General features: G+C 60.1%; 40 protein-coding genes and 6 pseudogenes (2 of these 46 running past the window's edge). 23 read left to right on the top strand and 23 right to left on the bottom strand.

What is annotated here, in order from left to right; genetic code table 11:
- The 8 genes and pseudogenes from BM416_RS00710 to BM416_RS00680 form a co-directional block, all read left to right on the top strand.
- On the top strand, positions 1–378 hold the end of the coding sequence (locus BM416_RS00710) for a 4-oxalomesaconate tautomerase (protein ID WP_065941473.1). It extends 705 nt beyond the left edge of the window; only the last 378 of its 1,083 coding nucleotides appear in the window; its start codon lies off the left edge, out of view; its stop codon occupies positions 376–378.
- A 44-nt stretch (positions 379–422) separates the two neighbouring features.
- The gene (locus BM416_RS00705) at positions 423–1,736 is read left to right on the top strand and encodes a dicarboxylate/amino acid:cation symporter (protein WP_065941472.1); all 1,314 of its coding nucleotides are present in this window, start codon (positions 423–425) and stop codon (positions 1,734–1,736) included.
- Positions 1,737–1,871: 135 nt separating this feature from the next.
- The gene (locus BM416_RS00700) at positions 1,872–3,176 is read left to right on the top strand and encodes a CitMHS family transporter (RefSeq protein WP_065941471.1); all 1,305 of its coding nucleotides are present in this window, start codon (positions 1,872–1,874) and stop codon (positions 3,174–3,176) included.
- Between the two features lie 100 nt (positions 3,177–3,276).
- Complete coding sequence (locus BM416_RS00695) at positions 3,277–4,521, top strand: OprD family porin (RefSeq protein ID WP_371856031.1); 1,245 nt, start codon at positions 3,277–3,279, stop codon at positions 4,519–4,521.
- 59 nt (positions 4,522–4,580) lie between these two features.
- A pseudogene (locus BM416_RS31025) lies at positions 4,581–5,393 on the top strand (cache domain-containing protein); the annotation flags it as partial.
- 360 nt (positions 5,394–5,753) lie between these two features.
- Positions 5,754–6,251 (top strand): annotated as a pseudogene (locus tag BM416_RS31020) (methyl-accepting chemotaxis protein); the annotation flags it as partial.
- A 257-nt stretch (positions 6,252–6,508) separates the two neighbouring features.
- Positions 6,509–7,711, top strand: coding sequence for a M48 family metalloprotease (locus tag BM416_RS00685; RefSeq protein ID WP_092484227.1), 1,203 nt, complete (start codon positions 6,509–6,511; stop codon positions 7,709–7,711).
- Positions 7,699–13,161, top strand: a complete 5,463-nt coding sequence (locus tag BM416_RS00680) for a WGR domain-containing protein (protein WP_092484224.1) — start codon at positions 7,699–7,701, stop codon at positions 13,159–13,161. The genes BM416_RS00685 and BM416_RS00680 overlap by 13 nt, the downstream gene beginning before the upstream one ends.
- A gap of 156 nt (positions 13,162–13,317) precedes the next feature.
- On the opposite strand, the gene BM416_RS00675 is transcribed toward BM416_RS00680, so the two are convergent.
- The 4 genes from BM416_RS00675 to BM416_RS00660 form a co-directional block, all read right to left on the bottom strand.
- Positions 13,318–16,398, bottom strand: a complete 3,081-nt coding sequence (locus BM416_RS00675; protein WP_092485548.1) for an efflux RND transporter permease subunit — start codon at positions 16,396–16,398, stop codon at positions 13,318–13,320.
- Positions 16,399–16,401: 3 nt separating this feature from the next.
- Positions 16,402–17,496 (bottom strand): efflux RND transporter periplasmic adaptor subunit, encoded by a 1,095-nt coding sequence (locus BM416_RS00670; protein ID WP_027605827.1) that lies wholly within the window; start codon positions 17,494–17,496, stop codon positions 16,402–16,404.
- Positions 17,489–19,000 carry an efflux transporter outer membrane subunit gene (locus tag BM416_RS00665; RefSeq protein WP_223841582.1) on the bottom strand — a complete coding sequence of 504 codons (1,512 nt, stop codon included), beginning with the start codon at positions 18,998–19,000 and terminating at the stop codon, positions 17,489–17,491. Before BM416_RS00665 ends, BM416_RS00670 begins: the two co-directional genes overlap by 8 nt.
- Before the next feature lie 189 nt (positions 19,001–19,189).
- Positions 19,190–19,918, bottom strand: a complete 729-nt coding sequence (locus BM416_RS00660; protein WP_092484221.1) for a nitroreductase family protein — start codon at positions 19,916–19,918, stop codon at positions 19,190–19,192.
- A 98-nt stretch (positions 19,919–20,016) separates the two neighbouring features.
- Here BM416_RS00660 and BM416_RS00655 point away from each other — a divergent pair, with 98 nt between their 5' ends.
- From BM416_RS00655 to BM416_RS00640, 3 genes are all read left to right on the top strand, one after another.
- Positions 20,017–20,646, top strand: a complete 630-nt coding sequence (locus BM416_RS00655) for a TetR/AcrR family transcriptional regulator (protein WP_027605824.1) — start codon at positions 20,017–20,019, stop codon at positions 20,644–20,646.
- 463 nt (positions 20,647–21,109) lie between these two features.
- Complete coding sequence (locus BM416_RS00645; protein WP_092484215.1) at positions 21,110–21,979, top strand: isocitrate lyase/PEP mutase family protein; 870 nt, start codon at positions 21,110–21,112, stop codon at positions 21,977–21,979.
- Positions 21,980–22,354: 375 nt separating this feature from the next.
- Complete coding sequence (locus BM416_RS00640; RefSeq protein ID WP_092484212.1) at positions 22,355–23,677, top strand: OprD family porin; 1,323 nt, start codon at positions 22,355–22,357, stop codon at positions 23,675–23,677.
- Positions 23,678–23,729: 52 nt separating this feature from the next.
- On the opposite strand, the pseudogene BM416_RS31015 reads toward BM416_RS00640, so the two are convergent.
- From BM416_RS31015 to BM416_RS00630, 3 genes and pseudogenes are all read right to left on the bottom strand, one after another.
- A pseudogene (locus BM416_RS31015) lies at positions 23,730–24,206 on the bottom strand (methyl-accepting chemotaxis protein); the annotation flags it as partial.
- A 111-nt stretch (positions 24,207–24,317) separates the two neighbouring features.
- Positions 24,318–25,085, bottom strand: a pseudogene (locus BM416_RS31010) (PAS domain-containing protein); the annotation flags it as partial.
- 123 nt (positions 25,086–25,208) lie between these two features.
- The gene (locus BM416_RS00630; RefSeq protein WP_092484206.1) at positions 25,209–25,697 is read right to left on the bottom strand and encodes a winged helix-turn-helix transcriptional regulator; all 489 of its coding nucleotides are present in this window, start codon (positions 25,695–25,697) and stop codon (positions 25,209–25,211) included.
- Between the two features lie 107 nt (positions 25,698–25,804).
- On the opposite strand from BM416_RS00630, the gene fabF reads away from it, so the two are divergent.
- The 3 genes from fabF (at position 25,805) to BM416_RS00615 (ending at position 29,573) form a co-directional block, all read left to right on the top strand.
- Entirely contained in the window at positions 25,805–27,073 is a 1,269-nt protein-coding gene (fabF, locus tag BM416_RS00625) for a beta-ketoacyl-ACP synthase II (protein ID WP_092484203.1), read from the top strand.
- Between the two features lie 69 nt (positions 27,074–27,142).
- On the top strand, positions 27,143–27,523 hold the full coding sequence (locus BM416_RS00620) for a RidA family protein (protein ID WP_027605818.1): 381 nt from the start codon (positions 27,143–27,145) through the stop codon (positions 27,521–27,523).
- A gap of 70 nt (positions 27,524–27,593) precedes the next feature.
- Positions 27,594–29,573 carry a peptidase U32 family protein gene (locus tag BM416_RS00615; RefSeq protein ID WP_092484200.1) on the top strand — a complete coding sequence of 660 codons (1,980 nt, stop codon included), beginning with the start codon at positions 27,594–27,596 and terminating at the stop codon, positions 29,571–29,573.
- Here the strand turns inward: BM416_RS00615 and BM416_RS00610 are convergent.
- Complete coding sequence (locus tag BM416_RS00610) at positions 29,551–30,453, bottom strand: DMT family transporter (RefSeq protein ID WP_092484198.1); 903 nt, start codon at positions 30,451–30,453, stop codon at positions 29,551–29,553. The genes BM416_RS00615 and BM416_RS00610 overlap by 23 nt on opposite strands.
- 109 nt (positions 30,454–30,562) lie before the next feature.
- Here BM416_RS00610 and BM416_RS00605 point away from each other — a divergent pair, with 109 nt between their 5' ends.
- Entirely contained in the window at positions 30,563–31,006 is a 444-nt protein-coding gene (locus tag BM416_RS00605) for an Lrp/AsnC family transcriptional regulator (RefSeq protein ID WP_027605815.1), read from the top strand.
- A 250-nt stretch (positions 31,007–31,256) separates the two neighbouring features.
- On the opposite strand, the gene xylB is transcribed toward BM416_RS00605, so the two are convergent.
- From xylB to BM416_RS00575, 6 genes and pseudogenes are all read right to left on the bottom strand, one after another.
- The gene (gene xylB / locus BM416_RS00600; protein ID WP_092484195.1) at positions 31,257–32,717 is read right to left on the bottom strand and encodes a xylulokinase; all 1,461 of its coding nucleotides are present in this window, start codon (positions 32,715–32,717) and stop codon (positions 31,257–31,259) included.
- A gap of 16 nt (positions 32,718–32,733) precedes the next feature.
- Positions 32,734–33,726 (bottom strand): LacI family DNA-binding transcriptional regulator, encoded by a 993-nt coding sequence (locus tag BM416_RS00595; protein WP_092484192.1) that lies wholly within the window; start codon positions 33,724–33,726, stop codon positions 32,734–32,736.
- Between the two features lie 21 nt (positions 33,727–33,747).
- Positions 33,748–34,680: an ABC transporter substrate-binding protein gene (locus BM416_RS00590; RefSeq protein WP_092484189.1), complete on the bottom strand. Its 933-nt coding sequence runs from the start codon at positions 34,678–34,680 to the stop codon at positions 33,748–33,750.
- A 34-nt stretch (positions 34,681–34,714) separates the two neighbouring features.
- Positions 34,715–35,692: an ABC transporter permease subunit gene (locus tag BM416_RS00585; RefSeq protein ID WP_027605811.1), complete on the bottom strand. Its 978-nt coding sequence runs from the start codon at positions 35,690–35,692 to the stop codon at positions 34,715–34,717.
- A complete protein-coding gene (locus tag BM416_RS00580) occupies positions 35,685–37,217 on the bottom strand; it encodes a sugar ABC transporter ATP-binding protein (protein ID WP_092484185.1) in 1,533 nt (510 codons plus the stop codon). The genes BM416_RS00585 and BM416_RS00580 overlap by 8 nt, the downstream gene beginning before the upstream one ends.
- A gap of 164 nt (positions 37,218–37,381) precedes the next feature.
- Positions 37,382–37,546, bottom strand: a pseudogene (locus BM416_RS00575) (cytochrome b); the annotation flags it as partial.
- Between BM416_RS00575 and BM416_RS00570 the strand changes: the two are divergent.
- Positions 37,543–38,052, top strand: a pseudogene (locus BM416_RS00570) (sensor histidine kinase); the annotation flags it as partial. The pseudogenes BM416_RS00575 and BM416_RS00570 sit on opposite strands and share 4 nt — an antisense overlap.
- Here the strand turns inward: BM416_RS00570 and BM416_RS31005 are convergent.
- Together BM416_RS31005 and BM416_RS00560 are read right to left on the bottom strand one after the other, a co-directional pair.
- Positions 37,937–38,608: a M60 family metallopeptidase gene (locus tag BM416_RS31005; protein ID WP_371856030.1), complete on the bottom strand. Its 672-nt coding sequence runs from the start codon at positions 38,606–38,608 to the stop codon at positions 37,937–37,939. The pseudogene BM416_RS00570 and the gene BM416_RS31005 sit on opposite strands and share 116 nt — an antisense overlap.
- Before the next feature lie 45 nt (positions 38,609–38,653).
- On the bottom strand, positions 38,654–39,634 hold the full coding sequence (locus BM416_RS00560) for a discoidin domain-containing protein (protein ID WP_092484177.1): 981 nt from the start codon (positions 39,632–39,634) through the stop codon (positions 38,654–38,656).
- A 493-nt stretch (positions 39,635–40,127) separates the two neighbouring features.
- Here BM416_RS00560 and BM416_RS00555 point away from each other — a divergent pair, with 493 nt between their 5' ends.
- The 4 genes from BM416_RS00555 to BM416_RS00540 all read left to right on the top strand — a co-directional run bounded on the left by BM416_RS00555 (position 40,128) and on the right by BM416_RS00540 (position 44,539).
- Positions 40,128–41,477, top strand: a complete 1,350-nt coding sequence (locus BM416_RS00555) for a sensor histidine kinase (protein WP_092484174.1) — start codon at positions 40,128–40,130, stop codon at positions 41,475–41,477.
- Positions 41,462–41,848, top strand: a complete 387-nt coding sequence (locus tag BM416_RS00550; protein WP_092484171.1) for a response regulator — start codon at positions 41,462–41,464, stop codon at positions 41,846–41,848. Before BM416_RS00555 ends, BM416_RS00550 begins: the two co-directional genes overlap by 16 nt.
- Positions 41,849–41,857: 9 nt before the next feature.
- Positions 41,858–43,102 (top strand): EAL domain-containing response regulator, encoded by a 1,245-nt coding sequence (locus tag BM416_RS00545; protein ID WP_092484168.1) that lies wholly within the window; start codon positions 41,858–41,860, stop codon positions 43,100–43,102.
- Between the two features lie 84 nt (positions 43,103–43,186).
- Complete coding sequence (locus tag BM416_RS00540) at positions 43,187–44,539, top strand: cation:proton antiporter (RefSeq protein ID WP_065927575.1); 1,353 nt, start codon at positions 43,187–43,189, stop codon at positions 44,537–44,539.
- Here the strand turns inward: BM416_RS00540 and BM416_RS30700 are convergent.
- From BM416_RS30700 to BM416_RS00530, 3 genes are all read right to left on the bottom strand, one after another.
- On the bottom strand, positions 44,530–44,664 hold the full coding sequence (locus tag BM416_RS30700) for a hypothetical protein (protein ID WP_256097785.1): 135 nt from the start codon (positions 44,662–44,664) through the stop codon (positions 44,530–44,532). The two genes, BM416_RS00540 and BM416_RS30700, sit on opposite strands and share 10 nt — an antisense overlap.
- 11 nt (positions 44,665–44,675) lie before the next feature.
- The gene (locus tag BM416_RS00535) at positions 44,676–44,888 is read right to left on the bottom strand and encodes a hypothetical protein (RefSeq protein WP_092358066.1); all 213 of its coding nucleotides are present in this window, start codon (positions 44,886–44,888) and stop codon (positions 44,676–44,678) included.
- 72 nt (positions 44,889–44,960) lie between these two features.
- The gene (locus tag BM416_RS00530; protein WP_027605795.1) at positions 44,961–45,506 is read right to left on the bottom strand and encodes a hypothetical protein; all 546 of its coding nucleotides are present in this window, start codon (positions 45,504–45,506) and stop codon (positions 44,961–44,963) included.
- Positions 45,507–45,901: 395 nt separating this feature from the next.
- On the opposite strand from BM416_RS00530, the gene BM416_RS00525 reads away from it, so the two are divergent.
- Together BM416_RS00525 and BM416_RS00520 are read left to right on the top strand one after the other, a co-directional pair.
- Entirely contained in the window at positions 45,902–47,311 is a 1,410-nt protein-coding gene (locus BM416_RS00525) for a circularly permuted type 2 ATP-grasp protein (protein WP_092484165.1), read from the top strand.
- 2 nt (positions 47,312–47,313) lie between these two features.
- Complete coding sequence (locus BM416_RS00520; RefSeq protein WP_092484162.1) at positions 47,314–48,264, top strand: alpha-E domain-containing protein; 951 nt, start codon at positions 47,314–47,316, stop codon at positions 48,262–48,264.
- Positions 48,265–48,516: 252 nt separating this feature from the next.
- Here the strand turns inward: BM416_RS00520 and BM416_RS00515 are convergent, their stop codons facing one another.
- Complete coding sequence (locus BM416_RS00515; protein WP_092484159.1) at positions 48,517–51,645, bottom strand: Ig-like domain-containing protein; 3,129 nt, start codon at positions 51,643–51,645, stop codon at positions 48,517–48,519.
- A 250-nt stretch (positions 51,646–51,895) separates the two neighbouring features.
- Between BM416_RS00515 and BM416_RS00510 the strand changes: the two genes are divergently transcribed.
- Positions 51,896–53,434 carry a hypothetical protein gene (locus BM416_RS00510; protein WP_092484156.1) on the top strand — a complete coding sequence of 513 codons (1,539 nt, stop codon included), beginning with the start codon at positions 51,896–51,898 and terminating at the stop codon, positions 53,432–53,434.
- Here the strand turns inward: BM416_RS00510 and BM416_RS00505 are convergent.
- From BM416_RS00505 to BM416_RS00495, 3 genes are all read right to left on the bottom strand, one after another.
- Entirely contained in the window at positions 53,427–54,380 is a 954-nt protein-coding gene (locus BM416_RS00505) for an alpha/beta fold hydrolase (RefSeq protein ID WP_092484153.1), read from the bottom strand. The genes BM416_RS00510 and BM416_RS00505 overlap by 8 nt on opposite strands.
- 81 nt (positions 54,381–54,461) lie before the next feature.
- The gene (locus BM416_RS00500) at positions 54,462–56,714 is read right to left on the bottom strand and encodes an ATP-dependent DNA helicase (RefSeq protein WP_092484150.1); all 2,253 of its coding nucleotides are present in this window, start codon (positions 56,712–56,714) and stop codon (positions 54,462–54,464) included.
- Positions 56,711–57,671 carry the 3' portion of a VRR-NUC domain-containing protein gene (locus tag BM416_RS00495; RefSeq protein ID WP_092484146.1) on the bottom strand. 689 nt of this gene lie beyond the right edge of the window, so the window shows 961 of its 1,650 coding nt (coding positions 690–1,650); its start codon lies off the right edge, out of view; it ends in the stop codon at positions 56,711–56,713. The genes BM416_RS00500 and BM416_RS00495 overlap by 4 nt, the downstream gene beginning before the upstream one ends.

Here is a 57,671-nt window from a genome sequence, read left to right as displayed (position 1 = left end):
CTGGCCATGGGCCTGGGCGATGTCAGCGACAAAGTGATTCCCAAGCCGGTACTGGTTTCGCCCGCGAAAGCGGGGGGCACGATCCAGGTTCGTTACTTCATGCCGCACAACTGCCACCGCGCGCTCGCCATTACGGGCTCGATTGGTTTGGCCACTGCGTGTGTGATCGAAGGCAGCATCGTCGCGCAGATGCTCGGCGGGATCAGTACGCCACGCCTTGAAGCGGTGCGGATCGAACACCCGAGCGGCGGGATTGATGTCGTATTGTCCTACACCGGCGTCAACGGTGAGACAATTCAGGCCTCAGTCGTACGCACCGCCCGCAGGCTTTTCTCCGGCTACGTCTACGCCACTGACTCGCAGCGCCTTGCCGGATAAATTCCGATAGTCGTTGGCATTTTTGCATCCGCACAATTCTAAAAATGGGTGATGCCATGAAAGTTGTTAAATCGCTCTACTTCCAGATCCTCTGCGCCGTGGCGCTCGGCATCGTGGTCGGGCATTTCTGGGCCCAGCAGGCCATTGCACTCAAGCCCCTGGGTGACGCGTTCATCAAACTGATCAAGATGATGATTGCGCCCGTGGTGTTCTGCACCATCGTCACCGGCATCGCCGGGATGAGCGACAAGCGCTCCCTCGGGCGCCTGCTGGGCAAAACCATGCTGTTGTTCTTCGTCCTCACGGTGATCAGCCTGGTGATTGGCCTGGTCGCGGTGTACGTGTTCCAGCCGGGCGCCGGCATGAACATCGATCCCAGCCAGCTGAGCACCAAAGGATTGGCCCAGTACACGGAGTCGGCCGCAAAGCTTGGGGTGGTGGAGTTTTTCATGCACATCATTCCCGAGACGTTTATCGGCGCCTTCAGTAAAGGTGAAGTGTTGCCGGTGCTGTTTATCGCGGTGTTGTCCGGCTTTGCCTTGTCGTCGCTGGGCGAGCGTGGCAAACCGGTACTCGACGTGCTCGAATCCGCCTCGCAAATGGTCTTCAAGATCTTTTCCTACCTGATGCGTTTTGCACCGGTCGGCGCTTTCGGGGCCTTGGCGTTCACTGTCGGCCAGTACGGCATCACTTCGCTGGGTTCGCTGGCGAAGTTGATCATGACCTTGTACATCGCCTGCGGCTTTTTCGTGTTCGTGGTACTGGGCAGCATTTGCCGCGCCAACGGCTTCAGCCTGTGGAAGCTGCTGCGCTATTTTCGCGAAGAGTTCCTGGTGGTACTCGGCACCTCTTCCACGGAACCGGTGATGCCGCGCATGCTGGAGAAACTCGAGGCACTGGGTTGCAAAAAAGGCGTCGTCGGCCTGGTACTGCCCACCGGCTACTCGTTCAACCTGGACGGCACGGCCATCTACCTGTCGTTGGCGGCGATTTTCATTGCCCAGGCCTGCAACATTGATCTGAGCCTGACGCAGATCATCACCATGCTGGCGATCATGCTGCTGTCCTCCAAAGGCGCCGCCGGGGTTACCGGCAGCGGGTTCGTGGCACTGGCCTCGACCCTGACGGTCATTCACGACATCCCATTGGCCGGCCTGGCATTGCTGATCGGCGTTGACCGCTTCATGTCTGAAGCACGCGCCCTGACCAGCCTGGCCAGTAACGCCGTAGCGACGGTGGTGATTTCGATGTCTGAAAATGCCTGCCACCGCGACACGCTGAACCGGATGCTCGACGCAAAATCTTCTGCCGCACCGGGAAAAGCCTGGGACGACCTGAAGGACGCCAAACGCGTCTAGAGACAACCGGATAACGCTTCCCCCCTGACTTGACTGACCCCCCCTCCCCGCCAGGCGCGTTGTGCCGCCCGGCGGGTCAGGGCGCGTGCGCCTCGGCGTCAGCCATTTTTACGATAACAACAAGAGAATCGTCCTATGCTCGCTTTCCTTGGCTTGGCCATGGTGGTCGTATTCACCTATCTCATCATGACGAAGCGCTTGTCGCCCATCGTCGCGCTCACCGTGGTTCCCATCGTCTTCGCGGTGATCGGCGGCTTTGGCGGCACCACTGGCAAGATGATGCTCGACGGCCTGAAAATGGTCGCCCCGTCTGCCGCGTTGCTGCTGTTTGCGATCCTGTTCTTCGGCCTGATGATCGACGCAGGCCTGTTCGACCCGCTGATCCGCAAAATCCTGAAGAGGGTCAATGGCGACCCGATGAAGATCGCCGTAGGCACGGCCCTGCTGTCGTTGCTGGTAGCGCTCGACGGCGACGGCACAACGACCTACATGATCACCTGCGCCGCAATGCTGCCGCTGTATAAACGCATCGGCATGAACCCGATGATCCTGGCAACCATCTCCATGCTGTCGCTGAGCATCATGAGTGGCATGACGCCCTGGGGCGGCCCCGCGACACGGGCTATTGCCGCGTTGGGCCTGGATGCCGGCGAGTACTTCGTGCCGTTGCTGCCGACCATGATCGGCGGTGCCCTGTGGGTGATCTTCACGGCCTTCATACTGGGTCGCGCAGAACGCAAGCGTATCGGCAACGTGCAGCTGCAAAGCGGCGGCGGCGATTGCTACATCGAGGCGATTCTCGAGGACACGCCCCACAAACGTCCGAAGCTGGCCTATGTCAATCTGGTGCTGGTGATCGCGGTGATGGCGGCGCTGGTGATGGGGCTGATGCATTCCGCGATTCTGTTCCTGATCGGCTTCGTGCTCGCGCTGATGATCAACTACCCGCAATTGGACATTCAGAAAGAACGCATCCTGGCGCACTCGGGCAATGCCATGACCGTGGTGTTGCTGGTATTTGCCGCCGGGATCTTTGCCGGGATCTTTTCCGGTACAAAGATGGTGGATGCCCTGGCACAGACCCTTGTCGACTGGATCCCGCCATCCTGGGGCCACCTGTTTCCGTTGGTGGTTGCGATCACCAGCATGCCGCTGACCTTTGTACTGTCCAATGACGCCTACTATTTTGGCGTGGTGCCGATCCTGGCCAATGCCGCCGCCGCTTATGGCATCGACCCGGTCGAAATCGCCCGCGCCTCGATCCTGGGCCAGCCTGTTCACCTCATGAGTCCGCTGGTGGCCTCGACCCTGCTGCTGGTGGGCATGGTCGATCGCGATATCGGCGACTTCCAGAAGGCCACCGTCAAATGGGCCGTGCTGACCTCCCTGGTCGTCACCGCCCTGGCCTTGTTGACCGGTGCCATCAGCCTGTTCACCTGATCCACCCATAACCCCTGCTGCCTTCCAGCGCGCCTCACTCACGAGGCGCGTGCCGACCTGTACCCCAAATAACAACAACGAGTCATTTGCCATGAACCCTATGTATACCCGTCGAGCTTTGTTTTGCGCGTTAGGCCTGGTACCCGTCGCGGCGGCCAACGCCGAAGGTTTTATTGATGACAGCAAGCTCAAGCTGCAACTGCGCAATGTGTATTTCAACGAGAACTTTCGCGACGAGCACGGCTTGAGTGCGCGGGCCGCCAGAACGGCAAAGAGCGAACGCACCGAGTGGGCCCAGGGATTTCTGCTGGACTATCAGTCCGGATTTACCGCGGGCACCCTCGGCTTCGGCGTGGACGCCCTGGGACTCTATGGGGTAAAGCTCGATTCAGGGCGCGGGCGCAGCGGCACCGGGCTCATGCCGGTACATGATGACGGGCGGGCGGCCGGCGAGTTTGCCAGCGCCGGCGCTACGGCAAAAGCCAGGTTCGCCAAAACCACTGTCAAGTACGGCACCTTGTTGCCCAAGACGCCGGTGCTGATTTACAACGATGCACGCTTGTTGCCCCAGACCTACCAGGGCACCCAGGTCAGCAGCAGCGACATCGAGAACCTGACCGTGACCGGCGGGCATCTGGACCGTTTCAAACTGCGCGACTCCACCAACAGCGTGCCGATCGTGCCTGATGGCTATAGCGGGGAAAAATCCGGTGATTTCAACTACGCCGGGGCTGAGTACAAATGGGGCAAAAACCTGCGCTTGAGTTATTTCTACGGGGAACTCGAGCACTTCTACCGACAGAACTTCGCCGGTATCCAGCACGACCTGCCGCTGGCCGGTGGCGTGCTGACCAGCGACCTGCGCTACTTCAACAGCGTTGATAGCGGCTCTGCCTACGCAGGCAAAATCGACAATGACATGTTCAGCGGCCAGTTGTCCTACGTGATTGCAGGCCATACCCTCGGTGGCGGCTACCAGGCCCTTCGCGGTGATGCCGGTTTACCCTACATCAGCGGCGCAACCGTCTACTCGTTCAGTAATGCCGGCATCGGCAAATTCATTGAGGAGGACGAGAAGACCTGGATGCTCAACTATGGCTACAACTTCGCCGCCGTCGGCGTGCCCGGCCTGACCTTCTCAACGCGCTACCTGAGCGGCAATGACGGCAAGTCCGCCACCACGGTCAAGGAATGGGAGCGTGATACCGAGCTGGCTTACGTTGTGCAAGCCGGCACGTTCAAAGGGCTGGGCGTGCGCATGCGCAACTATGTCTACCGTTCTGAGTTCTCCCGCGGCCGCGACAGTAATCGCCTCTACCTCACCTATGACATTGCCCTTTGGTAAGTCGACGATCGCGGCCCTTGCGGCCGCTTTCCTACAGATTCAGGTGAGGAACCCCACGCATGCTGTTTAAAAACAAAGTACTGATGCTGGTGCTGGCCCCGGTGGTGCTCTTGTCCACGGTGCTGGCGCTGACAACGAGCACCACCTTGCTGTCGAGCGCCGAGCAGGAAGTCACGGCGACCCGGGAACGCCTGCTGGATGAAAGCCGGGAACGCTTGAAAGACTACGCCAACCTTGCCCGAACCTCGGTAGCGGAGCTGTATGCGCAGGCCGAGACGGGAGACACCGCAACGCGTGCGCTGGCGATCGCGCGGCTGTCCCGGATGAAGTATGGGGACGACGGCTATTTTATCGGCTACGACAGTCAGGTCGTGCGCCTGTTTCGTGGTGACAGCAGTGAAGGCGTCGGCACCAACATGAGTGAGCGTAAAGACAGGAACGGGCTTTACCTGAACCGGGAAATGGTTGCCGCCGCGAAGAACGACACCCACTTCGTCAACTATTCGGGGGCCCTGATCAATACGGATAAAGTCGTTCCCAAGCTGGCTTACAGCTTTTACCTGCCGGCCTGGGACATGGTCGTGGTCACCGCGATCAATCTCGACCGTATCGAAAGCCAGGTTGCCCAAGTACGAGGGGAAATCCATCAGCGTGTGCGCAGCCTGGTCTACGGGATAACCGTCATTGCCTTGATTGCGCTCGGGATCACCGGCGTGCTCGCAGTGTTAATGGTTAAAAGCAGCCTGCGTCCCCTGTCGCGGATTCGCGAGCACCTTGATGAAATCGCAGCGGGCGAAGGCGATCTGACGCGGCGCTTACCCATCAGCCGCGACGAGTTCGGCCAGGTGGCCGTGTCGTTCAATGCCTTCGCCGATAAGATTCATGGGCTGGTCGGCCAGATCGTCGGCATGGCCAGAGAATTGAATACGTCCGTGACCCAGGTGGCCGAACAGGGCAAATGCATCGATCAGGTCATGGAACAGCAACGCCAGGAAACCGATCAAGTCGCTGCAGCAATCAATCAGATGTCATCTGCGGCGCAAGAGGTCGCCAACAGTGCCCAGAGCGCTTCAGAGGCAGCAGGCGAAACCGATGTGCAGGTCCCGCACGCCAGGCAGGTCGTCAATGAAAGCATCACCCGGTTGGGCAGCCTGACCGAGGACCTGTCCGCGGGAGGCGCCTCGCTGAAAAGCCTGCAAGGCGATGTAGCAGGCATTGTCACGGTGCTGGATGTAATCCGCTCGATCGCCGAGCAAACCAACCTTCTCGCACTCAATGCCGCCATCGAAGCCGCCCGGGCCGGGGATGCAGGTCGCGGATTTGCCGTGGTTGCCGACGAAGTACGCGCGCTGGCAAGCCGGACGCAACTCAGCACCCAGGAAATTCAAGCGATGATCGAGCGCCTTGACCAGGCCACCACCAAGGTCGTCACTGCGATGAGCCACTCCGGCGCAGCAGGCCATGGCGCCAGCCTGCACGCTGGACAAGCCGGGCAGTCGCTGGGCAAGGCGGTCGAGTTGATCGTTACCATCAACACCATGAACGCGCACATCGCCAGCGCCGCGCAAGAGCAGACGTCGGTTGCCGAAGCCATCAATCGCAGCGTCCACCAGATAGCCCGCGCGATTGAAAACGTCGCAGACCAGACCCAAAGCGGCGTACACACGGTCGATGAGCTGTACGCCATCGGTCATCGCCTGGAAGGCCTGTTGAGGCAATTCAAGATTTAACCAGGACGGCGTTCAACCGGGACTGTCATTTTTGCCGGGGCGTTTCTGCCGCTTGAATCGGCCCGGTAGGCGGAGCGAGATGATTGCAACTGCCCAACCCCCTATCGCGCGTTTAACGTATGCACATTCACAAGTAATTTTCCCAGCCCATAGGTATGCTCCGCGTTTATTGCCGATCACTGATACCGGGATGCCAGCCCAAGTCTCTGCTGCTCAGTCGCAGTTTATGGAGCCGTATCCTCAAGGACGCTTGAACGATGAGTACCCTCACGCTGGACATCAGCAACCTGACGCCACTGCCTTACCACCAGCAGGTGGTCGATTACCTGAAAACCAGTGAGCCCGCCGTGTGGAGTTGGGCTTCGTCCCTGGGCGTCCAGCAGGAACACGCCCAGGATGTGCGCGCACAATTGCTGCGAGACACCTATCGGCTCAGCCCCGAGACCCACCCGCAGGCCTATCAGGCGTGTGAAACGGCTTTGCAGCAGTTGCAGATCCAGGCACCCGCCACTTTGTACCAGGCCGGTGATGGCGCGATGAATGCGAGCCTTTATTACCTGGCCGGTGAAGTGCATGTGGTTTTTTACGGACCGATTCTTGAGCGGCTCGACGCCCAGGAGTTACTGGCGTTGCTGGGGCACGAGCTGGCCCATTACCGATTATGGTCGGAGCACGACGGTGACTATCTCACTGCCGAGCGCATTCTCAATCACGCAATGGCCGATGCGTATACGCCGCCAAGCCTGGAGCAGACCGCACGCTTATACAGCCTGCACACCGAAATCTACGCCGACCGGGGCGCTGCGTTGGTAGCCGGCGGGCCAGAGGCGTCAATTACCTCGCTGGTCAAGGTGCACACCGGGATTGTCAGTGTTGACGCGGCCAACTATCTGCAGCAGGCCCGCGAGCTGGATGACAAGGATGCGCAGTTGTCCCAGGGCGTGTCGCATCCGGAGACATTTCTACGCTCCCAAGCAGTCGACAACTGGTGGCGGCAGGTCCCGGACACAGAGGCGTGGCTGCACCGCCGTCTACGCGGGCCGTTGTCGCTCAATCGCCTGGATGTGACCGACCAGGTCGAGCTGACCGCCCTCACCCGTGGCTTTATCGCCAGCTTTATCGGCGCAGCCGTGTTGCAGTCGGAGGTTGTACTCAATCAAGTGCGTGGCTTCTTCCCCGACTGGAAGGACAATGAAGTGCCCCTGGACCTTGGTACGCTGAACGCCGAACGTATCGACGCGAGCATCCACGAATACCTGCACTTCATCATGCTCGACCTGTGCCTGGTCGACCGCGACCTGCGGGATGAAGCATTGCTGCATGCCGCCCGCACCGCGAAGAAACTCGGCAGCGCCGACGACTTTATCAGCGTACTCAAGCGCGATATCAAATTTCCAAAACGTGAGCTCGACCCGATCGTTCGCGCGCTCAAAGCGGAGGTCGACACATGGACCCAATAACCCCAACCGTCACGTTCACTCAATTGCTGCAGAGCCACGATGGTGCCGCCGTGCCCATCGATGATGTGCTGTTCCTGGCGCTGCCCCTGCTGCGTCAGGTAGCGCAGCTGCATGAACTGGGGCGTGTCGCCCAACTCGGTTACCTCGATGTAATACAAGGGCCGGAGCGCTCCCTGCAACTGCGTAACCCCGAGGGCGTGACGCCGCGCCTGGCGCTGGACGCGATCAAGCAGGTGCAGCCCAATCCGGAATCGGCGCTGAATATTGTCGGCAAGGTCCGCCTGGTCCGGGATTCTGAAAGTGGCGTGGCCATTACCGACCTGCAAGTCCAGGAAGACCCGCACCAGGCTATCGACCACCCGGTGTTCCTCACAGAGTTGTACGCTTGGGAGCATCGTCTCGGGCATCACGACGAAATCACCGATATTTTCCAACTCGGCCAGTTGCTGGCGTGCCTGGCCTGCGGCTTGGACTTTGCCGACATCAACGACCTCAAGGCGTTTGCCCGGCACCGGCGCAACCTGTTCCAGCTCAATGGCCGGCTCAACCCGGTGCTGGCCAATCTGATCGTCGAGATGACAGAGCTTAACCGCCATGAGCGTGCCACGGATGTCGGCTCGCTGGTACGGCGCCTGGAGTCCTGGCGCGAGCAGCCGGCCAGCCTGGATGTCGAGCATGTGCTGGCCCAGGCCGAAGGGCCGGCTTCACGGCGCACCGTCGTGCTGGAACACCTGCGCAACCGGCTATTCGACCTGTCGCGGCGCAATCGTCTGCTGTACTTCCGGCCGACCCAAGCCAACGTCAACCTGACCGTCGCCAGCGTACCGCTGGTGATGCGTATTGAAAGCATCCGCCCCGAAGCATTGTGCACCTGGCAGCCGACCTTCGGCGGTTTCTCCGAGCAGGTACTGAGCGGCAAGCCCGTTGGCCTGCAGCAATGGCTGCGCTTTGACGACCAGACCTGGCTGCAGGCGTCCCTGGAACGCATCATCCAGGAAACCCGCCGCGACCGCGCCGAGTTCGGCTTCAGCAACCTACGCCTTGTGGTGGCCTTCATGCGCTGGCACAACCTCAAGGACACGCCGGAAGAACGCATTGTCACTCCGCTGCTGTGGCTGCCGGTGGAACTGAGCCGCAAGAAAGGTGTGCGCGATCAGTTCATGTTGCAGTGCGATGAAACCGAGGCTGAATTCAACCCGGTACTGCGCCATCAGTTGCGTCAGCTCTACGATATCCAGTTGCCGGAAACCGTCGACCTGCAAAAGACCTCTCTGGAAGACATCCACGCTGATATTGCGCGCCAGATCAAGCTGACCGAGCCCGGCGTTGAGCTGCGCCTGCAAAGCAAGCCGCAAATCGAACTGATCCACCAAAAGGCCGTACAGCACCTGCACCACTTCCAGCGCCGTCGCGCACGTCAGCGCTCGGCGATGCCGTTGGTGAAGCCGGACTTCAGCTACGATCGCGAAGATTACCGCCCGCTGGGCCTGCAACTGTTCCAGCAAAAAGTGCTGCCCAGCGAGTTGCCGCTGCGCCTCGCGGTCGGCGCCAAACCCTCGCTGCGCACCCAGCATCCGCAGATGGTCGCCAGCAGCACCGAAAACAGCACCTTCGCCATGCCCGAAAACCAGGGGCACCGCTACGCATGGGACATCGACCTGACCCAAGTGACACTGGCCAACTTCAACTATCGCAAGATGTCGCTGGTACGCGACTACGCGCAGTTGATCGACGACCCGGCCCACAACGAAGCGTTTGACCGGATGTTCTCCATCGAACCGAGGGAGGTCGAAGTTCAGGCTCCGGAACCGATCCCGCTGCCGGAACAATGGAACGTAGTGGCCGGCGACGCTACGCAGAACGCTGCCGTCGCACTGGCCCGCACCGGGCGCAACTTCATCATTCAGGGGCCACCCGGCACCGGTAAGTCACAGACCATCACCAACTTGATCGCCGACTATGCGGGTCGCGGCTTGCGGGTCCTGTTCGTGTGCGAAAAGCGCGCCGCACTGGATGTGGTATTCCACCGTCTGCAACAGAGTGAACTGGGCGAATTGTGCTGCCTGATTCACGATTCCCAGACGGACAAAAAAGCCTTCGTTGGCAACCTGCGCGAGTGTTATGAGCGCTGGATTGCCGGCGATGCCCAATCGCCCCAGCTCCAAGCACGACGCAGCGCCACGCTGAGCACCCTGAGCCAACAACTGGGCCTGATTGAGCGCTTTGAACAGGTTATGGCCGGCGTTCCAGAGACGCTGGCTTGCTCGGTGCGTGAGTTGGTGCGTCATCTGATCGACCTGCCGGCTGTTGCAACAAAACTGCCACCCGAAGTTATGGAGCGGTTGCCCGAATGGCGTCACTGGCAGGCACACAGTGAGCTGACGGGGCGCGTGTATCAGGCGATCAACGAACGCTTTGGCCTCGACAGTTTCGCGCGTCACCCCTTCAGCCGCCTCGGCGCAAGCCTGGTTACCCACGAACACGCCTATGGCCAACTCAAGGCATTCCTGGATGAAGCCTGCGGGCTCATGGACAGCGTCGAGCAGTTTCTGGAGGCATCGTCGAGCCTGCTTTCCAGTGACACCCGCCTGGACGATGCGCGGGTACTGACCCAGGCTGCCGAACAACTGAGCGGCGCCAATCTGGCCTCGCACCTCGACCTGCTGGAGCCCGGTTCACCGGGCTCCCAGGCGCTGCATGCGGAACAGGCGGCATTGCAGACCCTGGCCGTGCAGCAACACAACGCCAGTGAAGCCAACCATTTTTGGCGCGACAAACTCGCCCCCCAGGACACTGATGCCGCCCGGGAGCTGGTGCAGCGTCTGGAAGGTTCGCTGTTGCGTTGGCTGAAACCGTCCTGGTGGCGACTACGTGGCGAACTGCAACGACGCTATGACTTCAGCCAGCACGCGATCCGCCCAAGCTATCGCAGCGTGCTCGACAACCTGGCCGGCGAACACCGCGCCACCGCCGAGCTGCAGGCCGAGCAGCAGCGGTTGCAAAGCCGCTACGGTGTCCGGGATATCGATGTGTTCGTGCAACACCTGCAAGCCCTGCTCCAGCAATTGAGCACATCACCCTTATTGCGCCAGTGGGTCGAAGGCCAGCGCGCAAATCCGAACGCCTTGGCCAGCGTGCGTCAGGAAGCCAGCCTGCACCAGCCATTGGCACGCCTGGCCGAGTTGGTTGCGCAACATTGTGCATTCGAACCGGCGCCAAGCTTGGGAGCGCTGGCTGAATACCTGCGCGACCTGCGCGAAGAAATCGACGAACTGCCCGACATCCTCCCTCTGCTCAATGAGCTGTACCAGGCCGATTCCGCCTGCCTGATGGCCATGCAACAGCACGCCCTGCCGCAACCGGCGCTGGATGGATTGATTGCCCAGGAGAACCTGACCCGTTTGTATCGCGCCAACCCGCAACTGGCACGCTTCGACGGCCCGGCGTTGAGCCTGGCAGTCCGTCAGGTCAGCCAAGCTGAAAGCAACCTGCTCAAGCACAACGCCCATGTACTCAGTGCCACGCTGCATCAGCGCTTTCTGGAAAATGTGAAGCAGTCGGCGATGTCGGTGACCCAACTGGATGCCCAGGCCCGTGAGTTCAAGAAAGCCTATGCCAAGGGCCGCCGCGAACTGGAGCATGAGCTGGGCAAGACCATGCGTTACCGCTCCATCCGCGAAATGGCGAGTGGCGACAGTGGCCGGGTGATCAACGACCTCAAGCCCATTTGGCTGATGAGCCCGCTGTCGGTGTCCGACACGCTGCCACTGACGCCGGACCTGTTCGACGTGGTGATTTTCGACGAAGCCAGCCAGATCCCCAGCGAAGAAGCCGTGCCGGCCTTGAGCCGTGCTCAGCAGGTGATCGTGGTGGGCGACGAGATGCAATTGCCACCCACCAACTTCTTCTCCAGCGCAGGCGACCAGGACGATAACGAATTGGTTGCCATGGAAGACGGCGAGCAGATTGCGATCAACCTCGATGCCGACAGCCTGCTGAGCCAGGCCGCGCGTAATTTGCCGGCGACCTTGCTTGCCTGGCACTACCGCAGCCGCCATGAAGCGCTGATCAGCTTCTCCAACGCAGCCTTCTACGAAGGGCGGTTGATCACCATCCCCGACCGGCGCATCGAACGCCCTGCTCCTGCCCATGCAGCGCTGGACTCCACGGACGCCCAGGCAGTGATGCAGGGCGCCGACACACTGCTCGACAGCCCGATCAGCTTTTTGAAGATGAGCGATGGCGTTTACCTCAGCCGCAGTAACCTGGCCGAAGCGCGTTATATCGCCAACCTGGTGCGTGAGCTGCTGCAACGTGAGACCGGCCTGAGCCTGGGGATCGTGGCTTTTTCGGAAGCCCAACAGGGCGCCATCGAGCAGGCCCTGGAGGACTTGGCCGCCAGTGACTCGGCCTTTGCCACTCGCCTTGAGCGCGAGTATGTGCGTGAAGATGCCGGGCAGTTCAATGGCCTGTTCGTCAAGAACCTCGAGAACGTTCAGGGTGATGAACGCGACGTGATCATCCTGAGTATCTGCTACGCGCCCGGACCGAACGGCAAGATGCTGATGAACTTTGGCCCGATCAACCAGCGCGGAGGGGAAAAACGCCTCAATGTGATCTTCAGCCGTGCGCGCAAGCGCATGGCGATCGTTTCCAGCATTGAGGCAGAGGCCATCACCAACACCCACAACGACGGTGCTGCGGCACTGCGCGCTTTCCTGCAGTTCGCCCAGGCCAGCGCCAGTGGGGATGCGCTGCGCTCCCAGGGTATCCTCGCCAACCTCAACCCAGGCGCCAAGCAATCCTTTGCCGTCAGCCTGCCCAAGGACAGCCTGCGCGGAGCCATCGCCGTCGCGTTGCGCAAACGCGGGCATACGGTGCAGGAGTATGTCGGGCGTTCGCAGTTCCGCTGCGACCTGGCGATCAGCGACGCCAGCGGTGAGCACTTCAGCCTTGGCGTGCTGCTGGACGGCGATACGACGCACGCGACTGACGTGAAAGAGCGTTATATCTTCCGCCCGACCGTGCTGCGCAGTTTCGGCTGGAAGATCATCGACGTGCTCAGTCATGACTGGCTGCGGGACCCAATGGACGTGCTGAATCGTATTGAAGCGCTGCTAAGGAATGATGAGGTGCCCGCGCTGCCAGAGCCTGAACCGGAAGTGGAACCTGCAGCGGTTGAAGTCGAGCCGCCGCCAGCCACTGAAGCAGCGATTCCGATGCGCGAGTTCACCTTTGGGGAAGGTAACTCCAACAAGTTCTGGCGTATCGGCGTCGCAGAGGCGGAGGTTGTGGTGAGCTTTGGTCGTATCGGCACCAAGGGCCAGACCCTGATCAAGTCCCTCGACAGCCCGGAACGGGCAGAGCGCGAAGCGCAAAAGCTGATCGCGGAGAAACTGCGCAAAGGGTATCAGGAGCAGGCGGGGCTCGATCACACCGAGCCGCGCTGAGTCGATCCGGCATTGTGCGCCCTCCTGCTCCAATACCATCAACGTGCGCTTTCCCCGCATTTTTTGATCGGGCGTGCCCTGACGTTGAAAGCTAAGCAGACGTCATCCGAAGCCCCCTCCGGGGCTAGGAGTGACCGCCGACTTCGTCACCAGTATTTAGCGCTCCACGGCCTGGGCACTATCGGACCAAGGAAGAAACCATCGCTGTAACACGCGCTCCAGATCATCCACATACGTGAACGCGACCGGCACGACCAGCAGACTTAAAGCGGTTGACGTTACCAATCCACCAATCACCGCGATGGCCATAGGCTGACGGAAGCTGGCATCCGCTCCCAGCCCCAGTGCAATGGGCAGCATGCCCGCGATCATTGCCAAGGTCGTCATAACAATGGGCCGGACACGTTTGTGACATGCATTAACCAACGCATCGAAAACGGACAGGCGTTGCTGGTGAATGCCCATCACGGCGTACTCTACTAGGAGGATAGAGTTTTTGGTCACAATGCCCATCAACATCACAAGACCTATCATGGACGGCAGGCTTAGCATGCCTCGGGTCACGAGCAGTGCGACAAAGGCCCCACCCACTGAAAGCGGGATGGCGAAGAGAATGGTCAGTGGTTGAAAGAAGTCACGGAAAAGAAGCACCAGCACGCAGTACACGCAGAACACCCCGATGACAATGGCCATGCCGAACCCACCCATCAGCTCAGCCATGATTTCCGCATCGCCGGTTTCGATCAGCTTGACGCTGGTGGGCATAGCCTGGATCGCGGGTAAAGCTTTAGCCAGGGTCAGCGCCTGCCCTAACGGCATGCCCCCCAGGTCTGCACTGACGGTGGCGTACCTGCGGCGGTCATAACGGTCAATCTGCGTAGGGCCACTCTCTACCGTCAGGCTGGCAACACTGGATAAGGGGATCAAGCCATCGCGACCACGAACCCGAAGATTAGCTATCGTTTCAAGGTCCTGTCTTGAGGTATCTGGAATTCGCACCTGAATCGCTACCTGACGATTGTCCAGGTTTAGCTTGGCCATTTTTGCGTCAAAGTCCCCATTGGTTGCAATGCGAACCGTCTCACCAATGGTTGATGTAGTAACACCACGTTCCGCTGCCTGCTGAGCGTCGGGGCGTACGATGATCTCGGGGCGCTCCAGGCTTGCCGTGGAGGTGATGTTGGCAAGACCCGGGACATCGCGAAGTTGCCGCTCCAGCGCCTGCGCTGTAGTTTTCAGCGCTGCTTTATCGTCACTGGAGAGAATCAGCGAGAGTTTCTCCCCCAGCCCCCCCGAGCCGATTGAAAAGCGGGCTCCGGGTACATCGCGCAGCGCGACGCGTACCTGAGTTTCGATCTCAACCTGGGCTGGGCGCGTGCCGCGAGGAGAAAGTACCATCGTCATGGTCGCCCTGCGTAATTCTGCCGCCTGTGTCTGCCCGCGTCCGGCAGGTTGGGCGACCCCCACGCTGGTCATTACATGCTCGATGCCGGGAATATGCTGGATTGCACGACTCACCGCTCCCGTCGTCGCTCGGGTCGCCTCCAAGCTGCTGCCAGGGGGCAACTCAATATTGATATTGCTATAGCCCTTGTCGGAGGCCGGCATCAGACCTGTCTCAAGCAGTGGCACAACCGCGATCGAAGCAGCGAATATAAGGACCGTACCCAACAGCGTGAGGCGCCTATGGGTAAGACACCATTTCACTGCGCTGAGGTAGCGTGTCATCAGCACGCCGTCCTTGGCCTCAACATGACCGCTATGGGTCTTGAGCAGATAGGCTGCCATCATTGGGGTCAGCACCCTGGCAACCAGCAATGAGGAGAGGACCGCCACCACCGCGGTCCAGCCGAACTGCTTGAAAAATAGTCCCGGTATGCCACTCATCATGGCGGTGGGTAAAAACACCACGACAAGGGTCATGGTGGTCGCCATAACCGCCAAGGCAATTTCGGTTACAGCATCACCGGCGGCCTGTTTGATCGGTTTGCCCATACGACTGTGACGCTCGATATTCTCAATCTCGACAATAGCGTCGTCCACCAAAATACCCACGATTACTGCCAATGCGAGCAGGGTCAGGGTATTGAGCGAGTAGCCAAGCCAGCTCATGACCAGGAACGTTGGCAGGATAGACAAGGGCAAGGCTGAAGCCGAAATCAAGGTTGCACGCCAGTCGCGCAGGAACCACCACACCACCAGCACGGCCAGTAGCGCGCCCTCGTAGAGCATGTGCATCGATCCTTCGTACTGCTCACGCGTATAGTCGACGGTTCCGCAGACCTTGGTAAAACTCAGGCTTGGATCGGTGCCGTGAAGCTTGTTGAGTGCGTCGGCCACACCGGCCGCCACTCGCGTCTCATCGAAATCCTTGGCACGGAATATCCTGAATCCGACCACGGGTTTGCCGTCCAGGGTGGCGATCTGAGTCCGGTCCGCGTAGCCATCCTTAACCACCGCGACCTGGTCCAGGTTGACGCGTCGCCCACTCTCCAGCACCACCGGCAGGCTGTTCAGTTCGGCAGCTGTACGCATAGTCGCAATGGTGCGCACCGCCTGTTCAGTGCCCCCCACCTGCCCTCTTCCGCCAGACGACTCTTGCTCAACCGTTTTCAACGCCCGTGATACATCCGCAGCTGTTGCCCCCATGGCAGCCAAGCTTGCCGGATCCACCTCTACCAATACTTGACGCTGGACACCGCCGACCCGCTCGAACTTGCCGATACCGGGCACGCCCAGGATAGTCTTGTTAATGGTGTCATCCACAAACCAGGACAGGGCCTCTTCGTCCATTCGCGAAGACGCCACGGCGTAGAGCAAGGTCGCCTCATCACCACCCACCCGCACCGCACTTATAGAGGGCTGCTCCAAGTCGCCAGGCAGATCGGAACGCACTTTATCCACTGCGTCTTTGGTTTCAATCAGGGCATCGGAGAGTTTCTTTTCCAGGATGAACTCAACGTTAATCGTGACCAGCCCGTCGACGATGGAGGTGCTGATGTGTTTGATACCTGACAACGTCGCCAGGGAATTCTCGACCTTACGTGCAACCTCGGTTTCCATTTGAGCTGGCGCAGCGCCAGGTTGCGTCAAAGCGATAACGACCGTTGGGAGATCAATGTCCGGCATGTTGGCAATTGGCAAGGCACGAAAGCCAAGGATCCCGGCCAAGGAAAGCAGGATAAAAAGCAGGATGGACGGAATGGGATTACGGATAGACCACGTGGCAAAGTTCATCATTCACTCCTGGGCCGCAACCGGCGCTGCGGTAACGTGGACCCGATCGCCGTCGTTCAAGAAGCCGGCGCCTTGCACGACGACTTTGTCTGTAACACCAAGCCCTAAAAGGATTTCCACCTCGGCGTTTTGTCGACGCCCCACGATCACTGGCTGCATACCGATGCGGTCACCCTCGAGCAGTTTGGGCACATAGCTGCGACCATCGCGGATCACTACGCTTGCAGCCGGTACCACCAGAGCGGAGCTTTCAGCGACGACGACCCTCCCTCTTGGATACATGCCAGCTCTTGCCAGGCTGCCGGGTTCAATATCCGCATAGACAATACCGAGCCTGGTCTGGCTATCCAGGCTGGGCGCCAGCTCGCGCGCTACCGCTACGGCTGAGGTACCGTCAGGCAATACCAGGCTGATACGCTGGCCGGGTTTGACTTGGGATAGCTGCACAGCTGTCAGTTCACCACGCCATTCCAGGCGACTTTGGCGAATCATTCGAAATAGCTCTTGTCCCGTCCCATACACCGCACCCACCGTTGCACTACGGGCGCTGATAACGCCATCATCCGGGGCGATCACTTTGGCGTACCGTATTTGCAAAAGCGTTCCTCGCAGCAATGCCTTCGCAACACCGGCCTGGGTCACATACTGGAGAACGTCCTGCTCACTCATGCCGCCAGTACCCTTGAGCTGCAAAGCGCGCTGGCTATTGGCTTCGGCCTGTTGCCAGGACGCCCTTAGCCGTGACTCGTCGGCACCCAACAGGTCGGCATCGAAAGTCGCCAGCAATTGCCCGCGCTTAACGCGGTCCCCCACGTTCACGAGCATTTCAGCCAATCTCAAGCCCGATACCTGGGAACCGATGATTGCCTCCTCCCATGGGGCAATAACCCCGCTGGCCTCAAGCGTTGCAGGCCACTGCACCAGCGTTGCTGTGGTGGTAGTCACAGCCATCGCGACGGCAGGCTGCATGGGTGCCAGCGTGGCGTTGGAGTGAGCGGTGAAGAACAGGACACCGCCGACCATCGCCCCAATGCATAGGGCAACGACACTGACTGACCTGCGGCCGAGACGGCCCGAAGAAAAAAACAAGTTATTCATGGGCTGTGTTGTCCGGAATTAGGGCGATTGCTCCGCCGGTGGCTTTGACTAGGGATATCCAGGCCTGAGCCTGGTCGCGACGCGCAGAAATCTGCGCGTCCTGTGCCGAGGCGAACTGGCGGCGACTGTCTTCGAGTTCGAACAGGCTGACAGCGCCAACCTTCCACTGAGCATCGGAAGCCAGCAGTGTGGTGCAAGCAGCGATCACACCTTCTCGGGTCGATGCACCCCGTAATTCGGCCGATGCCTGAGCAGCAATAGCGTTTTCCACGTCCTGAACGGTAGTGCGCAACGTGCCTTGCAGACTGGTTACTGCGCGCCTGTAGCGAGCGTCAGCGACTTTCACATTCGCAGCGCCTGTACCGCCATCGAACAGCGTGCCGCTCAGGCTGGGGCCAATGGACCACGTGTTGAAATCAAGACTGGAGCCTGCGGCGCGGATCCATTGACCGGTCAATGCTGCCGTCAGATCAATACGCGGCAGGCGGTTTGCGCGAGCAACAGCGATATCTGCCCAGGCAGCGGCGACTTCACGCTCAGCCGAGATAACATCCGGGTGTTGCACCAACACCGTTGCAGGCATTGCAGGTACCGCCGCCGGCGCTCGTGGCATGAACACGGGCGCCGCATCAGGCGTTGACGGAGCAACACCTACCAATGTCTTAACCCTGCTAGAACTCTGGCCGCTGAGGGCCACCAAAGCGTTCACCTGGCGAGCGCACTGTTCTTGCTGAGTCGCCAGATTGGTACGGGACGTCGCAAGGCCCGTGAGTATGCGAGCTTCGTCAACCGCAGCGGCAAAGCCGCTTTGCAGACGTCGTCGAGTCAGGGCGAGGGTTCTTTCCCGGGAAGCGATGTCATCAACCAGCACACGCCGACTGTTTTCGCAGGCACGCAGAGTCAGCACATCGTTCGCGATATCGGCTACCAGGGTCAGTCGCGTTGATGCGGCATCAGCCGTGCGAGCATCAAGGCGGTTCTGAGAAGCTTCAACCGACTCCCGAACCCGTCCGAAAAGATCAATCTCCCAGCTGAAGCTCGGCCCAACCGAAGCCGAGGTGCCAAGCACAGTGGTGCTGGAAGAAAAAGGAGACGTGTTCTGGCTTTGCTCCCGCGTCAAGCTCGCACTCGCACCGATGGTGGGCAGCGTATCTGCGGTAGTCACTCCCAGCGTCCCACGGGCTTCGTCGATACGCATAAGCGCTTGAAGCAACGTTGGGTTATCAGCAAGCGCCTTATCGATCAACTCGTCGACAGCATCATCACCGAGCTTCCGCCACCAGGGCTTTGCCGCCAGTGAAGGCTGATTGTCCTCGGGCGCCGACGCCCCAGACCAACCGGAGGGCGTGGCCAGGGTCGGCTTGGTATAGGCCGGCTGCAACGAACAACCACCAGATGCCAACAGCGATGCAGCGAATGCATACATCGCCAGCCGCCTGCAGCGCACCCACGCGTGCCCGTTACGCTTGGCACGACTGGCGTCACGTTTGATTTTTGAAGTCATCTCAGATAACCGAAAATAAAGCACGTTAAGACCTTAACGGCAGACGCAAAGCCTTAAGCTGGCGCGTCGAGAGTCAAGTCGGATCATCGTGGGCGGCAGCAACTTATTCTTTACCGTCAAAGCAACCCCGGCGTTTTTTGGGCTGACTCACGGCGACAGTGAAAAGCTTCGCCAGCCTCTCAATAAGCCCTAGTGCGAAACCACAATGTCGGAGATCGGGTAGCGCCACCTCTCTTCGATCCGTGCATCATCCGCGCGATACCCAAGGGCAATCACAAGAGGAATCACCGCACCCCGTGGGAGATCGAGAAGTTTGGCGACCTGCGACGCGGAAAACCCTTCCATCGGGCAGGAGTCGATGCCTTTGGCTGCTGCGCCAAGCATGATTGTTTGAGCAGCGAAGATCGCATTGCGTGCTGCCCATTGACGACCGCCGGTGTGCCCAATAGGGATCAGCGATAAGGTGGGACGGATAAGTGCGGCAAGAGACACCAGCGGTGACCAGAATGCCGAAGATCCAATGCCCAGGATTTTCTGGAACATGCCTACTTGCTTGCGATAGTAAGCCTTCGAGTCAGGGCCCAGTGTCGTCGAGCTTTCTACATGAGAGAGTTGCGCTCTGGCGGTTCGCAGGCCCATCGCGGGGCTGGCCACTACGACAACAAAGTCTGCCGCTGTCGCCGCCGCTTTCTGCCCATTGCAGGCCGCAGCGACTTTAGCTTTCAAGGCCGGCTCTCGAATCCAATGCAGCTCGTACGGCTGCATGTTCCCGCTGGAAGGTGCAAAAGCAGCTTCAGCAAGCAATGCATACACGTCACCTTCGGGAATCGTCGTCGAGTTGAATTTACGAATGGCCCTGCGGAAACGGTTCGCTGCTTGAAAGCCGTCCCAAGGAAGTACCGGGTGATGTGTATTCATGATTGAGTTGCTCTCGGTTGGTTAAGAACGTTGTGTTTCCTCAACTCAAATCGTAAGTTAAAGCTTATATTTTAAAAACTCGCGTTCTGGAGCGTCCCATGAACAAAAGCCGAACGACCGTAACCCCCCGTAAAATCCCGGCCCAGGCACGCTCCCGCGCAACTGTCGAAGCGATTATCCAAGCGGCGACTTACATTTTGACCAAGGTCGGCTGGGAAGGCCTGACGACCAATGCAATTGCAGAGCGCGCGGGCGTCAATATTGGTTCGCTCTATCAGTTTTTTCCGAACAAAGAGGCGGTTATCGCAGAGTTACAGCGACGTCATGCCGCTGCAACGCGAACCGATTTGCTTAACGCGTTGGAAGTTTTGCCAGGACAACCGTCTCTTCGAGAGGCGCTCACAATGATCGTGGAAATGATCGTCGCGGAGCATCGCATCGCGCCTGCGCTTCATAAGGCGATTCATGAAGAGCTGCCCCGCACCGTTCGCCAGGAAGACCATGAAAAAGATCATATGCAGCGACAGTTTTCAGACGTCCTGAGACCTTTCATGAAGAATGTTCCCGATCCGGATCTTTCGATCTATCTGATGGGCATCGCTGCGCATGCGATCATCCATACCGTGACGGCTGATCGGCCACAATTGTTGGGGGATCAGCGCTTTATTACTGAGGTTGTCACCCTGCTTGAAAACTATCTCTATAGGCAAAATGGGGACAGGACCTGATATTCCTCAGTGGCCCCCCTTCGATAAAATACCGTTGTTCGACGGCAATCCCCTGGCGCTCCGCCAAATCGGCGAATGCCTCATGCTGCGCTTCGTTCAGCGCCTCATAGAGCCAGATTGAAGTGTCCAAAATCATTAGGCCAGTTCATGGTGGGAGGGGCAATCAATAGTAAACGCGGATTCTGCAATATAGGGCACCTCGGCACGTGGCCATCTCAATCTGTGAATTGGCCTCCAGTGAGCCGTGCACAGCGGCGGTTAGTTGATCTTTATCAGCTGAGCCAGCAAAAAGCTGATTTTCGTCAACAGCCCACCCGAGCCTTGCACCATGGCCTGGGGGTATGTGTTACACGCATACCTCATGCTCAAACGTCATAATCCTATTTTTTGCGGCGTGTTAATCTGCTGCGACTATGAATAGGCATTGATCGTCAGTCGACAATGGCCCCAACCAGGAAAGATCATGCCAAAAAAGTCCCACTCAGCGCTTCGCCGCAATTTTCGTGAGCTGTTTGCAACGCCAACCTGCGTTGAAACCGCGTCCGTGTTCGACCCTATGTCGGCACGTATCGCCGCCGACCTGGGCTTCGAGGTCGGTATCCTGGGTGGCTCCGTGGCCTCGTTGCAGGTACTGGCAGCACCCGACTTTGCCTTGATCACGCTGAGTGAGTTCGTCGAGCAGGCTACCCGTATCGGCCGCGTCGCCCAGTTGCCTTTTATTGCCGATGCCGACCACGGTTACGGCAATGCACTCAACGTGATGCGCACCGTCGAAGAGCTCGAGCGCGCCGGCGTCGCGGCATTGACGATTGAAGACACGCTGCTGCCTGCACAATTCGGGCGCAAATCCACCGACCTGATTTCCATCCAGGAAGGCATCGGCAAGGTCCGCGCCGCCCTGGAAGCCCGTGTCGATCCTGAACTGTCGATCATCGCCCGGACCAACGCCGGCGTGTTGTCCACCGAAGCGGTGATCGAGCGCACCCTGGCTTATCAGAAAGCCGGCGCCGACGGCATCTGCATGGTAGGTGTCAGCGACTTCGAGCACCTGGAGAAGATCGCGGAAAATCTCATCGTGCCGCTGATGCTGGTGACCTACGGCAACCCCAAGCTCAACGACGCCCAGCGTTTGGCGGATTTGGGCGTGCGCGTGGTGGTTGCCGGCCATGGCGCGTACTTTGCGGCGATCAAGGCTACTTACGACAGCCTCCGTGCCCAGCGCCAGCTGACCCACAGCACCTCGAACCTCAGTGCGACGGAACTGACCCATACCTACACGCTGCCTGAAAGTTACGTGGCGTGGGCCAAGGAGTTCATGGACGTGGAAGAGTAATAACTGCGTGGAATAAGGGGCCAATTACTCCAGCGCCCTCGCCCTTGTTAGTTCAACTTAAAAACTCCCCATGGAAAAAATCCGCCGTAGCAACTACGGCGGCAACCAAAGGGTATTGTCGAAGCAGAGCGGCTAAGACAGTCCCCACGCTACACCTCCCGCCGATTGAAAATAGTGAAGTTTAATTAATCGAGTTTCATCCCCGGCACGCCTGCAGGCCGCGCAAACTCTGCCTGGAGTCAGCTTCGGCAAACCCGTCGAAGACAATAAGAAACCGTAACGCCTCACTTTAAAACTCTGCCCATACAAGCGTGTACGCCTGCCAGACAGTGCGGCGTTTCTGTGCGCGTTCATTATTCCGGGGAAGTTAATAACATGATTAAACAGTGGAGCCTGTTGGCGCTGGCGGTGTGCGCCAGTATCAGCCCCGTGGCGTTTGCCGAGTCCGTCACGGACCAGGCCGACTCCAAGGGTTTTATCGACGGCAGCAGCGTCACCGGCTTGTTGCGCAACTATTACTTCGACCGCGACCGTGCGAGCGGCAAGGCCGACAACCGCGACTGGGCCCAGGGCGCCATGCTCAACTACGCCTCAGGCTTCACCCAGGGCACCCTCGGCTTTGGCGTGGATGCCTACGCCTACGGCGCGCTGAAACTCGACGCTACCCACGCGGACGCCGGCACCGGCGACCTGCCGACCGATCGGCACGGCGATCCCGAGAATGCCTACGGTTCCGTCGGTGCTGCGGTGAAACTCAAAATTTCCAAGACCCAGTTGAAGTTCGGTGACATGCAGCCCACCGCGCCGGTCTTCGCCACCGGCGGCACCCGCCTGCTGCCGCAGACCGCCACCGGCTTTGATCTCACCAGCAGCGAAATCAGCGGACTGGACCTGGAAGCCGGGCACTTCACCAGCACCAACAGCGGCATGACCAGCAACCATGACCACGATATCTACGCCACCTACGCCAACGTGGCGGCCAACAGCGCGAGCTTTGTCGGCGGCAAATACACCTTCACCCCGTCACTGAGCGCGACACTGTATGCCGGCGAACTGGAAGACATCTGGCGCCAGTACTACACCAACCTCAACTACGTCATCGCCCTGCCCCACGACCAATCCCTGGCCCTGGACGGCAACCTGTACCGCACCCTCGACACCGGCGCCGCCAAGGCCGGCGCGATCAACAACACCACCTACTCGGTGGCGGCGGCCTATTCGTTCCTGCAGGCGCACACGCTGACGCTGTCGTTCCAGAAGGTGCACGGCGACACGCCCTTTGACTACATCGGCACCGGCAACAACGGCGCAGGTGAAGGCGGCGACTCGGTGTTCCTGGCCAACTCGGTGCAGTGGGGCGACTTCAACGGGCCGGGCGAGCAATCGTGGGGGATTCGTTATGACCTGAACATGGCCAGTTATGGCGTGCCGGGGTTGAGTTTCATGAGCCGTTATATCAACGGTTCGGATATCAACGGCACCCACACCCCGTTCAACAGCGCCTATGCCGGCGATTACGGTGCCGACGGCGCCCATCACGAGACGGACGTGGAGGCCAAATACGTGATCCAGAGTGGCCCGGCGAAAAACCTGTCGTTGCGCGTCCGTGATGCCATCGTGGTGTCCAACGCCGACCAGCGCGATGGCGACTTGAATGAGCTACGGGTGATCGTCGACTACCCGTTCACCTTGCTGTAAAGGGAGCCTTGTCAGGAGAGGGAATGGCTCCCTCTCCACGCCTAAAACGCGATCAGCCTACCCAGCCGACGGCAGTTTTTGGAATCACTTCCGACTCATCCAGCTTCGACGCAAACATACTCACGGCCTGCACCGCATCACTGGTGCTGGTGCGGATCTGCAAAATCACCGAACCCGCCTGGTCCGCCAGGTTCACGCCGCGTTGCGCACCCTCCTGGGTGGCGCTCATGCTGGCCACCGCGTCGCGGGTTTCCGACAGGATCATGCCGATCATTTCGGCGATTTCCGCAGTCGAGCGGCTGGTACGCCCCGCCAATTGCCTGACCTCATCGGCCACCACGGCAAAACCACGTCCTTGGTCGCCCGCACGGGCAGCCTCGATGGCCGCGTTGAGGGCCAACAGGTTGGTCTGGTCGGCGATGCCTCGAATGGTATTGACGATGGCGGTAATTTGCTCGGAGCGGTCGCCCAACTGCCCGACCAGGCGCGCCGATGCGCCGATGTTCTCGGCGATCCGGCGCATCTCTGTCGCCGTATCCTGGATCACCTGGGTACCGTGCTCGGCAAACCGCTCGGTCTCGGAGGAAATATGGTAGGCCCGTGAGGCGCCGCGTGAATCTTCCTCGAACTTTTCCACGCGTTCAGTGATGTCACTGGCAAACTTGACGATCTTGATCAGCGTGCCGTCGCCATCGTAGACCGGGTTGTAACTGGCCTCCAGCCACGCGACACGGCCATGCTTGCCGAGACGTTTGAATTGCCCGGTGAAAAATTCACCGTTGTTCAAGCGTCGCCAGAAGTCGGTGTACTCGCTGCTGTTGATCAGGCTGGGTTCGCAAAACAGGCGGTGGTGCTTGCCTTTGATTTCGGCCAGCGTATAGCCCATGACGTGCAGAAAGTTCTCGTTGGCGTCCAGCACCTGACCGTTCAAGTCGAACTCGATCACTGCCATGGCCCGATCCACTGCGGCCAGTTTGCTGCGGGTCGCCGCGTCCTGTTCGACTTTGGCGGTGACATCCAGGGCGTACTTGACCACTTTCAGCACTTGGCCACGCTCATCCAGTACCGGGTTGTAGCTGGCTTCCAACCAGACCGTCTTGCCGTGGGCATCCACCCGCTTGAAGGTGCCCGACACGAACTTACCGGCCTTGAGTTCCCCCCAGAACTGGCTGTAGGCCGGGCTGTTGGTCAGCGCCGGCAAGCAAAAGTCCCGGTGGGATTTGCTCGCCAACTGGTCGCGGCTGTAGCCCAGGGTTTTCAGGAAGTTGTCGTTGGCACGCAGCACCTTGCCGTTGAGGTCGAATTCGACCACTGCCATGGAGCGTTCCAGGGCGCTGATCAGTCCTTTGTACTCGCTGACTTCGGCCGTCCTGGCCGCCAGTTCTGTTTTGAGTGCTGTATTGAACATGACGTACCCTCAGCCGTGCGGAAAAAACCTCTGCCTTTATTCGCTATCGGCTGGGAAACTCGCGACTTTACGGTGCAAAAATGATTATTTTCTGACGTCAAATTCTTGCGCGAGCCGCAGGATTCAAGGCTTTGCGGCAAGCGAAGCCAAGCGCTCCCGCATACCGGTGCTGGCCGCCGGGCCGGCCTGCAACACACAGTGATCCAAGGGGACGATATGGCCCTCGGCGCTCGCCAACATCGGCTGTACCGGTCGCCCGGTGTCCCGCTCGACCAACTCGACACTGGCGCCCTCTTGGGCGTAATGCCGGTTGCCCCACGCCACCAGCGACATCAGCACCATGCGGAAATCCTCGCCCTTGGCGGTCGGCACATATTCATAGCGCGGCGGCCGCTCACTGTAGGCCCTGCGCTCCAGCATCCCCGCCTCCACCAACGCTGTCAGGCGGCGCGTGAGCATGTTCGGCGCGATGCCCAGGCTGCGCGAGAACTCATCGAAGCGGCGCAGCCCCTGCAGCGCGTCGCGCATGATCAGGATGCTCCACCACTCCCCTACCCGTTCGAGGCTGCGGGCGATGGGGCATTCGTCGCGGGTCAGGGACTTGCGTTGCATAAAGGTTCCTTGGGGCCGGTGCAAAGTTGTGTGACGCCATGTTACTTTCATCATGATAGTGACGTCCATAGAGTCTGAACCCTCAATGCAACCGGAGTCGATTGATCATGAGTAAACGTATCGTTGTGACAGGCATGGGTGCGCTGACACCGTTGGGCGCTGACGTGGAGTCAACCTGGAAACGCCTGTTGAACGGGCAGTCGGGCATTCGTCGCCTGCCGGAAGAACTGATCGGCGACCTGGCTATCAGCATCGGCGGCCAAGTGCAGAGCGTGCTGCAGGACCCTGAAGCCGGGTTCGATCCTGATCGCCTGCTGGCGGCAAAAGAGCAGCGCAAGATGGACCGTTTTATCCTGTTCGCACTGGCGGCGGCCGACGAAGCCCTGAAGCAGGCCGGCTGGGCCCCGAACACCGTGGAGCAGCAGGAACGCACCGCCACCATCATTGCCTCGGGCGTCGGCGGCTTTCCGGCCATCGCCGAGGCGGTACGTACCACCGACAGCAAGGGGCCGCGACGCTTGTCGCCGTTCACCATTCCATCGTTCCTGAGCAACATGGCCGCCGGGCATGTGTCGATCAACTATGGCTTGAAAGGCCCGTTGGGGGCACCGGTCACGGCCTGTGCGGCGGGTGTGCAGGCCATTGGCGACGCCGCGCGGATGATCCGTGCGGGCGAAGTGGATGTGGCAGTGTGCGGGGGAGCCGAAGCGGCGATCCACCGGGTCAGCCTGGGCGGCTTTGCGGCGGCGCGGGCGTTGTCCAGCGACTTCAACGACGCCCCCGAGCACGCCTCGCGCCCGTTCGATCAGGCGCGTGACGGCTTTGTCATGGGCGAAGGCGCCGGCATCCTGGTCATCGAGGAACTGCAACACGCCCTGGCACGCGGTGCCCGGCCTATTGCCGAATTGGTGGGCTATGGCACCAGTGCCGATGCCTACCACATGACCGCCGGCCCGGAAGACGGCGACGGCGCGCGCCGGGCGATGACGCAGGCGCTGCGTCAGGCGGGGATCGAGGCGTCCGCGGTGCAGTACCTGAATGCCCACGCCACCTCGACGCCGGTGGGCGACAAAGGCGAATTGGCAGCCATCAGGACCGTATTCGGTGTCGGTGGCCACCTGGCGATCAGCTCGACCAAGTCCGCCACCGGCCATTTGCTGGGCGCCGCGGGCGGCATCGAGGCGATCTTCACTGTACTTGCCCTGCGCGATCAGGTCGCGCCGGTGACCCTCAACCTGGAACACCCGGATGACCTGGCCGAGGGCCTGGACATGGTGCGTGGTGACGCGCGACCGATGGCGATTGAATACGCGCTCTCCAACGGCTTCGGGTTTGGTGGCGTGAATGCCAGCGTGCTGTTCCGCCGCTGGGTATAAGCCAGCGGTTTGCCCCTGGGATTGTTTTCGGGGACCATGGCGCCTTTCCGTTACTGCCAAGAGGCGCCCATGGCCAACCATGACCTGTCCTACACCCCCGATCCGGATGCCGACTCGATTTCTTCCGACGTTGTCGGTTTCAACGGCATCCTGGTCTCCACCCAGATCCCGACGCGCGCCGACGGCAGCCTGGAACTGGGCGATATCACCCTGCAAAGCGAATGCACCCTGCAAGCGCTTAAAGTCGCACTGGAAAAAGCCGGCAGCTCCATGGACCGGGTCATGCACCTGACCATTTATCTGACCGATATGGCCGATCGCGCCGCCTTCAATGAGGTCTACAAACGCTTCTTTGCCAAGCCCTGGCCCGTACGCGCGGCGGTTGGCGTGGCTGCACTGGCGGTAGACGGCATGCGCGTGGAAGTCACCGCGATGGCCGCTCAAGCCTGAAGTAATGCCGGTCAGGCATTTCACAGCTACAATGCGCGCCTCAACCGTGACAAGCCTGACTAAAAAAACTATGTCCTTGCCCAAGCATCACCTGGAATTGCTCAGCCCTGCCCGCGATGTCGCCATCGCGCGCGAGGCCATCCTGCATGGCGCCGACGCCATCTACATTGGCGGCCCGAGCTTCGGCGCGCGCCATAACGCGTGCAACGAGGTGAGCGATATCGCCCAACTGGTGGAATTCGCCCGTCGTTACCACGCCCGCGTCTTCACCACCCTCAACACCATCCTGCATGACAACGAGCTGGAACCCGCGCGCAAGCTGATCCATCAGCTCTACGACGCCGGTGTCGACGCGCTGATCGTGCAGGACCTGGGCGTGATGGAGCTGGACATTCCGCCCATCGAGCTGCACGCCAGCACCCAGACCGACATCCGCACCCTGGGCCGCGCCAGGTTCCTCGACCAGGCCGGGTTCTCGCAGTTGGTGTTGGCCCGCGAGCTGAACCTGCAGGAAATCCGCGCCATCGCCGACGAGACCGATGCCGCCATCGAGTTCTTTATCCACGGCGCCCTGTGTGTGGCGTTCTCCGGGCAGTGCAATATCTCCCACGCGCAAAATGGCCGCAGCGCCAACCGTGGCGACTGCTCCCAGGCGTGCCGCCTGCCGTACACCTTGAAAGACGACCAGGGCCGCGTCGTGGCCTTTGAAAAACACCTGCTGTCGATGAAAGACAACAACCAGAGCGCCAACCTGCGTGCGCTGGTGGAAGCCGGCGTGCGCTCCTTCAAGATCGAAGGCCGCTACAAGGACATGGGTTATGTGAAGAACATCACCGCCTATTACCGCCAGCGCCTCGACGAAATCCTCGAAGACCGTCCGGACCTGGCGCGTGCGTCCAGCGGCCGTACCGCGCATTTCTTCCTGCCCGACCCGGAAAAAACCTTCCACCGTGGCAGCACCGACTACTTTGTCAGCGACCGCAAGATCGACATCGGCGCCTTCGACACCCCGACCTTCACCGGTTTGCCGGTGGGCGTGGTGGAAAAAGCCGGCAAGCGTGATCTGCAAGTGATCACCCATGAGCCGCTGTCCAACGGCGACGGCCTCAATGTGCTGGTCAAGCGCGAAGTGGTGGGGTTCCGCGCCAACATCGCCGAGCCCAAGGGCGAATTCGAGGAGGACGGCGAGAAGCGCTACCGTTATCGCGTCGAGCCGAATGAAATGCCGGCCGGCCTGCATCAGTTGCGCCCGAACCACCCGCTGAACCGCAACCTGGACCATAACTGGCAGCAGGCATTGCTCAAGACTTCGGCCGAACGCCGTATCGGCCTGTCATGGGTCGCGCGTTTGCGTGAAGAGCAGTTGGACGTCACCGCCACCAGCGAAGAAGGCATCCACGCCAGTGTCACCCTGCCCGGCCCGTTTGGCGCGGCCAACAAGCCGGAACAGGCGCTGGACACCCTGCGCGACCTGCTTGGCCAACTCGGTACCACCGAGTATCACGCCACCCGTATCGAACTGGATGCACCGCAGGCGTTCTTCATTCCCAACTCGCAGCTCAAGGCATTGCGCCGCGAAGTGATCGAAGCGTTGACCGCCGCCCGTGTTGCCGCCCACCCCCGTGGCGGGCGCAAGGCCGAAACCACGCCGCCGCCGGTGTATCCGGAAGCGCACCTGTCGTTCCTGGCCAATGTCTACAACCAGAAAGCCCGCGACTTCTACCACCGTCACGGGGTGAAGCTGATCGACGCAGCCTTTGAAGCCCATGAAGAGAAAGGCGAAGTGCCGGTGATGATCACCAAGCACTGCCTGCGTTTCTCCTTCAACCTGTGCCCTAAACAGGCCAAGGGGGTGACAGGGGTGAAGACCAAGGTCGCGCCGATGCAGTTGATTCACGGCGATGAAGTGCTGACGTTGAAGTTCGACTGCAAACCCTGCGAGATGCATGTGGTGGGCAAGATCAAGGGGCATATCCTTGGGTTGCCGCAGCCGGGCAGTGTGGTGGAGCATTTCAACCCGGAAAATATCATCTTTCAGGGCACGCACTGACCCTGTGGGAGCGGGGCCACCACCAGCCCCGCTGCAACCCCGCCGCCGCCAGCAGAATCGCCGCCACTCCCAGCCATTGCAGCCAACCCAGGCGATGCCCGAAGGCAATCCAATCGACGAAGATCGCCGCAATCGGGTAGATAAACGACAGTGCGCCGGTGATGGCGGTGGGCAGTTTCTGGATCGCGCCATACAGCAACACGTACATCAAGCCGGTGTGCACCACGCCGAGCGTGACCAATGCCGCCCAGGCGTTGGTGGTGGCAGGCAAGCTGTTCCAAGGCACCAAGGGCGCCAGTAACACTGCGCCGGTGGTCACCTGGATCAACGCCATCAAATGCGGTGGTACGTCCTTCAAACGCTTGATGATCAGTGCGGCAATCGCGTACAGCAATGCCGCGCCCAGTGCCAGGGCAATGCCTGCAAGGTAATCGTCGCCGGTTGGCTGATCGCCATGGGCCGTGACAATCGCCAGCATTCCCAGGAACGCCAGGCTCAGCCACGCCAGTTTCTGCACGGTGATCTTTTCCCCGAGGAACAGCGCCGCCAGCATCACCAACATGAACGGCTGCACGTTGTACACCGCCGTGCTGATGGCGATCGAGGCGCGGGAATAGGATTCGAACAGCAGCAACCAGTTGCCGACAATCGCCACGCCACTGAGCATCGCCAGGCCGAACGTGGCCCAACTGAGCAGGTCCAGGCGCAGGTAGCCGAGCAGCGCGCACACCAGCAACAGGCTCAGGCCGCCGATCACGCAGCGCCAGAACACCACTTCGATCACCGACACGCCGGACACCAGCACGAACCAGCCGATGGTGCCCGAGATCAGCATGGCGGCGATCATTTCCCACGAACCGCGACGAATGGATGAATCCATGATTGATGCTCCTCAAGTGAGGCTCAATTATGGCAATCTGCTGGTGAGCGGCTCCAGTGGGTAAAAAAGGCAGAATCCCGCAATCACCTTTTCTTATTAGGCGAACTCCATGATTGACACCATCGACCAGCAACTGATCGCCGCCTTGATGGATGACTCGCGGCTGTCCCTCAAGGCCCTGGCGGGCATCACCGGGCTGTCCTCGCCCAGTGTGGGCGAACGCCTGCGCCGCCTGGAAGAACGCGGCGTGCTGACCCACTACACCGTCGACATCGACCCCAGGCACTTCGGCTACCTGCTGCAAGCCATCGTGCGCATCCGCCCCCTGCCCGGCAAATTGCAGGAGGTGGAGCGCCAGATCCAGGCGATCCCGGAGTTTACCGAATGCGACAAGGTCACCGGCGAAGACTGCTTTATCGCACGCCTGCATGTGCGCACCATGGACCATCTCGACAGCCTGCTGGATCGGATCAACGCCTATGCCGAAACCAACACCGCCATCGTCAAGAAAACCCCGGTGAAGCGACGTTTGCCGCCGCTGACCAACGACTGAACCGTATACACCGACTCTTGTGGATAGTGGGCCTGGTGTGGTGAGCAGGCTTCCGGTGGCAGGCAGGCTTGTTGTGGCAAACAAGCTTCCTGTAGCAAGCAGGCTTGTTGTGGTGAGCGGGCTTGCCCCGCGCTGGGCTGCGAAGCAGCCCCAATAAAGGCACCGCGTTTATCCAGGCATAGTGAGTAGTCAGGTTTAGGGGCCGCTTCGCGCCCCAGCGCGGGGCAAGCCCGCTCACCACAACAGGAGCCTAGTCGTGAAGGGCCTTTGCGGCGGGCAGCAAATTTTGAAACTTGCGATAACGCGCCTCCAACACCGGCTGCTGCGTCAAGTCAGGTTTGTACCGGGCTTTGACCGGCATCCCCGCCGCGAGCAGCTCCGCCCCCTGCCCCATCGCCACAAACCCCAGCTTCGCCGCGCCAATACACGCGCTCAATTCACTGCCCTGCAAGGTGAAGATTTCCCGCTGCAGGATATTCGCCAGCAGCTGCGCCCAGTACTCACTGCGCGCACCGCCACCCACCAGGGCAAAAGCGGTAACGTCGGCGCCGGTCGATTGCACCGCGCGCAACGCATCGAGCAAACCGAAACCCACCCCTTCCATCACCGCATAGCCGAGCATCGCCGGCGTGCAATCGTGGCCCAGGTTCATGAAACCGCCGCGCAGCAAAGGATCGTTGTGGGGTGTGCGTTCGCCGGCCAGGTACGGCAGGAACAACGGCGTCTCCAAAGGCACGTGCTGCTCAATCGGCAATTGCGCCTGCACCTGCTCCAGCAACGTTTGCTCATCGGCCATACCCGTCAGCCGTGTGACCCAGCGCAGGCAACTGGCGCCGGCGAGCATGGCGCCCATGGTGTACCAGCGGTTGGGCAGCGCGTGGCAGAAGCTGTGCACTGCGCTGGCCGGGTTGCCTGCAGCGTGATCGGTGATCGCAACAATGGCCGCGCTGGTGCCAAGGGTGATAAAGCCGTCACCGGCGTTGACCGCGCCGATGCCGACCGCCGCCACAGGGTTGTCACCGCCACCGCCGGCAATCACCACGTCAGCTGACAGGCCCAGTCCCATGGCCGTCAACGACGCGCTCGCCGCACCACCCTCCACCAGCCTGGGCAATTGCCCGGGCGTAAGGCCTGTAGCGCGAACCATTGGGGTAAACCATTGCCGCCGCGCCACATCCAGCCACAACGTACCCGCCGCGTCGGACATCTCGCTGATGCGCTCGCCACTCAAACGCAAGCGCAGGTAATCCTTGGGCGACAGCACGCAATCAATCGCCTGGAACACCTCGGGTTCATGCCGTTGCAACCACAGCAGTTTCGGCGCGGTCAGCCCGGCCATGGGCAGGCTACCGGTTACCTCGGCAAACTCCGTTCCAAGGCGTTCGGCTTCGGCCACGGCACGGGAGTCGTCCCATAGGATCGCCGGGTACAACACGCGGTTGTCCGCCCCCAGCAACACCGCGCCGTGCATCTGCCCCGACAGGCCGATACAGGCCACGCGGGTAAACGCCTGGTGCTGGCGCAGTTGCTGCAACGCCTGCAAGCAGGCTTGCCACCAGTCTTCCGGCGCCTGTTCAGACCAGCCGCTGTGCCGGCGCGACACGCTCAAGCGCACGCCGGCATGGGCCAGCACCGCGCCCGTGGCGTCCATGAGGATGGCTTTGAGTTCCGACGTACCCAGGTCAATGCCCAGGGAAACAGGACTGTTCATGCGTGTGTTATTCCCATCAATGACAGCCACAGGAGTTTCGTAACTGCAGGGTCGGCGCCAGGCGCACGCTCTGAGGCGCTGCGTCAGGCGACGCCATGCGTTGCAGCAACAGGTCGACCGCGCGGGCGCCAAGGGCCTTGACCGGCTGTGCGATCAGGCTCAGGCGCGGCACGAAAAAATCCGCCCAGTCAAAATCATCAAAACCCACCAGGGCCATTTGTCTCGGCACTTCAAGCTGCGCGTCACGCAAGGCGTGCATCGCGCCGAGGGTCATCAGGTTATTGCCGGCCATGATCGCCGTGGGTGGCGAAGCCAGGCCCAGCAACTGCGCCGTGGCCTGGCGCGCCGGCTCGGTGTTGGAGCCACCGTTGACCAGCAACTGCGGATCGAAGGCCAGCCCCGCCGCCTGCAATGCCGCGCAGTAACCCGCGACCCGCTCATCCGTGGTGCTGAACCCCGTGCGCCCGGCGATAAAGCCGATGCGGCGGTGCCCGTGACCGATCAGGTGTTCAATCAGCGCCTGGGTGGCCTGGGCATTCTCCACCCCGACCTGATCAAACTGCTCGCTCATCATACGGTCCACCAGCACCGCCGGAATCGCGTTGGCGCGCAGGTACTCCAGGGCCATCGAGCCGTTCGACGGCGCCAGCACAATGCCGTCGACCCGCCGGTGATGCAGCGCCGTGACCACCCGCAGCTCCTGCTCCGGGTCGTCGTGGGTGTCGACAAACAGCATCATGTAGCCGTGCTTGGCGCACTCGGTTTCAATCGCGTGCACTGTCTCGCTGAAGTAATGGTTGGACAGTGCCGAAATCGCCACGCCGATCGTGTTGGTACTCGACCGCGCCAGCGAGCGCGCCAGGGTGTTGGGGATATACCCCAGCGCCTGGATCGCCCGCTGCACCGCCAGCACCGTGGCCGGGCTGACCTTGCGGGTGCCGTTCAACACGTGTGACACGGTCGACGTCGACACCCCCGCCCTGCTTGCCACGTCATCCATGGTCACCACGACGCTGTTCCTCTCACGCTATCAATGTTTACTCGACCAGCCACTGTACGTACCGACGTTGTCGCGGGTGATCAGTTTTGGCGTGAGCAGGGTCACCGCTTCGGCCGGGGCCTTGTCGTTGAGCAGGTCATTGCCGACATTCACCGCCGTCTGCGCCATGGCCCACGGGTCCTGGCTGGCTGACGCCTGGATCTGGGTATCGGTCTTCAGCGCGTTCTCGATATCCGGCGCGCCATCCACCGAGGTAATGATGATGCCGCTGCGTTTGAGCTGCTTGGCCGCCAGGTCGCTGCCGATGGCCTGGGGGTCGTTGATCGCGAACAGGCCGTCGATTTTCGGGAAGCGCGTGAGGTAGCCCTGCATCACGTTCAGGCCGCCTTCGCGGGAGCCTTTGCCGTCCTGGTCGTCGGACAGCACCTTGATCTCCGGCGCGCCGGCCAATGCGGCTTTACAGCCTTTGACGCGGTCGGTCACGGCGGTGACTTGCGGGCCATTCTGGATAATCACGTTGCCCTTGCCGGCAAGCTTGTCCACCAGGTATTGGCAGGCCAGCTTGCCGGCTTCGACGTTGTCGGTCTGCACGGTTGCATTCACGCCCTTGGCGTCCACATCCACCGCCACCACGACGATGCCGGCATCGCGGGCTTTCTTGATCGCCGAGGCCATGGCCGACGGGTCGACGGCGTTGATCAGGATCAGGTCGACCTTGGACGAGATAAAGTTGTCGATCTGCGAGAACTGCTTGCTCAAGTCGTAGTCGGCGGACACCGAGGTGACCTTGACGTTGGGGTTCAGCTCCTTGGCCCGGGCCGTGGCGCCGTCGGCCAGGGTCACGAAATACGGGTTGCCCAGCGAGCCCATGCTGATACCCAGGGCTTTTAGTTCACGGGCCTCCACGGCTTGCGACATCAGGGCGGCCAAGGCAACGACAGGAAACAGGTGTTTAAGCTTCATGGGAGTCTCTCTTGTGATTGTTGTATGAGTGAAATCAGGTCCGCGCACCGGACTGGCGATAACGATCCAGCGCCACTGCGCCAATGATCACGATGCCCTTGATGATGTACTGCCAGATATCCGAGACGCCCAGCAGCACCAGGCCGTTGGTGAGCACCGCGATGATCAGCGCGCCGATCAGCGTGCCGCCGATGGTGCCGACGCCGCCGGTAAAACTGGTACCGCCGAGGATCACGGCAGCAATCGCATCCAGCTCGTAGGATTGCCCCAGTTGCAGGCCGTTGGCGGCGAACAGGCGCGAGGCGCTCATCACCGCCCCTAGCCCGGCCAAGGCGCCGGACATGGCGTAGACGAACAGCAGCACCTTCCACACCTTGATCCCGGAGAGTCGCGCCGCCTCGGGGTTACCGCCCACCGAATAGATCTGCACGCCCATCACCGTGCGCCGCAGGATGAACCACGACAGCGCCACCACTGCCACGGCGATCACCACCAGCCAGGGCACGCCGAGGATCGAGTCGTTGCCGATAAAGGCAAACGGCAGGTCGGGGTTGAACACGGTCTTGTCATCCGCCAGCAGACGCGCCAGGCCGCGCATGGCGGTGAGTGCGCCAAGGGTGACGATAAACGGCGGCAGGCGCATGAAGGCAATCAACCCACCGTTGACCAGGCCCAGCAGCAGGCCGAAGCCGATACCGGCCGCAATCCCGAACATGCCGAACTGCGGTGACATCGACGCCTGCAGCGCCACCACGGCCGACGCCGCCAGGATCGCCCCCACCGACAGGTCGATCCCCGCCGTGAGGATCACAAAGGTCATGCCCGCCGCCAGCACCACGTTGACCGAGGCCTGCTGGGTGATGATCGACAGGTTCTGCATGGTCAGGAAGTTCTCGCTGGCCAGGGCGAAGCCCACCAGCAGCAGGATCAGCACCGGCAGCATGCCGACCGTGCGCATCAGTTCGCGGGCACGTTCGGCCTTGCCTGTTGTTGCAATCATCGAATCAGCCATGGGCAACCACCTGATCGCCACCGGTGGCGAGGTCAATAATACGTTCCTGGGAGATGACGTGGCCGGAGGCCCCGCCGACTTCGGCCACCAACTGGCCTTCACGCATGATCAGCACCCGGTCGCAGGTGCCGATGATTTCCGGCAGTTCGCTGGAGATCACCACGATGCCCACGCCGGCCTGCGCCAGTTGATTGATGATGCGGTAGATCTCGGACTTGGAGCCGATGTCCACGCCGCGTGTGGGCTCGTCGAGGATCAGCACGTGGGGCTTGACCTCCAGCAGCCGCGCCAGCAGGACCTTCTGCTGGTTGCCGCCGGACAGCGTGCCGACATTGACCTTGCCCGACGCCACGCGAATCGACAGTGACTTGATTGCATCATTGGCACGTTTCAAGCCCTGGCCACGGTCGAGCACGCCACCGGCACGGGCATCCGGCACACAGGCGCAGACGTTGATGTTGTCGGCCACGCTCATGTCCAGGAACAGGCCCTGGGCCTTGCGGTCTTCGGTGAGGTACACCACGCCGGCACGAATCGCATCCGCCGGGTTGCGCAGTTGGGTCACGGTCTTGCCCACCACTTCCAGGGTGCCGCTGGTGCGCGGATCGGCGGCGAAGATCAGCCGCGCCAACTCGGTGCGCCCTGCCCCGACCAGCCCCGCGATACCCAGCACTTCACCGGCATGCAGGTCGAAACTGCAATTACGCACGCGCTTGCCATCGGCCATGTCACGCACACGCATCACCACCGCACCGGGGTCGTAGGCGGCGTGTTCCTTCTTGTAGAAGCCAGACAAATCGCGGCCCACCATCATCTTCACGAGGACCTCAGCCGACAGCGCGTCGCGACTCAGCTCGCCGATGTATTGGCCGTCGCGCAGCACCGAGACACGGTCCGACAGTTCATAGATCTCGGCCATGCGATGACTGATGTAGATGATCGCCAGGCCCTGGCTGCGCAGCTGCTTGATCAGCGCAAACAGGCGGTCGGTCTCGCGGGACGATAACGGCGTGGTCGGTTCGTCCATCACCAGGATCCTGGCATGGGCGTGCAAGGCCCGGGCGATTTCCACCAGCTGGCGCTCGGCAATCGACAGGCTGCTGACCTTAGTGGCCGGGATGAATTCGGCGCCCAGGCGTTGCAGCACTTCGACGCAACCGGCTTGCATGCCCTTGCGGTCGATGGTCCAGCCACGGCGCAGTTCGCGGCCCAGGTAGATGTTCTCGGCCACACTCAGGTTCGGGCACAGGCTCAATTCCTGGTAGATCACGGCGATGCCGAGGGCTTTGGCGGTGGCGGGGGTAAAGGTGGCGACGGCCTGGCCGGCCATGCGGATTTCACCGCCGGGATCGGCCTGGTAAGCGCCGGAGAGGATTTTCATCAGGGTCGATTTGCCGGCGCCGTTCTCCCCCATCAAGGCGTGGATTTCGCCGGGGTAGACCTTCAGGCCGACATTCTTGAGCACGCGCAAACCGTTGAAGGTTTTGCTGATGCCCTGCATCTCGAGCAAGGGTTCAAGGCTCATCAATGAGCTCCTGGTTTTATTATTTTTGTCGTTCAGCCCCCTTTGATCAGAGCCGATTGCCACCGACTCTAATCAGATACATTTACTTACGCAAGCGCTTGCGCAGGCCGTTTGTCGCTAGAAGAAACGTTTCATCAAGCGCATAAAGTGCAATTTTGGCATTTTTAACGTTTTGGCAGCATGCGCACCAGGGTGTTGTCGCGCACCCAGTAATGGTGGAACAGCCCGGCGGCAGCGTGCAGGCCGATCAACCAATAGCCGGCGCTGCCCAGCCACTCATGCCAGTGCTTGAATTGCTTGGCCAGGTCGGGGTCCACCGCCACCAGTGCGTGAAACGCTGATTGAGCTGACACCCTGGCCGCTGAGCAAAGGCCTCGATCTGGTGTTCGACGTCGACGATGCCCAGTACCGCGTAACAACCGATGCCGGCGCAATCAACATCGCCCTGACCAACCTGGTGACCAACGCCGCGAACTTCTCCCCGGAGCATGGGATGATTACCGTGGGGTTGTGCAAAACAGCCAGGGGATGGGGTCCGAGCGTCGACGATCAGGGGCCTGGCATCGACGAAAGCCAGAGTGAGCGGCTGTTCGAGCGTTTCTACAGCCGTGGCAATGCCTTCGACTCACCGCCAGCAGTCCACACCATGCTCAGCATCGCGGCATGCCCCATGTCGGCTCCATGGAGCGCGAGAATGGCACTCAACCCCTTCCACTTGGTTAAAGCTCGGGGTAATTCAGGTCGACGATTCTCTGCTTTGTACGATCTGACAGATCAAACCCCCAATACTCAAAGTGTCGAATCAGGTTTTTACCGGCGCACTTTGACGAAATGAACGCGAACATATCTCGCCGAAGGTCTGAGGTCGACGTGTCTCTGATGAAGTCAGGATTCTTGAAAACCCTTCTGTATTCCCTATAGAGCATTGGATAAAATCCTGTGCCAAATAGTTCTGTGAGCCTATTAAACATGACAAAGTTAATCATATTGCCCGCCGTTTCTATTTTTTTATCATCTCGTTCCAGCCACCTTTCCGCCTGCTCTCTTCCACCGTACCTATCTATATAGGTCGGTTGTACTCCAAACAAAGACTCCATTGCCGCAGCTATCACATTATTTGTTGATTCCGTAGTGCCAATCCAGTTCCACACAGGCATTTGGCACCAGTGCCCAATCTCATGCCAAGGCCCCCAACCATTGTACCCTGTTAACCCTCCCACCGTGATGAAAGCATGTGCCGTTTCGCGATGAAATCCTATATAGTAGTAGCTGGCATACATATATACGTCATCGCTATCGCTCTCGTTAAGTTGATAATAGGACTGGGTCGGCCAATGAAGGGTTGTGCTATCACTCTGATTAAGCCCGCATACCTCGTCGACCCTGGAAATAATCCGATTATAACTATGCAGGAGCTCATCAATATTTTCATCTTCCTACTTTCTGGCATTAGCTACCGTTATGGCGATGATGGCTTTTCCACTTGAAAGCTGAGCGACCGGAATATGTGCCGACGTGGCGAGCGCGAGACGCCATTCGTCCCGAGTGGTTTTTCCGAGCACATAATAAGCTGAGCGACTGACGTTTCTGAAAGAGATAGGGACTAGAAATTTTCGATCTGGATGGATCGTTGAGACATACAGAAGTCCCTCTCGTCCCGGCGTTATGATATTTGCCCCTTTTGTTAACTTGTACCGGGACGGCGTCGGTTGACGGCCCATTGTTCCAATGAATAGCTCGATGTCGATATTGCCCGGCAGATCCCTCTCTATATATACATAGAAGGAGCCGGCTGCTGAACAGTAGAGACCTGTTGGTTCAAACTCGGCTCTGGGAGCAGAAAAACCTCTGTCTATCATGTCCTCGATATGAGAATGCTTTCTGGAAATGAAAAACAGGTCCTGCCTATCCGTATATTGAATTAAGACGATATCTTGAGGCGCGTTTCCGGGATTAAAACTTCCATGTTTAACGGTTCGCCAGCCTGTGTGATCATTATAAAAAGCCAATGCATAGGATTTTATTCGACCGTGAGTTGTTCGAATTGTATTTTGCACCGGAATATAACAAATAGAGCCGATAGTATGCTCGCGCCCCATATCGATAGTAATGTAGTGACCTCGCAACTCAGGTAAATTATCAGTGGACCAGAAAGTTTCTGGGTTTTCATCCAGGACATTTTCCGCCAAATTCGAAGCATTTTGATTGGTGACCTCATGTATGCGCCATGTTGATTTGTCGATGATTGCGCCAGTTTCACTTCTGGCCTCGAAACCAGAGATAGCAATTACATTTGCCCCGTGAAAAAGTTCCAGAATAATCATCCGAAAGTATCGAGTACTGGAATAATTCGCGGATGATGATTCTGTATCCAAGTCCAGGCTTTCCAAAGGGAAAGTACACATGTTATTTTCCATGATCACCTCTTTAGTAACGTAGTGCCAGCTTGAAAGCCAGCGCGTAAAAATCTCTACACAGACTAAGCTGGATAGGCTCGACACTACGCCCGGCAGATTAATTTTGACACTGTCATAAATAACAGTTGGCCATATCAATTAGCTCTATTACGGGAGCGCGCAAAAGCAACTGATTATTAGCGGTCATGCGCTCGCCAAAAAGGCGTCGAATTAAACCTGCGTATTGCAACACCCAACTAACTAATTGATAGATGTCGATAACCAAGTCATCAGCATCTGAGTGCTCTACGCCGCGCCGCACGGTAACAGGGCGGCCCGCCGCCCTTTGCCGGCGTACACTCGTTTGAGTGTATCCATACCGTAGTGCGGGCGGTATCTGCTATTGTCCGAGGACCTCATCTCCTCCTCATCGCGTCCACGCGATTTTCTGTGAGCATGCTCTGCGGCCCTGTCATCGACACGGCCGGGCCTGATATGCCTGGAAAACACCGCCATGGACAAACCGGTTACTGGATCACCGCCTGAAGCTCAATCACGGGCTGAAAAAATCGTCGAATTCAAACGCCAGAAAACCCTGCTGAAAACCGGTGCCTTGCAAGACGCAATCTTCAACAGCGCCTACTTCTCCAGCATTGCCACCGATGAAAAGGGCGTGATCCAGATCTTCAATGTCGGCGCCGAACGCATGCTCGGCTATGCCGCCGACGATGTACTCAACCGCATTACCCCCGCCGATATCTCCGACCCCGACGAACTGATCACCCGCGCCGCCGCCCTCAGCCTGGAGCTGGACACGCCGATCACGCCGGGCTTCGAAGCGTTGGTGTTCAAGGCCTCCCGTGGCATCGAAGATATTTATGAGCTGACCTATATCCGCAAGGACGGCAGCCGCCTGTCGGCCATGGTCTCGGTCACGGCGCTGCGCAACCGGCATGACACCATCATCGGTTACCTGCTGATCGGCACCGACAACACCGCACGCAAACATGAAGAAGCCGAACGCAAGGGCTTTGAGCGCGCGCTGGAGGAAAAGAACCTGGAGCTGGAACATGCCAGCCATATGAAGTCCGAGTTCCTCGCCACCATGTCCCACGAATTGCGCACACCATTGAATGCAGTGATCGGTTTTTCCGAGGCGTTGAAGGACGGGTTGGTGGGCGACATGAGTGAGATCCAGCGTGAATACATAGGCGACATCTTCACCAGCGGCCAGCACTTGTTGTCGCTGATCAACGACATTCTCGACCTGTCCAAGGTCGAAGCCGGGATGATGGATCTGGAGCTGGAAGCCGTGGAGCTGGCGGGCCTGCTGTCCAACAGCCTGTTGATCGTGCGCGAAAAAGCCGCCCTGCAACGCATCCAGTTGAAGCTCGAAAGCCAGGGCGACTTCGGCACACTGGCGCTGGACCTGCGCAAGACCAAGCAGATCATCTACAACCTGCTGGCCAATGCGGTGAAGTTCAGCGCGCACGGCAGTTCCGTGACCCTGGCGGTGCGCCAGGTGGCCCGCGCACAGGTCGGGCGAGTGTCCGGCGATTGGCCGATGCACGGGTTTGCCCTTCAACCCAGCGCCCACCAGCAGTTCCTCGAATTGAGCGTCAGCGACACCGGTATCGGTATCGCCGAGGAGGACATGGGCAAGCTGTTCAAGGCCTTCAGCCAGATCGACAGCAGCCTGGCGCGCAAATTCGAAGGCACTGGCCTGGGGCTGGCGATGGTCAAGCAACTGGTCGACCTGCACGGTGGCAGTGTTGCGGTGGCCAGCCGTGAAGGCCAGGGCGCTCGCTTTGTGGTGTGGCTGCCACTCCACCGCGGCACGGAGGCGCAATGGCCCATATCCTGATCGTCGAAGACAACGAGGCCAATATGCGCCTGGCCCGACTGCTGCTGGTCAACGCCGGCCACACGGTGGTGTGGGCCGCTGACGCCGAGAACGGCCTGACCCTGGCCCGTGAAGCCCAACCGGCGCTGATCCTGATGGACATCCAGCTGCCGGGCATGGACGGCCTGGCCGCTACCGCGCTGCTCAAACAGGATCCACACACCGCCCATATCCCGGTGATTGCCCTCACCGCCATGGCCATGAAGGAAGACCGTGAAAAGACCCGGCTGGCCGGTTGCGATGCCTACATCAGCAAGCCGCTGCGCTACAAAGAGCTGTACCAGGTGATCGACACGCTGTTGCAACACACCACCCTCTCCCCCCTCAGATGAGTCCTCTCCATGGCCAGCCAACCCGCAACGCTGTTGATCGTTGATGACGAACCCCAGGTTCGCAAGCTGCTGGAAACCCTGTTGCAACATGAGGGCTACCAGACCCTGACGGCGGCCAGCGGCGAGGAAGCCTTGCAACTGGTGGCCAAACAGCCACCTGACCTGATCCTGCTGGACATCATGATGCCGGGCATGGACGGCTACGAAGTGGCCAGCCAGCTCAAGGGCGACGCGGCGACGGCGAGCATTCCGATCATCATGCTGTCGGCTCTCAGCGAGTCGAGTGCACGGGTCAGTGGCCTGGAAACCGGTGCCGAGGAGTTCATCAGCAAGCCGGTGGAGCGAGTCGAACTGTGGCTGCGCGTGCGCAACCTGCTGCGGCTCAAAAGCCACGGCGATCAACTCAAGCGCCATAGCCAGTTGCTTGAGCAGCAACTGCAACACCATGCCGGTGACAGCGCACGGATGAACGTGCACGACCTGGCCCGCCAGGACCTGGAAAACGCCCTGCGCCTCGCCGTGGAACGCGAGGAATTCACCCTGCACTACCAGCCAAAAGTCGCGTTGGCCGATGGGCAGATCTGCGCCCTGGAGGCTCTGCTGCGTTGGGAGCGCCCGGGTTACGGCGCGGTATCGCCAGCGATATTCGTGCCTATCCTTGAAAGCCTGGGCTTGATCGTGGAGGTGGGCCGTTGGGTGATCCGCAGCGTGTGCCAGCAAATTTCGACGTGGCAGCGCAGCGCGATTGGCGCCGTCGAGGTGTCGGTGAACGTCTCCGGCCATCAGTTGATCGAGGGCGACCTGATTGCCGATATCGCGCGTATTCTCAATGAGACCGGCGTCGAACCCCATTGGCTGGAAGTGGAACTGACCGAAGGCTCGCTGATGGAGAATACCCAGCACACCATCGCCAGCCTGCAACGCCTGCACGCCATGGGGGTGAAGATCTCCATCGACGACTTCGGTACCGGCTATTCGAGCCTGGCCTACCTGCGACGCTTCCCCATCGACACGCTGAAGATCGACATTGCGTTTATTCGCGAGGTCACCAGCAACCCCCAGGATGCCGCGATCACCCGCACCATTATCGAGTTGGCCCATAGCCTGAACCTGCGGGTGGTGGCCGAAGGTGTGGAAACCCAGGCGCAATTGGCATTCCTCAAGGAGGCGGGGTGCGATCAGATCCAGGGCTACCTGTTCAGCCGGCCGCTGCCAACTGAAGACCTGGAGCGCCTGCTGATCAATCGCCAATGAATTCAAAGCGACGCAATCACATTGAACCTGCAGTCGGCGACACGCCTCGAACGTGAATAGACCACGGCCCTGGATACCCTCCCGATGACTTTTATTCTATGGATGGCCGTCCTCGGTGCCGTGCTGCTGACCCTTGCCCTCACCTCCTCTTACCTGCGCTGGATGCCGGTGACCACCTCGGCGGTGTGCCTGTTGCTGGGCGTGGGCATCGGCCCCCTCGGCGTGGACCTGTTGCACCTGGACATCAAGCAGTCTGCGCGCTGGATGGAGCACCTCACTGAAGTCGCGGTGCTGTTTTCACTGTTCGTGAGCGGGCTCAAACTGCGCCTGCCCCTGGGCCATCGCACCTGGCGCATCGCGTTCGGCATGGCCGGGCCGGTCATGCTGTTGACCATCCTCGGCAGCTGCCTGGCGCTGCATTATGTGTTTGAACTGTCGTGGGGAGTGTCGCTGTTGGTGGGTGCCATTCTCGCGCCGACCGACCCGGTGCTGGCGGGCCTGGTACAGGTCAATAATGCACAGGATTACGATGCGCTGCGCTTCGGTTTGTCCGGAGAAGCCGGGTTGAACGATGGTACGGCCTTTCCCTTTGTGATTTTTGCCTTGGTCTTCATGCAGCACGGCGGCTTTGACGGTGACTGGCTAGGCGGTTGGGCGTTGAAGAACCTGCTGTGGGCGGTGCCGGCAGGGCTGTTGATCGGTTACTGGATGGGCCGGGGCATTGGCCGCACGACCCTGTGGCTACGCGTCAACAACAGTGATAGTACGCTCTCCCCCAATGACTACCTGACCCTCGCCCTGATCGCCCTGGCCTACGTGGTGGCCGAAGCGGTGGGGGGTTACGGTTTTCTGTCGGTATTCGCCGCCGGGCTCGGGCTGCGTCAGGCAGAGTTCAGGTCAACCGGCAACTCGCACACGCCATCGGAGCATTTGGCGCTGCCGGTGGTGGGTCATCTTGAGGTGGAACCGGAGCACGCCCTGCAAGGGGATGTGAGCGAGCTGGCCGAGACCCAGATCGCCGCCGGCGTAATGATGGGCGACATGCTCTCGTTCGGCAGCCTGGTGGAGCGCTCGATGGAAGTGTTCCTGGTCACGGTGCTCGGCATCGTGCTGGCCAGTCATTGGGATTGGCGGGCATTGCCGTTGGCGGCGTTGCTGTTCTGCGTGATTCGACCGGTCAGTGTGTTTGCAATGCCCTGGGGTCGCCTGGTCGATCGCCAGCAGCGCGGACTGATGGGCTGGTTCGGGATTCGCGGAATCGGCAGCATCTACTACCTGTTCTACGCGCTCAACCATGGCCTTGTCGGCACCAGCAGCGCGGTGGCGGTGAACCTGACGTTGTCAGTGATCGCCTTGAGCATCGTCGTTCATGGCTTGAGTACCCAGCCGATGCTCGCGTGGTATGAACGACGTGCCCAGGCGAAAGCTCAGTCCTGACGCTCGGTATTGCCCACATCCGCCGCGTCATCCAGATCATTGAGCGGTACTTCTGCATCATCCATCAGGGAACCCGGGTCTTCATTGCCCGGATCGTTGAGTTCTTCTTCCAGTTCTTTGGACATGACCATCTCCTCTAACCGCCTTGGGTGTCGATATCGGCATCGGTTTCAGGCTTGGGCTCGCGCTCAGGCTTGAAGTCTGGACTGTAGTCGTTTTCCTTGGCCTTGGGGTCGGCGGCGGGTTTCGGGTCTTTCGGTGCATCGGCCGCCGTGCCTGGGGCCGGTTCGCCGCCGTCGATTGCCGGGTCGTTACGGTTGCTGGTCTGGGGGTCTTTGTCTGTGCTCATGGCTCACCTCGTTTGAAAAACGCAGACTGCGTAAAGGTAAGGTCCCGTGCCGGCCGCTGAAGTTCCAATTGCTTAAGAGCCCGGGTTATCCACCTGGATATAAAACGCGTACGCCCCCAGCAACACCCAGAACACCATGAACAGCCACGGCGCACGCATGGAGAACAGCAGCGATTTGCGATAGCCCTTATGGGACGACTCCATTTCGGAAAACAGCGGCGATTCGTCGTAGGCCATGCCCATCACCGGCTCGCTGCGCAGCAGTTCGCTCTGCTTGTAGTGCCAGTGATCGATGATTTCATACGCGGCGCGGATCCCCGGCCAGGCATTCAAGGAACTGAGTATGCCGAGCAGCGTCAGGAACACCGGCACCACCAGGGTGAACAACTTGCCCCACTCGGGGTTGAGGTTGCCCATGCCGGAGACAAAGGCAATCACCAGGAACGACTGCGCCGTCAGGTAGGCATCGGTGCGGTTGGCCAGGATGGTGGTTTCGTATTGGATTTCGCGACGGTAGAAGTCCAGGCGGTCCTTGGGCGAGCCGAAGATCTTGGCGTTGTGCTCGCTGTGGTCGGCCAGGTTCGCTTCCGGGGTATCGGGTGAAATGATTCTGGGCACATCCGTGCTCCCTGCTGGGCTGAAACCCCTTAGAAGAATCGGGCTGTGGCGAAGTTCAAGTTTGTTGTTGCACCATCGCGGTGCGCAAACCGCTCCCTTATGGTGAGCAGCCTTGTCATGGCCTGCCTTTTTTTTGTGGCGAGCGAGCTTGTTGTGGTGAGCGGGCTCACCACAATGGGAAATCAGCGCGGGATGCCCATTCCGGCACACGCATTGCTTTATCCATTCATCTGCCCGAATACAGGAACATTCGTTACCCCCCGACCCAGAGCCGACCCCATAAGAAAGTAAGGACCAGGCCCAGTGGCACCATCAGCCACGGGCTCATAAAAAAATGCGTTTTTTAAAGCGGCAGTGCCACCCAAGGCTACCCTCGGCACTGACAAGGTACTGGAATGGCTCGATCTTTCTTCGATGAAATGAATGACGCAAACGGCGTGTGCCGTGCGCACTATCAGGACTTCTCCCGCTGGCTGGCCAACACGCCGCCGGAACTGCTGGCCCAGCGCCGTCGCGAAGCCGATTTGCTGTTCCATCGCGCCGGGATCACTTTCACCCTCTATGGCGACGAGCAGGACACCGAGCGCCTGATCCCCTTCGACATCATCCCCCGCAGCATCCCCGCCAGTGAGTGGAGCGTGATCGAGCGCGGCTGTATCCAGCGGGTCAATGCGCTGAACATGTTCCTCGCCGACATCTACCACGACCAGCGCATCATCAAGGCCGGGATCATTCCGGCGGACCAGGTGCTGGGCAACGAGGGTTACCAGAAGGCCATGGTCGGCCTGGATCTGCACCGCGATATTTATTCCCACATCTCGGGGGTGGACCTGGTACGCGATGGCGACGGTACCTACTATGTGCTCGAAGACAACCTGCGCACCCCCAGCGGCGTGAGCTACATGCTCGAAGACCGCAAGATGATGATGCGCCTGTTCCCCGAGGTGTTCGCCAAGCAGCGCATCGCGCCGGTGGACCACTACCCCAACCTGCTGCTCAAGACCCTGAAAAGCTCCAGCCGCCTGGATAACCCCAATGTGGTGGTGCTGACGCCTGGGCGCTTCAACAGCGCGTTCTTCGAACATGCATTCCTGGCGCGGGAAATGGGTGTGGAACTGGTGGAGGGTGCCGACCTGTTCGTGCACGACCTCAAGGTCTTCATGCGCACCACCGACGGGCCCAAGGCCGTGGACGTGATCTACCGGCGTATCGACGATGCGTTCCTCGACCCGCAGGCGTTCAACCCGGACTCGATGCTCGGCGTGCCCGGCCTGGTCGCGGCCTACTGCGCCGGCAATGTGGTGCTGGCCAATGCCATTGGCACCGGGGTGGCCGACGACAAGTCGATCTATCCCTATGTACCGGCGATGATCAAGTTTTACCTGGATGAAGAGCCGATCCTGCAAAACGTGCCGACCTTCCAGTGCCGCAAGCCGGATGAACTGTCCCACGTACTGGCCAACCTGGCCGAATTGGTGGTCAAGGAAACCCAGGGCTCCGGCGGCTACGGCATGCTGGTAGGCCCCGCTTCCAGCGCCGCCGAGATCGAAGACTTCCGCCAACGCATCAAGGCCCGCCCCCATGCGTATATCGCCCAACCGACCCTGAGCCTGTCCACCTGCCCGACCTTTGTCGAAAACGGCATCGCGCCCCGGCATATCGACCTGCGGCCCTTTGTGCTCTCGGGCAAGGAAACCCGCCTGGTGCCCGGTGGCCTGACGCGGGTGGCATTGCGTGAAGGCTCGTTGATCGTCAATTCGTCGCAAGGCGGCGGAACCAAGGACACCTGGGTGGTGGAGGGCTGAGTATGTTGAGTAGAACCGCCGCAGATCTGTATTGGATGTCCCGCTACCTGGAGCGCGCCGAGAACCTGGCGCGCATGCTCGAAGTCAGTTACTCGCTGTCGCTGATGCCCCAAGCCGGGCGTAGCGATGGCCTGGACGAACTGGCGATGTCGCTGCTCAGCAGCGGCACCCTGGACAGTTACCTGGAGCGCCATCAAACCCTGGATGCCGAGCGCATGCTGCACTTCTTCGCCCTCGACGAAGAAAACCCCGCCAGCATCTACAACTGCCTGCGCGCCGCGCGTGGCAATGCCCATGCGGTGCGCGGGCGCATCACTGCCGACATGTGGGAAAACCTCAACGCCACCTGGCTGGAAATGCGCAGCATCGCCGCCGGTGGCCTGGCGCGGCATGGCATCAGCCACTTCTGTGACTGGGTCAAGCAGCGTTCGCACCTGTTCCGCGGCGCGACCTCGGGGACCATCATGCGCAACGACGCCTATCGGTTCATTCGCCTGGGCACCTTCGTCGAACGCGCGGACAATACCCTGCGCCTGCTGGACGCGCGCTATGAGATGTTCGGCGAAGAGTCGGAAGAAGTCAGCGACCTGTCGGCACGCGGGTATTACCAGTGGAGCGCCCTGCTCCGCGCGTTATCGTCCTTCGAGGCGTATACGGAGCTGTATCCGAATGCGCTGAATGCGCGGTCGGTTTCGGAGTTGCTGTTATTACGCAGTGACGTGCCGCGTTCGTTGCATGCGTGCATTGAAGAGTTGAGCCATATCCTTGCGGACCTGCCCGGCAGTTATGGGCGTACAGCGCAGCGGTTGGCGGCGGAGTTTGAGGCTCGGCTGCGGTATACGGGGATTGATGAGATTCTCGAAGACGGCTTGCATAGTCGTCTTACGGAATTTATCGAAACGGTGCGGGAGTTGGCGCGAGCGGTTCATAGTTCTTATTTGGAAGTGATCTAATTACAATGAAGATCGCTCCCAGTCTCTGCGTGGGAATGCAGCCCGTGACGCTCTTCTTCACGAACGCACAAGGGCCGAAGCAGAGTGTCCATTGTACTTTCGACGCAGGGGGCTAATCGCGCGCGAATTTGTTCTCTATGGAGGGAGACTTGCCTGGTTAAGCCCTCCCACAGGCAAGACTTTCGCTCGCCCTCCTTTATATAAAATCATCTAACGAATCCTTGAAACATACACTCATTAAACTGATTTTCCTTACGTTGGCACGAAGGTAAAAGCTGGCCCTTCAAACCCTGCCATGCCGCTTGGGCCATAAGCAACAGCCGTTGGTTCACCATTTTCATCTATATAGTGCCCCGCCACAATATTGTCCCTTGTCGGAGCTTGCCATACGACTCTATAACGCGGATCCATGCCTGCACTTACTTGTCGAAGAAACTGATGATAATTGGAAAAGTTCGCTATAAAAGCTCTACTTATTGGAGTAGAATCATCGGCACCTGGCAACTGAATACCACCCTGTGCGTGGGCCCACTGACTGAGTTGATCAAACGACAATCTATCGGTAATGGGTGTTAATTTCATAACGAATACATTGGAGACTCTCACTGGATACGAAACTCTTGAACCTGCTCCATCTTCAACAGTAATAGTCACTAATCCGGTGCGAAGACCGACCACTTTTCCGGAAGAATCTACGCTTGCAACTAACGGATCTGAAGAAATGTAGCGTCTACCTGGGGCGCCACCGCTCGCTGTACGAACATCCGTATTCCGCGGTACTTCCTTAGTAGATAGTCCATAGGACTGTAGTAATTTAACACCATTCAATTCCATCATCGTCTGATCAATCGACAATGGCCGAACTTTATTTACAGTGTACTCCACCACCGGAAAGGTCATCGCATCGGCCTCAACCTTGCTAAGACTCACCGCCGCCTTGAACTCCATCTGCAACTTAGTGCCTTGGCCCAACCCATCCAGGTAGATACGTGGGATTGTGGCTTCAATTCGCCCGGATGAGATCCAGTTCGCAGTGACCGCCGACGTATTGGCCCCGTCGAACACCAAACGATCATGAATAACGTTGGCCGCCGTCCTTCCCCGCAACCACAACCAGACCGGGTATGGCGTGGTAATAAACGGCCAGACCCCGACGCGGGCTTGGGCGTCACCGGTAAACGCGCCCAGGTCCAGTACTTTGGTCGCAGGGTTGGCCTGATTGATCTGCAAAACCGTCTTCGCCAATTCCTCCAGCGCTAGCGGCTTCACGGTCACCGTCAAGGTGTCTGAGGTCTTCGGCACCCCGTTGCGAGTCACCACATAGGTAAATTTCACGGTGGTGGCAACATCACGAATATTGGCGTGAATCGCCGCCTTGGTGATATCGAACTCCACCTTTTGCAAGGCTTCATTACCCGGTTTGGCCGGGATATCCGGCGAGCCGCCATCCCCCGCACCGGCCATGGTGACTTTGATGGAGTCACCGTCGCGCATGCCAACGTAGCTCACCACCAGTTTGGTCCCGAGCTGCACCCTGAGCGGGTCCAGTTCGGCAGTGTCCGGGCCGGTCACCTGCGCTTCGAACAACATTGGCGCAGGCAAATCACCCACGCCACGACTGATCAGCACTTCGGTGATCAGTGAATAACGCAGATCGTCGCCACGGCGCGAGGTATAAAAGACCGCGACGGATTCATCCAGGTTGTTGGTCACGTAGTAACTTTCGATGTCGTGCTCGGTGGTGGCACCGTCAACGGGCACCTGAACCGCGACATCGGTACGAGCCCGTGGACCGATCCAGTACATCCGGATCCAGTCCGCCCGTTTTGTTTCAGTGAAGGGCGCAAACACCTTCGCATAAGCGCCGATATCATCCGGATTCAACTGGCCACTGATCGCTTTCTCGATGATCGGTGCAGGCATGGTGCGTTGAAGCTGGCCCACGATGACCTGCAACCGCAGGGACTCCTGCGGCCGACTGCCGGGGCGTGTGTGGGCGTAGAACACTTCCACGAGGTGGCCGTCAAAGCGCGCCAGCTCATCGGGGTAGACGGTAAACAACATGTCCCCTTCGGGGGTCGGCGCAATATCGTCGACCTCGCGGCCGATCCGATGCTCGATGGTGTTATCCGGGCTGCTCACCCGGAAGATCACTTCCAGATAGCCGTCTGGCGGCCAACTGCCTTGCAGAAGGAAACGCACGGTCGCGGCCACATCCGGTTCAATGTGCCCGCCCAGGTCCTCATCAATCGTCGGCGCCGGCCACCTGACGACCTCACCGACAATGTCCAGGTAGAGCTTGTTGGACGGCTGCTCAAAAAGGCCCTTCTGAAACAGCAGGTGCACACTCACTGTACCGCCGGCAATCGCGGCGACCAACGCGTTGGGGACCTCGAAGTTATAGACACCCGACCCACTCAGCACTTGGGTGGTCGTATAGGGGATGGAGTTGTCGTCGCTGTCAGTACCGGCCCAGATGAGGTGCACATGGGAATAAGCGGTAACCTCCGCGCTGGTGATCCAGGCGCCGATTTCCACATTCCAACTGCCCAGTTCGCCCAGGTCGACCACCGGCTCGGTGTTCGGAAACTCCAACCAGGGCGCTTCCGGCCGTACCTCGCTCATGTGCACATCAATATAGGACGATGCCGACCAGCGGGCGCGCTCATCCGGCAGGTTCCCGCCTCCATCCCGGACCTGGTAAGCCACTCGCGTCAGCGGATGGTTACCCGCAGCGCTGATGGTGGCGTAGTCAACGGTCAAGGTAATATCACGGCCCACTTCGCCGGGCTGCACGCGATGCTCCACGCGCTGGGAGCCCCAGGCCAACATGATCAAGTCATAGGCACGCATGTACAACCAGTGGCGAATGATGATCCGGACACCGGCCAGCGCCGCTGCCTCGTTGACACCGTTCAACTGAATCTCCGGCGGTACGACGTACACCAGCCCTTGGTGCCCCTCTTCCTTTTCATTCGGGTCAAACCCAGCGGGGCGATTGAGGCTCACCCGCAGCTTCAGCTCCTCGGTGGGTGTTTCATTGCCACTGGCGCGCCGCAATTTGCCGAATACCGGGTTGGCCCAATACTCGACGATACGGTGCGCCGGCACCGTCAATGGGATGCGGTCGAGGTTTTCCTCGCCCTCGCGAATCGGTGTCGACGCCACTGGTACATTTCGATTGCCCCAATAAAGGGTTGCGACACTCCCGGGGCCAACGCCGTCTTTGGGGTTTTTCAGGTACACGACCAAGTCCCTTTCGATGTGCCGCAGGCCGATCCCCCCGTGCGCGCCTTCGGTATCGCCTTCGACAGGCGGCTCAAGAAGCGGTATGTCGATGGGCGGTAACAGCGCCTTCGTGGAGGTTTTTTTCTTGGCCATGGCGACAGTCCTTCAGGCGTTTCACAGGAGGTTCATCCCTATCAAACGCCCGAAGGGACTGATTGGCTACTGTCAGAATTAACAGGTAGTGACGAGTGACCTTTGGCTTTGTGCTGTGGGCACACCCTTACGTGCATTACGGGCGGTACCTGTTAATTCTGACAGTAGCCAAGGGGCGGGTTCAGGGGTTTTATGACGTAAACAACACGGGCTAATCGTACAACGTCGCCATTTAGGTAGGAGAGCCGTCATGCCAGTCCAAAAAAAAACAGCAGCTTCAAGCTCGCAGGCCAAAAAAACCACTGGCGCGAAACCCGCAAAACCTAAGTCAACTGCCAAACCGAAGGGCACTGCCAAGCCAAAGGACAGCCCAAGGAACCTGGACCGGTTATACATCCCCGGCATGAGTGAGAACGTCGTAGGCTATGACGCCGGTATTCCTGCCTGGTTGTTTTACTCCGGTCTTACGGTGCAGGTAGACAAAAATTGGCAAGCAGCACCGGGCGATGTCATCGCCGTCGTAAAGCTGCTCGATAACGGCGCGGTGGAAGTACTTGCCACGAAGACGCTTGCGCCAGGCGAAGAAAACCGCAATGTTTACCTATTCTCCGTGGACCAAAAGTTCCTTCCCGACGGGCCGTATGCGCTGGGGTATGTTGTTAAGTACAGCGGGGGGGCGGACAGCGATCAGTCTTATCTGCTGCGGAGCCTGGTCAAAACCGATCTCCCGGCTGGCGACGACAATGACCAGATCGAGGATGGGCATTCAGAACTGAAATTCAGCGTATCTGAAAAGGTAATTGTCCCGGGCAATGCCTCCAGAGGCGTGACGATCACCCTCCAGCCCTACCCGAATGCACATCCAGGCGATACCTGCATCGTTCATTGGGGGTCGAGCATCATTACCACGCCAATCGTCGATCCTTTGAAGCCCACCGTCATTACCGTGACTTACCAGGACATCGTCGACGCCGGTGACAGTGCTCGCCAGAACGTGTGGTTGGAGATCCTTGATCTGGTGGGGAATATTTCAACGCCAGGCTCAGCGAGCGAGCATGTTTCAGTGAGCTTGGACGAGTCGAGAACTGACGGACCCGCCATTGTGGGCGCCGGGCCGGTTGGCTACGTCGACTTGGAAATGCTCAATGGGCAAGACCTGAAGGTGGACATGCACACCCCTTCCGCCATTGGGCGCAAAGGGGACCTCTATGATGTGATGTTCCGCGCCTATCCGCCCAAAGGCGGCGTGATCGTGGTTCACAGGTTTGTCCCTATCGAAACGGCAAGCAGGCCGCATTCAGCGTTCTTCGACTACCTCGATGTTCGCGCCGCCGCTGGGGGCCGCATAGAGGTGAGTTTCGTTGTGCGAAGAACTGCGGCTCCCTTCGAAGTCTACTCCCGGAAAACCCATGCTGACGTCAGAGGCAGTATTGTCCGTCTGGAAGCCCCCGAGGTCGAAGGCTACCCAAACGACCAGATTGCAGATGACCCGGAGCATGTGGTGGTGAGTTGCCCCTACTACGCGTGGCGCCAGCCAACCGACGAAATCTCGCTGATCCTGCGCTATGTGAAGTCGCTGAACGAGGTCATCGTTCATATCGAAAAACGCGAAGTCGGCCCATCCTGGCCGGCAGGAGCCCCCGTCAAGCGCCTGATCTACCGCGAACAATTGCAACAGTTCAAAGGCTATCAACCGGAATTGTATTACGTGATCTCGGGGACGAAATTCACCCGCGCACGCGCAGTCGACTTGAACGAATCCTTGCGGCGAGTGTTGACCATCAGTTGAACGACCGGGCCTGCCCTAAAAACTCGAGCACCAGCGCATTGACCCGTTGCGCCTGCTCGTTCTGGATCCAGTGACCGCAGTTGGCCAGGTTATGCTGCTCAAGATCAGGCACCCACTCAGGCATGCGCTTGAGCGTGTGGGCCTCAAACACCCCGACCGGATCGCGGTCGCCAATCAGGAACAAGGTCGGTTGCAACACCTGGCGGCCGGCGAGGAATTCGGTGCGCTGCCAGTTGCGCGCGAAGTTGCGGTACCAGTTCAACGGGCCGCGAAAGCCCTGTTCAGCGAAGGTTTGCACGTACACGTCGAGGTCTGCCTGTGAACACCAGCGCGGCAATGCACCGGGCGTTGAAGTGCCCTCAAGCAACGTGGCGGTGGCCGGTTTCTGCTGTAGAAACACATCCTGGTCCTGCATGAACAGGCGCAAGGTGCGTTCGATATCGGCATCCAACTCCCGCTCGGCCACTCCCGGCTCCTGGAAATACAGGATGTAATTGAAGCGGTCGGCATACAGCTCGCGCATGATGTCGATCACCGGCCGCCGAGCACGCCCGGCGAAAGGCACGGACATCGTGACCAACCGAGTGACGCGCTCCGGCTCGAGCAACGCCAGGTGCCAGGCCACCACGGCGCCCCAGTCATGGCCGACCATCACGACCTGTTCGTGCCCGAAATGGTCCATGGCCTGCTGGATATCGCCGCACAAGGTCATCACGTCGTAGTCGGCTATCTCGGGGGGTGCGCTGGATTGGCCGTAGCCGCGCATTTCAGGGGCCAATACCCGGTAGCCTGCGGCGGCCAGCGCGGGTATCTGTTCACGCCAGGAGTGCCAGCACTCGGGAAACCCATGGAGCAGCCAGATGGGGCGGCCCTGTTCCGGCCCCGCGACATGCACCCATAGCTCAATACCGTTTACAGGGATCTTTTGCGGGGGCAGTTGGCTCATGGGGGGGGCCTTTCCTGGAGGTTTTGCCTAGCCTGGGGGATCCGTTGTGCAAGAACCAGCATTATTGATGGCAGGAATAGCTCAATAAACCGTCCACCATCCCGGCAACAACTGGCGGACCCGCGCCTCCCCGAACCGATCATCCATCAACATCACCACGCCCCGGTCGTGCTGGCTGCGGATCACCCTCCCCGCCGCCTGCACGACCTTTTGGATGCCGGGGTACAGGTAGGTGTAGTCGTACCCTGCGCCAAAAATCGCCGCCATGCGCAGTTTTATCTGCTCGTTGACCGGGTTGAGTTGCGGCAATCCGAGGGTGGCGATAAATGCGCCGATCAAGCGTGTGCCCGGCAAGTCGATGCCTTCACCGAACGCGCCGCCCAGCACGGCAAAACCGACGCCTTGGCTGTGCTCGGTGAATTGATCGAGAAAGCCTTGGCGTTCGGCCTCGGCCATGCCCCGCGACTGTTGCCACAGCGGGATCTGCGGGTGTGTTTCGGCGAGCAGTTGCGCCACCTGTTGGAGGTAATCAAAGCTTGAGAAAAACGCCAGGTAGTTGCCCGGTTGCCGGGCGAACTGGCGAGCGATCAGCTCGACAATCGGCGCCAGCGAGGCTTGGCGATGCACGAAGCGGGTGGAGATGTCATCGACGATGCGCACGTGCAGTTGTTCGGCCTTGAACGGCGATTCCACGTCGACCCAGGCGGTGTCCGCTGGCAACCCCAGCAGGTCGGCGTAATAGTGGCGAGGGCTCAAGGTGGCGGAAAACAACACGCTGCTGCGGGCCGCCGTCAAGCGCGGCCGGATGAATTCGGCGGGTACCACGTTGCGCAGGCACAGGGTCGAGCTGCTGCGTTTGCCGCCGAGCTGGCGCTTGCTGATGTCGAAGATGAAGTGCTCGTTGAACAGCTCGGCGACTTTGGTAAATTGCAGGGCCTCGAAGTAGAAGGCTTGCAGGTCACCGCTGAGGGCTTCGGGGTGGTCGTTGAAGTAATCGCCCAGGGCGCTGGTGCACAGGTTCAGGGCCTGGAGCAGTTTGTCCGGGCGCAAGCTGTAGGCCTGGTACGGCGCGAGCTGGTCCTTGTGCAGGGCGTTCCATTCGCGGTTGAGGCGCTGCAGGGGTTTCTTCAGCGGCTCGGGCGCGGTATCCCGCAGGATCTTCAGGCTGTACTGGTCGAGGCTCGCGCTGTACATCGAACGGGCACGCTCGACCAGGTTGTGGGCTTCGTCCACCAGCACGGCAGCGCGCCATTGGTTGAGTTGGGCCAGGCCGAAGAGCATGGCACCGAAGTCGAAATAGTAGTTGTAGTCGGCAACCACCAGGTCGGCCCAGCGTGCCATTTCCTGGCTAAGGTAATAGGGGCAGACCCCGTGATCGAGGGCGACATCGCGCAGGTTGTGTTGGTCGAGCAGGCGGACCTTGGACGCGGCAAGGCGCGCGGCGGGCAAACGGTCGTAGAAGCCCTTGGCCAAGGGGCAGGCGTCGCCGTGGCAGGCTTTGTCCAGGTGCTCGCAGGCCTTGTCCCGCGCCACCAGCTCGAGAACGCGCAGGGGCAGGTCGCTGCTGACATGCAGCACCTTGGCTGCATCGAGGGCAAGTTTGCGACCGGGGGTCTTGGCGGTGAGGAAAAACACCTTGTCCAGTTGCTGGGGCGCCAGGGCCTTGAGCAGCGGGAAGATCGTGCCGATGGTCTTGCCGATGCCCGTGGGGGCCTGGGCCATCAGGCAACGACCGGTGCTGACAGCCTTGTACACCGACTCGGCCAGCGTCCGTTGGCCGGGGCGAAAATCGGCATGGGGCAAACCCAAGGTCTGCGCCGCAGCGTTGCGCGCTTCGCGGTGCTGCATTTCCTGGCGGGCCCAGCCGAGAAACAGTGCACATTGCTGATTGAAGAACGCTTGCAGTTCGGCCGCCTGGAAACGTTGATTGAGCAGGGTTTCGCCTTCGCCGACGATATCGAAATACACCAGCGCCACGTCAATATCCGTGAGGCCAAGCTTCTGGCACATCAACCAACCGTACACCTTGGCCTGGGCCCAATGCAGTTGCCGGTGGTTGGCGGGCTGGGCAGCCAGGTCGCCGCGATAGGTCTTCACTTCTTCCAGGCGGTTGGCGTCCGGGTCGTAGCCGTCTGCTCTGCCCCGCACCTTGAGTTGCTGGTAGTCGCCTTCAAGGGCCACTTCGTTCTGGTAGTGTGCGCTGCGTCGCGACGCGACGGTGCGATGGCCCGCTATGCCTTCCTGGGCGCTGGGCGACGGGGTAAAGCGCAGGTCCAGGTCGCCGACCTTGGCGGTGAACTCGCACAGCGCCCGCACGGCTACGCTGTAGCTCAAGCGGGTTGCTCCGCCCAGCGTACGTAGCAGACGGTGACGGGCATCTGGTATTCGCCGCAGAACTCCAGCCAACGCAGCTGGTTGTCCTGCAGGCGGTCGCCGGGGCCCTTGACCTCGATCATGCGGTAGGTCTTCTGCGCCGGCCAGAACTGGATCAGGTCCGGCATGCCGGCACGGTTGGCGCGGATATCCAGCAGCAACCGTTCGAACCAGTAGCGCAGGTGTTCGGCGGGCAAGCAGTGCAACGCCTGTTCCAGCAGTTCTTCACTGAGCAGGTTCCAGAAGACGAAGGGTGATTGGATCCCCCATTTTTCCGCGTAGCGCTGGCGGATCGTGGCCTTGTAGCGATCATCCTGCAGTTGCTCCAGGCACGCGGCGAACAGCGGCGCACGGCGTTGGTGGAAGTCTTCGCTGTGCAGGTCCGCCGGCCCGCGCTGGAACGGGTGGAAGAACGCCCCCGGCAGCGGCGCGAAGATCGCATCCCAGCACAGCAGGCCGAACAGCGAATTGATCAGGCCGTTCTCGACGTAGTGCACCGGTGCATCAGGTGCGCTCAGGTGGGCCTGGACACAGGATTCCACCGACATCAACGGCTCCGGCAGCGCAAGTTCCAGGTCCAGGCGCGTGACTTCGCGGGATTTGAGCGTCGGCAGCCGGGGTTCGCCCAGCTTGCGGCGCAGGCGGGGCATCACGCGCAACAGGTGCTGCTGTTCGGCGGCACTTTCCGGTGCCTGTTGCGCGACGCTTGCCAGGGCCATGGCCTGGGCGTAATCCTCCTGGCGCTCCAGCACGCGAATCAGCCGCGCGCGGGCGCCGGGATAAGCGCAGGTGCGGTAGACCCGCCGCGCCAGGTCCAACTCGGCACTGCGCTCGCAATACTGGCCGAGCTGGAACAACAGCTTGGCCCGGCGCTTTTCCAGCCAGGGGTTATCGGTGTTCAGCGTGGCCACTTCAGCC

The sequence above is a fragment of the Pseudomonas sp. NFACC42-2 genome, from assembly GCF_900116055.1.
GTDB lineage: Bacteria > Pseudomonadota > Gammaproteobacteria > Pseudomonadales > Pseudomonadaceae > Aquipseudomonas > Aquipseudomonas marginalis.
Note: the sequence above shows the minus strand (reverse complement) of the source record. Positions and strands in the feature narration are given on the sequence as shown.

Coding starts and splice junctions, on each gene's coding strand:
- BM416_RS00605 (WP_027605815.1), top strand. CDS start 30,563: ATGATTGACACCATCGACCAGCAACTGATCGCCGCCTTGATGGATGAC.
- BM416_RS00680 (WP_092484224.1), top strand. CDS start 7,699: ATGGACCCAATAACCCCAACCGTCACGTTCACTCAATTGCTGCAGAGC.
- fabF (WP_092484203.1), top strand. CDS start 25,805: ATGAGTAAACGTATCGTTGTGACAGGCATGGGTGCGCTGACACCGTTG.
- BM416_RS00640 (WP_092484212.1), top strand. CDS start 22,355: ATGATTAAACAGTGGAGCCTGTTGGCGCTGGCGGTGTGCGCCAGTATC.
- BM416_RS00660 (WP_092484221.1), bottom strand. CDS start 19,918: ATGAATACACATCACCCGGTACTTCCTTGGGACGGCTTTCAAGCAGCG.
- BM416_RS00645 (WP_092484215.1), top strand. CDS start 21,110: ATGCCAAAAAAGTCCCACTCAGCGCTTCGCCGCAATTTTCGTGAGCTG.
- BM416_RS00685 (WP_092484227.1), top strand. CDS start 6,509: ATGAGTACCCTCACGCTGGACATCAGCAACCTGACGCCACTGCCTTAC.
- BM416_RS00520 (WP_092484162.1), top strand. CDS start 47,314: ATGTTGAGTAGAACCGCCGCAGATCTGTATTGGATGTCCCGCTACCTG.
- xylB (WP_092484195.1), bottom strand. CDS start 32,717: ATGAACAGTCCTGTTTCCCTGGGCATTGACCTGGGTACGTCGGAACTC.
- BM416_RS00610 (WP_092484198.1), bottom strand. CDS start 30,453: ATGGATTCATCCATTCGTCGCGGTTCGTGGGAAATGATCGCCGCCATG.
- BM416_RS00580 (WP_092484185.1), bottom strand. CDS start 37,217: ATGAGCCTTGAACCCTTGCTCGAGATGCAGGGCATCAGCAAAACCTTC.
- BM416_RS00695 (WP_371856031.1), top strand. CDS start 3,277: ATGTATACCCGTCGAGCTTTGTTTTGCGCGTTAGGCCTGGTACCCGTC.
- BM416_RS00585 (WP_027605811.1), bottom strand. CDS start 35,692: ATGGCTGATTCGATGATTGCAACAACAGGCAAGGCCGAACGTGCCCGC.
- BM416_RS00665 (WP_223841582.1), bottom strand. CDS start 19,000: ATGACTTCAAAAATCAAACGTGACGCCAGTCGTGCCAAGCGTAACGGG.
- BM416_RS00545 (WP_092484168.1), top strand. CDS start 41,858: ATGGCCAGCCAACCCGCAACGCTGTTGATCGTTGATGACGAACCCCAG.
- BM416_RS00615 (WP_092484200.1), top strand. CDS start 27,594: ATGTCCTTGCCCAAGCATCACCTGGAATTGCTCAGCCCTGCCCGCGAT.
- BM416_RS00620 (WP_027605818.1), top strand. CDS start 27,143: ATGGCCAACCATGACCTGTCCTACACCCCCGATCCGGATGCCGACTCG.
- BM416_RS00535 (WP_092358066.1), bottom strand. CDS start 44,888: ATGAGCACAGACAAAGACCCCCAGACCAGCAACCGTAACGACCCGGCA.
- BM416_RS00525 (WP_092484165.1), top strand. CDS start 45,902: ATGGCTCGATCTTTCTTCGATGAAATGAATGACGCAAACGGCGTGTGC.
- BM416_RS00560 (WP_092484177.1), bottom strand. CDS start 39,634: ATGGAAAATAACATGTGTACTTTCCCTTTGGAAAGCCTGGACTTGGAT.
- BM416_RS00670 (WP_027605827.1), bottom strand. CDS start 17,496: ATGAATAACTTGTTTTTTTCTTCGGGCCGTCTCGGCCGCAGGTCAGTC.
- BM416_RS00675 (WP_092485548.1), bottom strand. CDS start 16,398: ATGAACTTTGCCACGTGGTCTATCCGTAATCCCATTCCGTCCATCCTG.
- BM416_RS30700 (WP_256097785.1), bottom strand. CDS start 44,664: ATGTCCAAAGAACTGGAAGAAGAACTCAACGATCCGGGCAATGAAGAC.
- BM416_RS00705 (WP_065941472.1), top strand. CDS start 423: ATGGGTGATGCCATGAAAGTTGTTAAATCGCTCTACTTCCAGATCCTC.
- BM416_RS00630 (WP_092484206.1), bottom strand. CDS start 25,697: ATGCAACGCAAGTCCCTGACCCGCGACGAATGCCCCATCGCCCGCAGC.
- BM416_RS00515 (WP_092484159.1), bottom strand. CDS start 51,645: ATGGCCAAGAAAAAAACCTCCACGAAGGCGCTGTTACCGCCCATCGAC.
- BM416_RS00505 (WP_092484153.1), bottom strand. CDS start 54,380: ATGAGCCAACTGCCCCCGCAAAAGATCCCTGTAAACGGTATTGAGCTA.
- BM416_RS00700 (WP_065941471.1), top strand. CDS start 1,872: ATGCTCGCTTTCCTTGGCTTGGCCATGGTGGTCGTATTCACCTATCTC.
- BM416_RS00550 (WP_092484171.1), top strand. CDS start 41,462: ATGGCCCATATCCTGATCGTCGAAGACAACGAGGCCAATATGCGCCTG.
- BM416_RS00540 (WP_065927575.1), top strand. CDS start 43,187: ATGACTTTTATTCTATGGATGGCCGTCCTCGGTGCCGTGCTGCTGACC.
- BM416_RS00555 (WP_092484174.1), top strand. CDS start 40,128: ATGGACAAACCGGTTACTGGATCACCGCCTGAAGCTCAATCACGGGCT.
- BM416_RS00655 (WP_027605824.1), top strand. CDS start 20,017: ATGAACAAAAGCCGAACGACCGTAACCCCCCGTAAAATCCCGGCCCAG.
- BM416_RS00510 (WP_092484156.1), top strand. CDS start 51,896: ATGCCAGTCCAAAAAAAAACAGCAGCTTCAAGCTCGCAGGCCAAAAAA.
- BM416_RS00590 (WP_092484189.1), bottom strand. CDS start 34,680: ATGAAGCTTAAACACCTGTTTCCTGTCGTTGCCTTGGCCGCCCTGATG.